Below are 57,671 nucleotides of genomic sequence, written 5' to 3' on the forward strand. Positions count from 1 at the left end.
TCATATCACCCCGACCGCCGCCGCCCGTGATTCCGAGACGAAGCAGATCGACCATAATGATTCGATCCGTGCGTCCTATATGACGATCGAGGAACTGCATGATGCCGGTGCCGCGCTTTCCCGCGATGGCGCCGATAGTCTTCCCGGCTTCATGGAATTCGATTTCTTCGAGCGTCACCGTGAGAACGAGAAGGAAATTCTGCGGGTCTACCGCACGACGGCTGTCGACTCGGAAAATGGCGCGACCATAACGCCGGCGGCGGAATGGCTGCTCGACAATCACTACGTCATCGAAGAGGCGATCCAGGAAGTGCGGCGCGATTTTCCGCGCAAGTTCTATCGCCAATTGCCGACGATGACGGTGGGCGGCGTAACCATTCCGCGGGTCATGGCGCTTGGCTGGCTTTATGTCGCCTATACCCACAGCACGGTTTCGCGCGAGAACATGACGGCGCTGGTGGATGGCTACCAGACGTCGAAGACGCTGCAGATCGGCGAATTGTGGGCGCTGCCCTCGATTATCCGCTTTGTCCTCATCGAAAATCTGCGCCGCATCTCCATTCGTGTGGAACGCTCGCGCCGCATGCGCCAGAAGGCGAATGAGGTGGTCGATGAGATCATCCGGCTGAACGATGCCGAAGCCTCGGCAGCACTTCTGAAGCAGGTCGATTCGCTGGTCGACGATCCGACTTTCGCGACGCAGTTCCTCTATCGCCTCCGTAACGGCTCACAGACATCGGGCTTCGCCGTCGCGTGGCTCGAAGAACGTCTGCATGCCGCCGGCACGGATGCCGAAAATGTCATGATGTCGGAACATAATCGTCTGGCGTCCGGCAATGTGACGATGGGCAACATCGTCAAGAGCCTGCGGGAAATCGACGATACCGAATGGTCGGTGTGGTTCGAGGAAGTCAGCCATATCGACAAGGTTCTGCGCGAGGAAACCGATTACGAAGTTCTCGATTTCGGTTCGCGCAACACTTATCGCAACACGATCGAGCTTTTGGCCCGCCGCTCTCCCAAGACTGAAGTGGAGGTCGCGCGCGCCGCCGTCGAAATGGCACGGGCCGATATGCCTGCCGGGGCTGACGAAAACCATCGCGTCAATGTCGGCTCCGTGCTTGTCGGCCAGCGCCGCTTCGAGCTTGAAAAGGCACTGGGTTACCGGCCGCTGGTGTCGCAGCACATCGTCCGATCGATGCGCAAGTTCAACTGGCTGGCAATCGCCGCGCCGGTATTTCTGATCACTGCGCTTGCCATGCTGGCGGTTGGTTGGTTCCTCGCGGAAGCGGGCATGCCGTGGTATGTCGTCACTGCCTTCCTGCTGATGTTTGCGCTTCCCGCCTCGGAAGGGGCGACAGGTCTCTTCAACACGCTTGTCACCTTCTTCGTAAAGCCGTTCCGGCTGGTTGGATACGAGTTCAAGAACGGCATCCCGCAGGATGCGCGCACCCTGGTTGCCGTGCCCTGCATGCTCACTAGTCGCGACAGCGTCGACGAGATGATGCGCAATATCGAGGTGCATTATCTCGCCAATCCGCATGGCGAGATTTATTTCTCGCTCGTCAGCGACTGGCGGGACGCGCAATACGAGCAGTCCGATGAGGACCTTGAAATTCTCGACTATGCCAAGCGCGAGCTTGCGGCGCTGAACAGCCGTTATGCCTTTGACGGAAAGACTCGCTTTTACCTGCTGCATCGTCGCCGTATCTACAATCCGGCCGAAGGCTGCTGGATGGGCTGGGAGCGCAAGCGCGGCAAGCTGCATGAACTGAACATGCTGCTGCGCGGCGACAAGGACACGACGTTCCTTGGCGGCGCCAATGTCGTGCCGGAGGATGTCAAATACGTCATGACGCTGGATGCCGATACGCGCCTGATGCGCGATGCGGTGACCAAGCTCGTCGGCAAGATGCATCACCCGATCAACCGTCCGGTGATCGATCCTGTTTCCGGCCGTGTTGTCGAAGGTTACGGGCTGCTGCAGCCGCGCGTAACGCCCTCGCTCACGACCGGCAAGGACGCTTCCGTCTTCCAGCGTGTCTTCTCGATCAACCGCGGTATCGATCCTTACGTCTTCACCGTTTCCGACGTTTATCAGGATCTGACCTCCGAAGGCACATTCACCGGCAAGGGCCTTTACGATGTGGATGCCTTCGAGGCGGCGCTGAAGGGCCGGATCGAAGAAAACTCCATCCTCAGCCACGATCTGCTCGAGGGCTCCTTCGCGCGTTGCGCGCTGGTGACCGATGTGGAACTGGTCGAGGACTTCCCCACCCGCTACGAGGTGGAAGTGTCGCGACAGCATCGCTGGGCGCGTGGCGACTGGCAGCTGCTTCCCTATATTCTCGACCGCGCCCGTGGCGTTACCGCCATCGGCCGCTGGAAGATGGTCGACAATCTGCGCCGTTCGCTGACGCCGATCGCCTGGTTCTTCGCCTCGATCCTCGGCTGGTATTTCATGGATCCGCTCGGTGCGCTGATCTGGCAGATCCTGCTGATCTTCTCGCTCTTCGTCGCGCCCACGCTTTCCCTGCTATCCGGCCTCGTGCCGCGTTCGACCGACATCGTGCCACAGGCGCATTTCCACACTATCTGGTCGGAAATCCGCGCCACCAATGCGCAGGTTGCGCTGCGCATCGTCTTCATTGCCGATTCCGCCTGCATGATGACGGATGCGATCGTTCGTTCGCTCTACCGTCTGCTCGTCAGTCACAAGCTGATGCTGGAATGGCGCACCGCCGCCAGCATGCAATCGAGCGCGCAGGGTGGCATCAGCTATTATTTCCGCCAGATGTGGCACGCGCCCGTGGTGGCCATGCTCGGCCTGCTGTTTGCAGCGTTGCCCGGTGATAATGCCTTCCTGATCGGCATTCCCTTCACGCTGCTCTGGGTTCTGTCTCCTGCCGTCGCCTGGTATGTCAGCCAGTCTGCCGAAACAGAGGATCGCCTGTTCGTTTCGGAACATGTGTCCTTCGAGCTTCGCAAGATTGCGCGTCGCACATGGCGTTATTACGAGGCCTTCGTGACGCCGCAGGAAAACCACCTGCCACCGGACAATTTTCAGGAAACGCCGGAACCGATCGTCGCTTCGCGTACCTCGCCCACCAATATCGGCGTCTATCTGTTGTCCGTCATTTCGGCGCGCCAGTTCGGCTGGATCAGCTTTGCCGACACGCTGGAGCGGATCGAGAACACGATCCAGACCGTGGAAAAGATGGAGAAGCATCGCGGCCATCTCTACAACTGGTACCATACGGACACGTTGCAGACGCTTGGACCCCGCTATGTTTCGGCGGTCGACAGCGGTAATCTCGCCGGTCACCTGATTGCGGTTTCGTCCGCCTGCCGCGACTGGGCGGAAGCGCCATCCGCCCATCTTCAGGGCAATCTGGATGGTATCGGCGATGTTGCCGGCATCCTGCGCGAAACGCTGAAGGCCCTGCCCGACAACCGCAAGAACCTGCGCCCGCTGCATCGCCGTCTCGAGGAGCGCATCATCGGCTTCTCCAACGCGCTTGCCTCCGTTAAGCGTGAGCATGAATTCGCCTCGATCCGCGTTATCAATCTGGCGGTGCTTGCGCGCGACATCCAGAAGCTCGCCACCAATGTCGACCACGAGGTGAAGTCCGCGCAGAGTGCGGAAGTGACCCGCTGGGCGCAATTGCTCGTCGAATCCTGTGAGGCGCATATTTCCGACAGCGCCATCGATCTCACCAATATGGAGCCGCTGCGCCAGCGTCTTGCCTCGCTGCGCGACCGCAGCCGCAACCTCGCCTTCTCGATGGATTTCACCTTCCTTTACCGCAAGGATCGCCGTCTTCTGTCGATCGGCTATCGCGTCGAAAGCAAAGAGCTGGATGAGGCCTGCTACGACCTTCTGGCTTCCGAATGCCGCCTGACCAGCCTGTTCGCCATCGCCAAGGGCGATCTGCCGACCGAGCATTGGTACCGCCTCGGCCGCCAGGTGGTGCCGATCGGCGCGCAGGGCGCGCTGGTGTCGTGGTCGGGTTCGATGTTCGAATATCTGATGCCGCCGCTCGTCATGCAGGAGCGTCAGGGTGGCATCCTCAACCAGACCAACAATCTGATCGTCAAAGAACAGATGAACCACGGCCGCCGTCTCGGCACGCCATGGGGCATTTCCGAAGCGGCGTTCAACGCCCGCGATCACAACATGAACTACCAGTACACCAACTTCGGTGTGCCGACGCTGGGTCTCAAGCGTGGCCTTGGTCAGAATGCGGTGATCGCGCCTTATGCCTCGATCCTCGCCAGCCAATACGATCCTGACGGCGCGCTGGAGAACCTCGACAAGCTGCGCAAGCTTGGCGCGCTTGGCCAATATGGCTTCCACGATGCGGTGGACTTCACGCCGACGCGTGTGCCGGATGGCAAGGTCTGCGCGATTGTCTACAATTATTATGCCCACCATCATGGCATGTCGATTGCGGCTGTCGCCAACGTTGCCTTTGACGGCGTGTTGCGTGAACTGTTCCACTCCGATCCGGTGATCGAGGCCGCCGAGCTTCTGCTGCAGGAGAAGGCGCCGCGCGAAGTGCCTGTCATGAGCGCCAAATACGAGCCGGAAACCCCCGGCAAGGAACAGGCGGATCTCTTGCGTGCGGAAGTGCGCTCCATCGCCGACCCGGCCGTGCGCGACCGCGAAGTGGTGTTCCTTTCGAACGGCCACTATTCGACGATGCTCACTTCTACAGGTGCGGGTTATTCGAAGTGGAACGGGCAGGCGATTTCCCGCTGGAAGGCCGACCCGACAGAGGACCGCTGGGGTACCTTCATCTTCCTGCGCGACACCACCAATGGACAATGGTGGAGTGCGACGGCGGAACCGCGCGTTGCCGAAGGTGAAAAGACCAAAACCATCTTCACTGACGACAAGGCCGAGTTCCACAAGACCATCGGCGATCTGCAGAGCGTGGTCGAATGCATCGTCGCCACCGAGCACGATGCCGAAGGCCGCCGTATCACCCTGCTGAATGTCGGTTCCGAGGATCGCTACATCGAAGTGACCTCCTATATGGAGCCGGTTATCGCATCGGAAGATGACGACAACGCCCATCCGCTGTTCTCGCGCATGTTCGTGCAGACGGAAATCGGCCGGCGTGGCGATGTCATCCGCGCCTGGCGCAACCGTCGCAGCCCGAACGAGCCGGGCACCGTCATCGCGCATCTGGCTGCCGACAATGCCGGCCCGTCGCGTCCGACGGAATTCGAGACGGATCGCGCCAAGTTCATCGGTCGCGGCCGGTCACTGCGCGAAGCCGCAGCCTTTGATGCCGGTGCGACGCTTTCCAGCACTGACGGCTTCACGCTCGATCCGATCCTGTCGCTGCGCCGCACCGTGCGCGTGCCGGCGGGCAAGAAGGTGAGTGTGATCTTCTGGACGATTGCCGCGCCGAGCCGCGAGGAAGTCGACAAGGCGATCGACCGTTACCGTCACCCCGACGCTTTCGCCCATGAACTCGTGCATGCCTGGACACGCACGCAGGTGCAGATGCGCCATGTCGGCGTCACCTCGCAGCAGGCGGCCGCCTTCCAGCATCTCGGCCGTTATCTGACCTATCCGGATATGCATCTGCGGGCGGATTCGGAAACGCTGAAAACGGGTCTCGCCTCGCAGCGCGCCCTTTGGCCGCTTGCCATTTCGGGTGATTTCCCGATCTTCAGCCTGCGCATCAACGACGATATGGACATGGATATCGCCCGTGAGGCGCTGAGCGCTCACGAATATCTGCGTTCACGCGGCGTGATCTTCGATCTCGTCATCGTCAACGAACGGGCCGCGTCCTATGCGCAGGACATGCAGCATGCGCTGGATCATATTTCCGAGGCGCAGCGCCGCATCAACCCTGCCGATGGCGGCCGACCCCATGTGTTCTCCGTGCGTCGGGACCTGACAGACGAAGAGACCTGGAGTGCGCTTCTGGCGGCTTCCCGCGTCGTCCTGCATGTGCGCAACGGCAAGATCGTCGACCAGATCAACCGTGCGGTATCGCTGTTTGCGGCCCATCGCGGTCCAGATGGCACGACCGATGCTGCGCAGGCACGTTTGCCTGTTCCGGCCTTCCCCGTCGCGGAGCCGGTCGAGGATGCGGGCGATCTCGATTTCTGGAACGGTTTTGGCGGCTTCGCCAAGGGCGGACAGGAATATGTCGTACGCCTCAATGGCGGGCAGTCCACGCCGCATCCGTGGATCAACGTCGTCTCGAACGAGAATTTCGGTTTCCATATTTCGGCCGAAGGCGCAGGTTTCAGCTGGAGCCGCAATTCGCGCGACTATCAGCTGACGCCATGGAGCAACGATCCCGTCATCAACCGACCGGGTGAGGCCTTCTATGTCGCCGACGTGGAAACAGGAAAGCTCTATACGCCCTGTGCCGCACTCTCGCGTGATCCCGAAGCTTTGTTTGAAACCCGCCATGGTCTCGGTTACTCCGTATTGACTGGCGTGGCGGATACGCTCGAAGTCGAGGTAACACAGACTGTGGACCGCGAAAAACCAGTCAAGTTCTCGCAGGTCATCGTTCGCAACAGGGGCTCGAAAAGCCGGCGCCTGAAGGTCTATGCCTATGTGGAATGGGTACTTGGCAATAACGGCCAGAAGTCCGCGCCGTTCATTCTGAGCAGGCACGATGCCGCCAGTAACGCGATTTTCGCGTCGAACCCTTACAGCATCGACTATAGCGCCCGCACGTCCTTCCTGACGCTTGACAGCGAGGCGAGTGGCTTCACCACCAGCCGCCGGGAATTCATCGGCCGCTTTGGTTCGGCACAGGCACCGCAGGGCATCGTATCCGGTGCCGCACTCAGCGGCAGCACCGAGGTGGATGGCGATCCCTGTGCTGCGCTGATGCAGGAAATCCACCTGAAGCCCGGCGAAGAACGGCACATGACCTTCATTCTCGGTGATGCCGATAATGCGGAAGAAGCCGAAGCGCTGGTCAAAGACGCACGCCAGGCAGACTTCCAGTCGGTGCTAGACGAGAGCAAGGCATTCTGGACGGGCTTTACCGGCCAGCTGCAGGTTTCCACGCCGGATGCCGGCTTCAACCATATGGTCAATAACTGGCTGCCCTATCAGGCGCTTGCCTGCCGTATTCTGGCGCGCACGGCATTCTACCAGTCGAGCGGCGCTTTCGGCTTCCGCGACCAGCTTCAGGATACGCTGGCCTTCCTGCTCTATCAGCCGGATCTTGCCCGCAAGCAAATCCTGCGTGCGGCAGGCCGCCAGTTCCCGGAAGGCGACGTACAGCATTGGTGGTTGCCGCTAACGGGTGCCGGTGTCCGCACGACCATCTCGGACGATGTCGTCTGGCTCGCTTATGCGATCAACCAGTATGTCTCGGCCACGGGCGATGCCGCCATCCTCGATGAAAGCATCCCCTTCCTGAAGGGGCCGGCATTGATGCCCGGTCAGCATGACGCTTTCTTCCAGCCGGAGACAAGCGACAGGTCCGTCACGCTTTACGAGCATGCGGCGCTGGCGCTTGATCTCGCCATTCATCGCACCGGTGAAAACGGTCTGCCGCTGATCCTCGGTGGTGACTGGAACGACGGCATGAACCGCGTCGGCGTCGGCGGCAAGGGCACCAGCGTCTGGCTCGGCTGGTTCCTGGCTGGCGCTTTGCGCGATTTCATTGAGATCGCCGAAAAGCGTGGTGATACCGACCGTGTTGGCAAGTGGGCGTCGCATCGCGAAAGACTACGCAGTGTTCTCGAAACCGCTGGCTGGGACGGCAGCTATTATCGGCGCGGTTACTTCGATGACGGCACACCGCTCGGTTCCGCCGAAAGCGAGGAATGCCGGATCGATTCGCTCGGCCAGAGCTGGAGCGTTCTCTCCGGTGAGGGTGAAGAAGGTCGGTCGCGCCAGGCAATGGATGCCGTCATGGAGCATCTGGTCGATGAAAAGACCGGCATCATCCGGCTGTTCACGCCGCCCTTCTCGCGTGCGCCGCATGATCCGGGCTACATCAAGGGATATCCACCAGGTGTGCGCGAAAACGGCGGACAATATACCCATGCGGCGACCTGGGTCGTTCTAGCCCTTGCCAAACAGGGCCGAGCCCAGGAGGCGTGGAACTGCTTCAAGCTGCTCAACCCGGTCAATCATGCACTCGATGCGGCCGCATCGGAAACCTATAGGGTCGAGCCCTATGTGGTGACTGCGGATGTTTACGGTGAGGGCGCCTATGCGGGCCGCGGCGGCTGGAGCTGGTACACGGGTTCGGCCGGCTGGCTCTACCGTGCCGCGATCGAGGGTATTCTCGGCATCACCCGCACCAACGGCAAACTTCATATATCGCCGTCGCTCCCGGATGATTGGGATGGTTTCTCGATCAAGATCACGTTGGATGGCAAGGCAAGGAACATCGTCGTCAGCCGCAAGGCAGATACGGCGGAGGTTTCAGTGTCCGTTGACGGCAAGGATCTGGCGGCGGGCGATCGGGTGATACCGTTCGACTGAGGCACCCATCTCTTTTTACTTAAGATCAGGCTCCCGCGGTGACGCGGGGGCCTGAATTTTTATGGGCTACCTTTGCATCCGATTCAGCGTGTTGGCGGTGTCATGGCCGTGAAGCTCTACTGATTTCGAAGTTGCCGGCTGAAAGCCTGCGGCGCCGAGAGGTCTTCATCTAGGAAATCCTCGTTCGATCGGACGGATTTGTCGGCTCTGGTGACGTTAACTGCTTTCGGGCAGAAGCAGTGCTTGCTGGCATTTTATTTGCGAATGGCAGGAAAGCTGTCATGGATGGCCGGTTTCAGAATGTACCCGTCGTGATTTGAAGTGTTCTTCGCGCGTGTCGCGATAATTTCGTTAGGCCGAAAGGGAGGTTATTTTGCAGTTCAACGTCTCTTTCACAGAAACCGCGCTGCTGGCATTCTTCGTGGTCCTGTCCTTGTCATTGTCGTGTTGGCTGGCGCGATACCCCTCGAAAACGAGCGTCGGAGTGACGCTCGGCGTGCTTCTCGGTGTTTTCTTAATCAATGCCACGGCGGGCCTCGTTGCCTTTCTGGGAAATGCCCTCCCATTCGGACAGATAGATTTTTGGCTGGCAAGTTCTTTGGCTGACATTCTCCGATAGGCCACCTGTGGGTGAAGCAGGCAAAGAAAAAGGGCGGACAATATGTTGTCCGCCCTTTCTGTATTCCGTTCGCCTCAGCGTCAGGACGCGATGGCCTTCGGCCGGGGCTGGCCTTCGTCTTCCGTCAGCAGGCCGCTGGTGCGCAGCAGCGAGGTGAAGCGTCCGCCGCGTTGGCTCAGCTCATCGAAAGTACCCTTTTCGATGACCCGACCCTGATCGAGGAACAGCACGAGATCGGCATCGCGAACCGTGGAAAGGCGGTGGGCGATGATGAAGGTCGTACGGTTCTTTCTCAGCGCGTCCACCGCTGCCTTCACGCGGGCTTCCGTTTCCACGTCGAGCGCGCTGGTTGCCTCGTCGAGAACCAGAATGGGGGCGTTCTTGAGGATGGCGCGGGCGATGGCGATGCGCTGGCGTTCGCCGCCGGACAGGCGGTTACCGCGCTCGCCGACCTGCGTCAGGTAGCCGGTGATGCGGCTGTCGATGAAATCGGTAGCCGCTGCTGCCGCTGCCGCTTCCACCACTTCGGCATCGGTGGCTGATTCGCGGCCGAGGCGGATATTTTCGCGGATGGAACGGTTGAGCAGGCCGGCATCCTGAAACACGGTGGCGATGGAGTTGCGGAGCGAGTTCTTCGTTACCGTCGAAATATCGGTTCCATCGATCAGGATCTGGCCGGAATCCGGGTCATAGACGCGCTGCAACAAGTTGATGAGCGTGGTCTTGCCGGCGCCCGTTGGTCCGACGATGGCGATGGTCTCTCCGGCTTTGGCCGTAAACGAGACGTCGTGAACGCCCTGCTTGGTGTTGGCAAAACCGAAATTGATGTTGCGGAACTCCACGGTGCCGGAGACATTCGACAATTCGCGGGCGTCGCCCGGCTCTTCCCGTTCCTTGACGGAATCCTCCAGCACGAAGAAGTCTTCAAGCTTGGCACGGGCTTCGAAAATCTGCGTCACGAACTGACGCATCTGGTCCAGCCTGCCGATCAGGAGATTGGCGAAACCTATGAAGGCGATAACGTCACCGACGCGCAGTTCACCGTTTTTCACCAGCACGGTGCCGATGACGAGGATGATCATCATCGAAACGGTGGAGGCCGTGCGGTTCAGAGCGCTGGCGAAAGCCCACCAGTCGAGCACCGGGTATTGGGCGCTCAGCAGCTTTTCGGTGAAGGATTTCAGTGCCTTCGTTTCAGCTTCGATGCGGTTGTAGCTGTGCAGCACCGATACGTTGCTGATGGAATCGCTGACATGGGCAAAAACACTGTGATAGTGCTCCTCGACCGAAGCTTGCCCGTCCTTGGTGCGGCCCATCACCCACTTGCCGATGAACCAGTAAACGATACCGAGGCCGATCAGAACGAAGCTGAGACGCAGGTCCATGGCCATGGCCGTCGGGATGAGCAGCACCAGCGCCACGAAGGTGGCCAGATGGGTGCGCATGAATTCCAGCCAGAGGCCGAACAGCGTCTCGCTGGCGCGCAGCAGGGTGTGCAGGGCGTTGGACGTGCCGCGCAGATGGTGCCAGGACAGCGGCATCGAAATGATGCGGCCGAAGGCTTCCGTCAGCAATGTCGCGCGCCGGCCATGCGCCAGCCGGTCGGCCTCGCGGGCGACGGCGACGTAAGCGACGGTGTTGAAGACACCGAAGCCCGCCCACAGAATGAGGATCGGCGTGACATTGGTGCCGGAGGAAATAGCGTCGATGATCCGGCCGAACAGTACGGGTTCGGCAATGGTGATCGCTGCAAGAATGACGTTGGCGATGACGACTACAGTCACCCGCCATTTATGAACGGTCAGATAGCGCAGAGCGCGTGTGTAAACCTGAAACAAGGTCAAATTTTCAATCCAGTCCGAGCGTCTTTTTCGAGCGGTTAATTGTTCGGCCTCAACGCCATGCTACTTTAGCAAGGTTGCATGAGACGGCGAAATTTGTGTAATTATCGCTCTTTCTGTCTGAATGGCGGCTTAACAAATCGACCGCGCGTACGAACCGAAAAAAAACCGAACCCGATGTTTCTGGGGACGCCGTCACAAGATTTCGCATCTTCGTTTCAGGGATTGCTAACGACGATATGTTCAATCTGAACCGACCGGCGCCCGAGTAACATGACGTCATCGCGGGACCATGTCCTTCGTGCCATTCCTTTCAAGTCAAGCTCCGGACCCTGTGTCTTTATGCACGATATTCTTCATTTTATCTCTGCGTGTTACCAGGCGGCAAACGCCGATCGCGTTCGCGCCGAATTTGCCACGCTCATTCGCGAATATGGTTTCGAATATTTCCTCATCAGCAGGCGGATGACCGGGGAGATCGCCTCCACCGGCCAGGTTCTCGCACAGCATTTGCCTGACGGCTGGCTCGAGGTCTACAGGGCCAAGAAATACAATCTCGTCGATCCCGTCCGCAAGGTGATCGGCATGGTGCACAAACCGTTTCAGTGGAAAGAAGCGCTTGAGGGCCTGCCCCGCGCGATGCATCGAAAAAGGGCGAGTGTCTTTTTCAATGATGCCGGCCGATATGGTCTGCAGGGCGGTTATGCTTTTCCAGTGCATGGGCGAGCGGGATTTATCGGCGCGGTGTTCATCGGCGGCCAGGACCGACAATTGCCTTCCCTGCAGGTGGAGTTGCTGGATGCTGCAACGCGCGCGGTGTTCTGGCGCCTGCTTGATCTTTCAGGTCAGGCCCATGGTCTCAGCAATGCCCCGGAGGTTTCCGCTCTCGAGTTGACGAGGCGTGAAATGGAAGTGCTGACGCTGATGGCGGATGGCATGACCTCGACTGAGATAGGACGCCAGCTATCCATCTCCAACCACACGGTCGATTGGTATATCAACGGGATCCAGCGCCGTTTCAGCGCCAAGAACCGGCAGCATACCGTAGCGCTTGCTTTCCGCCATGGCCTGCTGAGCTAACGTCGACAGGACGGTTCTCTCCCGAATTGCCCTTTCCAAGACCGGGTTTTGCTGCTTAATTCCGCAGTGCAGCAGAAATTTTGTTTTGGCGTGTGGGGAGACCGTCTTGAAAATATCGAAAATACTTGTTGCCAACCGATCCGAAATTGCGATCCGCGTTTTCCGGGCAGCCAACGAGCTTGGGATAAAAACCGTTGCGATTTGGGCGGAAGAGGACAAGCTGTCTTTGCACCGCTTCAAGGCTGACGAGTCCTATCAGGTTGGCAGGGGTCCGCATCTCGCCAAGGATATGGGGCCGATCGAGAGTTATCTTTCGATCGAAGAGGTTATCCGGGTGGCGAGGCTTTCCGGAGCGGACGCCATCCATCCCGGTTACGGCCTTCTGTCTGAAAGCCCGGAATTCGTGGAGGCCTGCAATGCGGCCGGCATCACCTTCATCGGACCGACGGCGGATACAATGCGCCAGCTCGGCAACAAGGTCGCCGCCCGCAATCTGGCCATTTCGGTTGATGTACCCGTTGTTCCTGCCACCGATCCGCTGCCGGACGATATTGCCGAAGTGGAGCGCATGGCCGAGGAAATCGGCTATCCGGTCATGCTCAAAGCCTCTTGGGGCGGCGGCGGCCGCGGCATGCGCGCCATTCGCAAAAAGGAAGACCTTGCCCGTGAAGTGACCGAAGCCAAGCGCGAGGCGAAGGCCGCTTTCGGCAAGGACGAGGTTTATCTCGAAAAGTTGCTTGAGCGCGCCCGCCACGTCGAAAGCCAGGTGCTGGGCGATACGCATGGCAATGTCGTGCATCTGTTCGAGCGCGATTGTTCGATCCAGCGTCGTAATCAAAAGGTCGTCGAGCGCGCACCGGCGCCATATTTGTCCGAAGCCCAGCGTCAGGAGCTGGCCGCCTATTCGCTGAAGATCGCCGCCGCGACCAATTATATCGGTGCCGGCACGGTCGAATATCTGATGGATGCCGATACCGGCAAATTCTACTTTATCGAAGTCAATCCGCGTATTCAGGTGGAGCATACCGTCACCGAAGTCGTGACCGGTATCGATATCGTCAAGGCGCAGATCCATATTCTCGAAGGGGCTGCGATCGGTACGGCGGAATCTGGTGTTCCGCGCCAGGAGGATATCCGCCTCAACGGCCATGCGCTGCAGTGCCGCATCACCACGGAAGACCCGGAACACAACTTCATTCCGGACTATGGACGCATCACCGCCTACCGCTCCGCTTCGGGCTTCGGTATTCGTCTGGATGGCGGAACGTCCTATACGGGCGCTGTTATCACCCGCTATTACGATCCGCTGCTGGTAAAGGTCACCGCGTGGGCGCCGCAGCCGGATGAAGCGATCAGCCGCATGGACCGTGCGCTGCGCGAATTCCGTATTCGCGGCGTTGCGACCAACCTCACTTTCCTTGAAGCCATCATCGGTCACGACAGTTTCCGCAACAATACCTACACGACACGCTTCATTGATTCGACGCCGGAGCTGTTCGCGCAGGTCAAGCGTCAGGACCGCGCCACCAAGCTTTTGACCTATCTTGCCGATGTGACCGTCAATGGCCACCCGGAAACCAAGGGACGTGCCAGACCGTCCGAAAAGGCAGCAAAGCCCATCGTGCCTTACATCGATGCGCCGACGCCTGACGGTACCAAGCAGCTGCTGGACAAGCTTGGACCGAAGGGCTTTGCGGACTGGATGCGCAACGAAAAGCGCGTGCTGGTCACCGATACGACCATGCGTGACGGACACCAGTCGCTTCTGGCCACCCGCGTTCGCACATATGATATCGCCCGCGTTGCCAGCGTTTACGGCAAGGCGCTGCCGCAGCTTCTGTCGCTGGAATGCTGGGGTGGTGCGACGTTTGACGTCTCCATGCGCTTCCTGACCGAAGACCCGTGGGAGCGTCTGGCGCTCATCCGCGAAGGCGCGCCGAACCTGCTGCTGCAGATGCTTCTGCGTGGCGCAAACGGCGTCGGGTACAAAAATTACCCTGATAATGTCGTCAAATATTTCGTCCGTCAGGCCGCAAAGGGTGGCGTCGATCTTTTCCGTGTCTTCGACTGCCTGAACTGGGTGGAGAATATGCGGGTCTCGATGGATGCGATTGCCGAGGAGAACAAGCTCTGCGAGGCGACCATCTGCTACACCGGCGATCTGTTGAATTCGGCGCGTCCGAAATACGATCTCAAATATTATACCAGCCTTGCCGCCGAGCTTGAAAAGGCAGGCGCGCATATCATCGCCGTCAAGGACATGGCGGGCCTGTTAAAGCCGGCTGCCGCCAAGGTTCTGTTCAAGGCGCTGCGCGAGGCGACCGGTCTGCCGATCCACTTCCACACCCATGATACATCAGGTATTTCCGCTGCGACCGTTCTTGCAGCTGTGGATGCCGGTGTCGACGCCGTCGATGCCGCAATGGATGCCTTTTCCGGCAATACGTCGCAGCCATGCCTCGGCTCGATTGTGGAGGCGCTGGCGGGGTCGGAGCGTGATACGGGTCTCGATACCGAATGGATCCGCCGTATTTCCTTCTATTGGGAGGCCGTGCGCAACCAGTATGCGGCTTTCGAAAGCGATCTGAAGGGACCTGCCTCGGAAGTCTATCTGCATGAAATGCCGGGCGGCCAGTTCACCAATCTCAAGGAACAGGCGCGTTCGCTCGGTCTCGAGAGTCGCTGGCACGAGGTGGCGCAAGCCTATGCCGACGCCAACCGGATGTTCGGCGATATCGTCAAGGTAACGCCGTCCTCGAAGGTCGTCGGTGACATGGCGCTGATGATGGTCAGCCAGGATTTGACGGTCGCCGATGTCGAAAACCCTGATCGTGAAGTGTCCTTCCCGGATTCGGTGGTTTCGATGCTGAAGGGCGATCTTGGACAATCGCCGGGCGGCTGGCCGGAAGTCCTGCAGAAAAAGGCGCTGAAGGGTGATGCGCCGTACACGGTTCGTCCGGGTTCGTTGCTGGCGGATGCTGACCTCGATGCGGAGCGCAATGTCATCGAAACCAAGCTGGAGCGCAAAGTCGACGACTTCGAGTTTGCCTCCTATCTGATGTATCCGAAGGTGTTCACTGACTTCGCGCTCACCGCCGAGACATACGGGCCGGTTTCCGTGCTGCCCACCCATGCCTATTTCTACGGCGTGGAGGACGGCGAGGAGCTGTTTGCCGATATCGAACGCGGCAAGACGCTTGTCATCGTCAATCAGGCCTCGTCCGGTACTGATGATAAGGGCATGGTGACGGTGTTCTTCGAGATCAACGGTCAGCCGCGCCGCATCAAGGTGCCGGATCGCACCCATGGTGCTTCCGGTTCCGCCGTGCGCCGCAAGGCGGAACTCGGCAACGCGACACATATCGGTGCGCCGATGCCTGGTGTCATCAGCCGCGTCTTCATCAATCAGGGTCAGGATGTGAAGGCTGGCGATGTTCTGCTGTCCATCGAGGCCATGAAGATGGAAACGGCACTTCACGCCGAACGCGACGGCAAGATCACTGAGGTTCTGGTGCGCCCCGGCGACCAGATCGACGCGAAGGATCTGTTGATCTCCTACGCTGAATAACGTCGCCTTACATCGGTAATAAGATCATAGACGCCCGCCTTTCGGCGGGCGTTTTTTATTGCGCTGCTGCAAAAACTCGAATATGCATGTTCGTGCACGTTTATTCCTGTTTATGCATGAGTCTCGATGAGCGATCATTTTGTCAGTGAGCGGCAGGCGCTCATCCTAGCGCAGTTGCGGCAAAGCGGCCGCGTGCTAGCGCAGGATCTTGCCCAGAATTTCGGTGTTTCCGAAGACACGGTGCGCCGCGACCTGCGCGAGATGGCGGCGCGCGGGGAATGCCTGCGGGTTTATGGCGGAGCGCTGCTCTCGGATAGCACGACGGTCCCGCTGAAGACGCGGATTGCCGAAGATGCCGATCGCAAGGCCCTGCTGGCGCGTGCCGTCATCCCGCTTCTCGAGCCGGGCATGGTCGTCTTCATCGATGCCGGCTCCACTAACCTCGCTGTCGCAAGGGCCATTCCCGCCGGTCTCAAGTTGACGGTAGTGACCAATACACCCGCCATAGCCGCCGAACTGACGGGGCGGGCCGATATCGATCTGGTGCTGATCGGCGGCAAGGTCGATCCGGCTGTCGGCGCTGCAATCGACGCCATGGCGCTCAGGCAGCTTGAGTTGATGCGGCCCGATCTCTGTATTCTCGGCGTCTGCGGTGTCGCGGCCGAGACCGGGCTGTCGGCAGATGTTTTCGAGGATGCGGTGTTCAAGCGGCTTGCCTGCAGCGCCAGCCAGCGGATCGTCGCCGCAATCACGACGGAAAAGCTCGGCCATAAGGCAGCTTTTCACGTGCATGATTTTTCCCCACCTCTTTGCCTCGTGCTGGAGCAGGATGCCGACGGCGCATTGGTCGAGGCACTGTCGGCAAAAGGCGTAGACGTTCATTGCGGCGACGAAGACGCCGTTCGATTTTCCCACGGTCAAGTCTGAAGGATATTACCGATGAATGGCCCCACGACATTTTCGCCGACGGCTGCGCGCTCGTCCTATCTGACGCGGCACAGGCTGGGCGTTTCCCTGCTGTTCCTGATGAATGGTTTCATGATGGGGTCCTGGGCGCCCAAGATTCCGGAATTTGCGGCGCGCCTGTCGCTCAGTGAAAGCGCGCTTGGCCTGATCATTCTGGTTTTCGGCATCGGCTCGCTGGTTTTCATGCCGATTGCCGGTTCGCAGATCGCCCGTTTCGGCTCGCGCACCGTCAGCCTGGTCACTGCAGCGATCTTCTTGCCGACACTGCTTTTCATCTCCTGGGCTGGCACGATCTGGGCGGGTGTGATTGCGGTCTTCCTGTTTGGCGGTCTCACGGGGGCGATGGATGTCGCCATGAACGCCAATGCCGTGGCGGTGGAGCGGGACATGCGCCGGGCGATCATGTCGTCCTGCCACGCCTTCTGGAGCCTTGGCGGCCTGATCGGGGCCGGTCTTGGTGGTTATCTCATCACGGCAATCGGTGTGCAGGGCCATGCCATTGCGTTGACGGTCATCGCGCTTGTTTTGCTGGTCATTGCCTGGCCGCGGGTTCTCGCGGATCGTCCGCATGCCGAGGCCGAGCGTCCGAGAGGCGGCTTGCCGCTGACGCCGCTGCCGTGGATCATCGGCCTGATGGCGCTGTTTTCCATGGTGCCGGAGGGTGCGATCCTTGATTGGGGTGCGCTTTATCTGCGCAATGAACTGGGGGCTTCCGTTTCGCAGTCCGGTTTCGCTTTTGCGGCCTTCTCCCTGACCATGGCGGCCATGCGTTTTGCCGGTGATCTGGTGCGTGACCGGTTCGGCGCGGTCAACACCCTGCGGTTCTGCTCGCTCATGTCGATCATGGGCCTTCTGATTGCCGGCCTTGCGGGAAGCTCCACTTTCGTGATTATCGGCTTTGCCATTGCCGGCATCGGCATTTCCAACATGGTACCCATCGCCTTTTCGGCGGCGGGCAACATGCCGGGGCTGGCACCGGGAATCGGGCTCTCCGTCGTGACCACCATGGGTTATTCCGGTATTCTGGTGGCGCCGTCCGCCATCGGTTTCATTGCCGAACATACGGGTCTCGCCAGTGTCTTCCTTGCATTGCCGTTGCTGCATGTGGTGGTTTTGCTGCTTTCGCGGCTCGCCCGGCATGCGGATGGAGCTGGCAAAGAATAGGCGTCTCGAATTTTGCCATGATTGCGGTAAAGTAGAAGCTCTTATGCGTTGGGTGTTGACAAGCAGGCCCCCTTGTTTCACCTCAATTGCCAGACCTTGCCGCAAGCTCCAGAGACCGCCATGACGTCACACGCTGATTACGATCCAAAGCCCCGCCGCGCATCCGTCGCCGTCGACGTGGGCGGCGTCATCGTCGGTGGCGGTGCGCCCGTTGTCGTGCAGTCGATGACCAATACCGACACGGCTGACATCGACGCCACTGTGCAACAGGTGGCAGCGCTTTTTCAGGCCGGTTCGGAAATGGTCCGTATCACCGTCGATCGTGACGAGAGCGCTGCCGCCGTGCCAAAAATCCGCGAGCGGCTGCTGCGTCTTGGCATGGATGTGCCGCTGATCGGCGATTTCCATTATATCGGCCACAAGCTTCTCGCCGATCATCCGGCCTGTGCCGAGGCGCTGGCGAAATACCGCATCAATCCGGGCAATGTCGGCTTCAAGGACAAGAAGGACAAGCAGTTCGGCGAAATCGTCGAAATGGCGATCCGTTATGACAAGCCCGTGCGCATCGGCGTGAACTGGGGATCGCTCGATCAGGAATTGCTGACCACGCTGATGGACAGGAACAAGGAAGAAGGGTTTCCGCTCTCCGCCCGTCAGGTCACGCGTGAGGCCATCGTGCAGTCGGCGCTGATTTCCGCTGAACTTGCCGAAGAGATAGGCCTGCCGCGCAACCGCATCATTCTTTCCGCCAAGGTCAGTCAGGTGCAGGACCTGATCGCGGTCTATTCGATGTTGTCGGAGCGGTCCAACCACGCCCTGCATCTGGGCCTGACGGAAGCCGGCATGGGTTCCAAGGGCATCGTCGCTTCCTCCGCCGCCATGGGTTACGTTCTGCAACATGGCATTGGTGATACGATCCGCGTCTCCCTGACGCCGGAGCCGAATGGCGACCGCACCCGCGAGGTGCAGGTGGCGCAGGAATTGCTGCAGGTCATGGGCTTTCGGCAGTTCATTCCGGTCGTTGCGGCATGTCCCGGCTGCGGGCGCACCACGTCTACCGTCTTTCAGGAACTGGCCCAGAATATTCAGAACGATATTCGCAAGAACATGCCGGTCTGGCGTGAAAAATATCCCGGCGTCGAGGCGCTCAATGTCGCCGTCATGGGCTGCATCGTCAACGGTCCCGGTGAAAGCAAACATGCCGATATCGGCATTTCCCTGCCCGGGACCGGCGAAAGCCCCGCCGCACCTGTCTTCATCGATGGAGAAAAGGCGCTCACTTTGCGTGGTCCCAACATTGCCGGTGATTTCGAAGCGCTTGTGGCCGATTACATCGAAAAGCGTTTCGGCCAGAAAGATGCGGCTGAATAATGCGTAGCGTGAGAAACCCGACATTCCACTGTCATATCTCCTGAACCTCTCGGAGCATCAAAAAACATGATCAAAAAAATCGCGATCGTTGCCCTTTGCGGAACGTACCTTTCCGCCTGCACCACCACCGACCCGTATACGGGTGAGCAGAAGATGTCGAACACGGCAGGCGGTGCCGGCATCGGTGCTGTCGTTGGCGCGCTTGGCGGTCTGGCTGTCGGCGGTTCGCCGGTCGGTCGCCGCAATGCCGCGCTTATCGGTGCGGGCATCGGTGCGCTCGCCGGCGGCGCTATCGGCAATTATATGGATGGTCAGGAATCCGAGCTTCGCGCTCAGCTTCAGGGCACCGGCGTTTCGGTCTCCCGCCGCGGCGACAGCATTGTTCTCAACATGCCGTCGAACATCACTTTCGCCACGGATCAGGATCAGGTCATTCCGCCCTTCTATCAGACGCTCGATTCTGTCGGCATCGTGCTGAACAAGTTCAACCGCACGCTGATCGACATCAACGGTCACACCGATTCCACCGGTAGCCCCGGTTACAATCAGGGCCTTTCGGAACGTCGTGCGGCGTCGGTTGCCAATTATCTCGGTGCGCGCGGCGTTGATCAGCGCCGTATTTCGACGCTTGGCTTCGGTGCTTCACAGCCGATCGCATCGAATGCAACGCCTGACGGTCGCGCTCAGAACCGTCGCGTTGAAGTGCTGATTTCGCCTCTCAAGGGCTGATTGGCTATAGGGGGCTGAGCGGGGAAACCGGCTCAGCTTTTCCGTTCGGCAATGAACCTTGCGGCCGCGATGAGAATCGCGGCTTTTTCGCCATAGGGGGCCAGGAGGTCACTGGCTTCCGCCACCTGTTCCTTGAGCTTGGTGCGCGCCCAGTCTTCACCGCGCAAGGCGACCAAGGTTCCCTTGCCGCGTGCGGCATCCTTGCCGGTTGCCTTGCCCATGGTGGCGGCATCGGCGGTCAAATCCAAAAGATCATCGGCGAGCTGGAAGGCGAGCCCGATTTTTTCGCCGAAGAGGCGTAGCCTTTGCCGTTCGGAGACGTCGCTTCCGGAAATGATCGCGCCTGCCTCGCAGGCGAAGCGCAGCAAAGCGCCGGTTTTCATAGCCTGCAATGTAACTATGCCGGCTTCATCCGGAGCGTTTTTTTCCGCAGCAAGATCAAATGCCTGTCCGCCGGCCATGCCGCCTATGCCGGCTGCGCGGGCAAGCGAAAGTACGAGCGCGGCCTTGCGCTCGGCCGCGAGCGGGTTTTCATCCGAGGCGATAATGTCGAAGGCGAGCGTCAGCAGGCTGTCGCCGGCGAGAATGGCGGTCGCCTCATCGAATTTGCGGTGTACCGTCGGCTGGCCACGGCGCAGATCGTCGTCGTCCATGGCCGGCAGGTCGTCATGCACTAGCGAATAACAATGCAGGCATTCCAGCGCCGCGCCGACATAATGGGCAGCTTCGGCATCTCCGCCCAGAAGGGCAGCACTTTCGATGACGAGGAAGGGTCGTAGGCGTTTGCCGCCGTTCAGCACACCATGGCGCATGGCGTCGAGCAGGTTTTGCGGACGCGTGATCTCGTCTGCGCGCGCTTCACCGGAAAGCAGGCGGCCAAGCAAGGCGTCGGTTTTTGCCGCGTTTTCGCGCAGCCTCGTTTCGAAATTCGTCATCTGAGCGTCCATGCCGCGCTCTTTGACATGCCGCGCGGGGCCAGGCAACCTTTTCGTGATTCCCGGGCGTAACTGTTTGACCAGACTCGCCTTGAAGACGGCAATGGACTATGAAAGGCTTCGATTGGCGCGGGGCTGAGACGGATATTGAGCAGTACGCCTGAAAGCGACGCAGATTACGCCGTGCTGGCGGAAGACCGGAGCAGTCCGAAGGTGGATTTTCGCACGTTGGCAAAGCGCATTATCATGACCTTGCTGGCTTTGTTGATCCTGCCCTATCTCCTGATTCCCGTCTATGCGCTGCCGTTCATGCGGCCTGTTTCGACCTTGATGCTTGCCGATCTGGTGACCCTGCAGGGCTATGACCGGCGCTGGGTGCCGCTTGAGGATATTTCGCCGCGTCTTGTGCAATCAGTGATGATGTCTGAGGACGGGCAATTCTGTTTCCATGGCGGCGTGGACTGGAATCAGATGCAGTCCGTCGTCAGCAATGCGCTGGACGGGGCCTCCACCCGCGGTGCAAGCACCATTCCGATGCAGACAGCCAAGAACCTGTTTTTATGGAACGGCCGCTCGTTCCTGCGCAAGGGGCTGGAACTGCCGCTGGCAATCGCGGCCGATTTTGTCTGGTCCAAAAAGCGGATGATGGAGATTTATCTCAACGTTGCCGAATGGGGGCCGGGTATTTATGGCATCGAGGCTGCCGCGCAGCATCATTTCAAGGTGCCGGCGGCAAAGCTCAGTTCCCGTCAGGCGGCGCTGCTCGCCGTTTCCCTGCCCAATCCGATTGATCGGGTCGCCAGCAAACCGGGCCGCGGCCTGCAACGGCTGGCAGGCCTTATTGAGCGGCGTGCCCGTGGCTCGGGCGCCTATGTCGGTTGCGTGCTGGACTGATCCAGCCTGCCCACTCAGCCTTTCGTGAAAATATAGTCCGTTTCCTGACGCAGGGTTTCGCCCGGCCGCAGGATCGCGTGCGGAAAATCCGGGTGATTGACAGCATCAGGCCAAATCTGCGTTTCCAGGCAGAAACCGGCAAAGGGACCATAGTGGCGGCTATCGAGGCCGGGAACCGGAACGTTCAGCTTGAAGGCCGAATAGAACTGCACACCGGGTTCGGTGGTGTGAACCTCAAGGGCAATATCGGAGGCAGGCGAATAGGCGCGGGCGACCTTGCGCTTGGCGCGGCGCTCGGGCGAGAGGCAGAAATTGTGGTCGTAGAGGACCTGCTCACCATCCTCCTTGCGCCGCATCGGCGTCGGTTGGCGCAGGTCGAAGACTGTGCCTTCAACGGAGCGGATTTCGCCGGTCGGTATCTGTTTGTCGTTGGTCGGCAGGTAGAAGTCGGCGGCGATGCTGATCTCATGCCCAAGTGCGGTATCCGCGCCATCGAGATTGAAATAGGAATGCTGGCAGATATTGGCGATGGTCGGCTTGTCGGTCACGGTTTCATAGACCACCGAAAGCACGCCGCCGTCGAGGATGGTATAGGTGGCTGTGACCGTGCAATTGCCGGGATAACCGGCGCGGCCGTCAGGATCGACGATTTCCAGCACGACGTGGCTTTCGCCGTGTTCCATCAACATCCAGTTGCGTTTGCCCATGCCGTCGCTGCCGCCATGCAGGTGACTGACGCCCTTTTCGTTCAGCTCAAGCTGGTATTCATGCCCGTCGATGGAGAATTTACCGTCACCGATGCGGTTGGCATTGCGGCCAGGGGTGGCGCCGAAATAGGAGGAATATTTGTAGTCCTCGAATTTATCGAACCCTAGAACGAGCGGCGGCTGGTAGCCCTCAAGGCGCAGATCCTGAATGACTGCGCCCCAGGTGATGACCTTGGCCGTCAACCCGCCCTTCGAGATGGTGACGCGTTCGACCTTTTCGCCGGTTGCCGTGAAACCAAAATTCTCCCGTGCCGCACCGTCGCTCATTGCATCATTCTCCCGATTGCCATGAATTGCCGGGCGGACGTTGCGTCATTTTCCGGCAATTCGCAATCCCGCAATTCAAAGCATGTCTCCCAAAAGTGTGCCGCGGTTTTGGGATAAAGACATGCGTAAAACAAAAAAAGAAAGCGCGAAGCGCTTTACGCGGCTAGTTCGCCGATGGCTTGCGGATCATAAGGCGTCGTCTGGTATATCTCATTGATCCAGTTGCCGAAAAACAGATGGGCATGGCTGCGCCAGCGGTTGAGCGGGGCAAGTTCCGGGTCGTTGTGCGGAAAATAATCATGCGGCAGCTTGATGGGCACGCCGGCATTCGCATCGCGGAAATATTCATCTGAAAGCGAGGTCGAGTCATATTCGACATGGTTGAACATGTAGAGCCGGTTGCCGGCTTTCTCATGCACCAGACACACGCCCATTTCCTCTGACTCCATCAGGATTTCGAGTTGCGGATGTTTTTCGATGTCGGCACGACGCACTTCCGTCCAGCGCGAGACGGGCACCTGAAAATCATCCGAAAACCCGTTCAGATAGATCGATGAGGGGGAAAGATTGCGGTGGCGGTAGACGCCGAACGCCTTTTCCTTCAACTCGTATTTCGGCACGCCGTGGAAATGGTAGATGGCCGCCATCGCGCCCCAGCAGACATTCAGCGTCGAATGGACGTTGGTTTGCGTCCATTCGAAAATCTTCTGCATCTCTGCCCAGTAGGTCACATCTTCGTAGTCCAGCATTTCGATGGGCGCGCCGGTGATGATGAAACCGTCGAACTTGCGGTGGCGCACTTCTTCCCACGTCTCATAGAAGGACAGAAGATGTTCTTCCGGTGTGTTCTTGGCGCGATGGCCGCCGATGCGTATCAGCGAAAACTCCACCTGCAACGGCGAAGCGCCGACAAGGCGGGCCATCTGCACTTCCGTTTTGATCTTGTTCGGCATCAGGTTGAGAAGCCCGATCTGGAGCGGGCGGATATCCTGCCGGATGGCCGCCGTTTCAGTCATGACCCGCACGCCCTCATGAACGAGGGTCTCAAAGGCGGGAAGCGTATCGGGAATCTTGATCGGCATGTCGAACTCTCTTTTCGGATGACGTAAAGAACGTTGCGAAAACAAAAAAACCGGCAGCGAAATCGCGGCCGGTCCCAGGAAATTGCCCTTTTCCTCGACCCTTTAGCGACTTCTTTAAAGTGGCTGCAAGCCGGTCGGCAAATCACCACTAAGGCGTTTCATAATCCCGAAGCCGGCGAAAATCAATATAGGCTGATTTCATCGGGTTTCGGCTTTCCCTTTTTGGCCGAGGTGCGATAAGGCAGGGCATGGATAAAGAGCGCTTCACCATTCTGCTTGGCGGCGATGTCACGGTGACCGACCGCCTGAAGCTGGCGGTTGCGGATAGCCGCGTGATCGCGGCTGACGGCGGCATGCGCCATGCAGAACCGCTTGGCCTTACGCCGGAACTATGGGTGGGGGATTTCGATTCCGCCAGCAACGACCTGCTGGACGCCTGGCCCGATGTGGAGCGGCAGCCATACCCGGCCGCAAAGGCCGTGACCGATGGCGAGATTGCGGTCTCCGAGGCCTTAGCTCGCGGCGCCCGTTCGCTGCTGCTGGTTGGCGCACTTGGGGGAGAAAGAAGCGACCACGCGCTTCAGCACCTTCTGTACGCTGTGGCGCTCGCCGAACGGGGTATCGAGGTAACGCTGACGTCAGGTGAAGAGGAGGCCCGGCCGCTGCTTCCCGGTTCGCTGGATGTCGATCTGCCGCCCGCTTCACTGTTTTCGGTGGCCGGTTTTACCGCCCTTGCGGGGCTTGATATCGGCAATGTGCGTTATCCGCTCGTGGATTTTGCGCTTGCTTTCGGTTCCTCCCGCACTATTTCCAATGTCGCAAATGGCGGCCCTGTGCATTTTTCGCTGAAAAGCGGCAAAGCCATCGTGCTCGCTCGCCCCTATGATCTGACCGGAGCCTGACACCTTGGCACCCCCTATTTTGAAACTCGACGACATCAAGCTGACGTTCGGCGTAACCCCGCTGCTCGACGGCGCCAATTTTCAGGTGGAGCCGGGCGACCGCATCTGCCTTGTCGGGCGCAACGGTTCGGGCAAGTCGACCCTGATGAAGATTGCTGCCGGTCTGGTCGAGGCGCAGTCGGGCGAGGTTTTCCGCCATCCTTCCGCTACCATCCGTTATCTGGAGCAGTCGCCTGATTTTGCCGGTTACGATACCGTTCAGGCCTATGCCGAAGCGGGGCTTGGTCCCGGCGATGATCCCTATCGTGTGACTTATCTGCTTGAGCATCTGGGGCTGACGGGACAGGAAAATCCGGCAAGCCTTTCCGGCGGCGAAGCGCGGCGTGTGGCCCTTGCCCGCGTCATGGCGCCGGAACCCGATATTCTGATGCTGGACGAACCGACCAACCATCTGGACCTGCCGACCATCGAATGGCTCGAAAGCGAATTGCAGCAGACGCGCAGCGCGCTGGTGCTGATTTCGCACGACCGGCGTTTTCTGGAGAAGGTCTCGACTTCGACCGTGTGGCTCGATCGCGGCCAGTCCCGCCGTCTCAATCGCGGTTTTGCGCATTTCGAGGAATGGCGCGACAAGGTTCTGGAAGAGGAAGAGCTGGAGCAGCACAAGCTCGGCAAGGCGATCGAGCGCGAAGAACACTGGATGCGTTATGGCGTGACCGCGCGGCGCAAGCGCAATATGCGCCGCGTCGGCGAGCTTCAGGCCATGCGCGCGGATTATCGCGGCCACAAGGTGCCGCAGGGTTCGGTGCAGGCGACCGTCACCGAAGGGCGCGAGTCGGGCAAGCTGGTCATCGAGGCCGAGGCCATCACCAAGTCTTACGGCGAGCGGGTCATCATCGCGCCGTTTTCTCTGCGGGTGCATCGCGGCGATTGCATTGGCCTTGTCGGCCCGAATGGCGCCGGAAAAACCACGCTTTTGAAGATGCTGACCGGCGAGCTTCAGCCCGATAGCGGCACGGTGAAGCTCGGTACCAATCTGGAGATCGCGACGCTTGACCAGAAGCGCGAGGATCTCAATCCAACCGAAACGCTTGCGCATTACCTGACCGATGGCCGGGGTGACAACCTGCTGGTCAATGGCGAAGTGAAGCATGTGACGGGCTACATGAAGGATTTCCTGTTCCAGCCGGAACAGGCCCGCACGCCGATCCGCAACCTTTCCGGCGGCGAGCGCGCCCGGCTTATTCTGGCGCGCATTCTGGCGCGGCCGACCAACCTTCTGATCCTCGACGAGCCGACCAACGATCTCGATATCGAAACGCTCGATCTGTTGCAGGAAATCGTTGCGGGTTTTTCCGGCACTGTCATCCTCGTCAGCCATGACCGCGATTTCCTCGACCGCACCGTCACCTCCACCATCGCACCCGCCAATCCGGACCAGCCGGACGGACGCTGGATCGAATATGCCGGCGGTTATTCTGATATGATGGCGCAGCGCAAGGGTGCTGCGGAGGAAAAACGCAAGGCTGAGAGGCAGGAAAAGGCGAAGGCCACACCTTCCACTTCCGCTACGCAGGATACGTCGAAGGCCAAGGGCAAGCTCTCCTTCAAGCAGAAATTCGCGCTCGAAAATCTGCCGAAGGAGATGGAAAAGACGCAGGGCGAAATCGCAAAACGCGAGCAGCGTATGGCTGATCCCAACCTCTTCGCCAAGGACCCGGCCGTTTTCAACACGCTGGCGCAGGAAATGACCAAGCTGCGCGAAAAGCTGGAGACCATGGAAGAGGAATGGCTGGAGCTGGAGATGCTGCGCGAGGAAATGGAAGGCTGATTGCGACGGGGTTTCTTGAACGAGGCGTCATCCGCCTTTGACAGGACGGCAAAATTGCCGTTTCCTGTGCCGGTTCGGAGGAGTTCAAAAAATGCGCATGATCTTCGTCAACCTGCCCGTCAAGAATATCGAGACATCGAAAAGCTTCTTCACGGCGCTCGGTTTCAGCTTCAATCCGGAATATTCTGACGATCGCACGCTCTGCATGATCGTGGAGGAAAACATCTTCGTGATGCTGCTTCAGGAAGAGCGTTTTCGCGATTTCATCAATGGCGACATTGCCGATGCGAAGCAGAGTACGGAAGTGCTGACCTGTCTTTCCGCCGGAAGCCGCGAGGAAATCGACCGGATGATCGCAACCGCGCTCGCCTCCGGCGGCAGCAGCTGGAAACCCGTTCAGGATCACGGCTTCATGTATGCCGGCAGTTTTCAGGATCCGGACGGTCACGTCTGGGAACTGGTGCATATGACGGCGCAGGGTTGACCGCAGCCATCTTGCCAATCCCTGACGGCGGGACTACATCATCATCATGATCTAACGGGGTGTCTTTTGTGCTTGCGTGCAAAAGGCTGAGAGGCTTGCCAACCCGAAGAACCTGATCCGGTTCATACCGGCGGAGGGATTAGACGGCTTCAAGGCAGGCGGCTATTTCCCTTTTTGTTTTGAGGAGATACCCGTGCGCCGTCGTCTTTTCCTGAATTCCATCGTTGCCGTTTCGCTGTTTCTGCCCGCTCTTGCCACCGCGCAGGATCGACAGGAACTCACCGTCTATACCTATGAAAGCTTCGTTTCCGAATGGGGTCCCGGTCCCAAAGTGAAAGAAGCCTTCGAGAAGGTTTGCAACTGCACGGTCAATTTCGTCGGTGTGGCGGATGGCGTGGCACTGCTGAACCGCCTGAAGCTGGAAGGTGCGGGGTCCAAGGCGGATGTGGTGCTCGGTCTCGATACCAACCTTGTCGCGGAAGCGAAGCAGACCGGCCTTTTCGATGTCAGTGGCATCGATGCATCGGCGGCCAAGGTGCCGGGCGGTTACAAGGATGATGTTTTCGTCCCTTACGACTACGGTCATTTCGCAGTCATCTATGACACGCAGACGATAAAAAATCCGCCGACGAGCCTGAAGGAACTGGTGGAAGGCGACCCTTCGCAGAAGATCGCCATTCAGGACCCGCGAACCTCCACGCCGGGCCTTGGTCTGCTGCTGTGGGTAAAATCCGTTTACGGCGACAAGGCCCCGGAGGCTTGGGCCAAGCTCCGGAAACGCATTCTCACCGTAACGCCGGGCTGGTCGGAATCCTATGGTCTCTTCACCAAGGGTGAGGTGCCGATGGTGCTTTCCTACACCACCTCGCCCGCTTATCACATGGTTGCGGAAAAGACGGATCGTTATCAGGCAGCCTCCTTCTCGGAGGGGCATTACATCCAGATCGAAGTGTCCGGCCTGCTCAAAAACGCGCCGCACAAAGAATTGGCGAAGCAGTTTCTTGCTTTCACGCTCACATCAGGTTTTCAGGACGCCATTCCGGAAAACAACTGGATGATGCCGGTTGCGGCAACGTCCAAGCCGTTGCCCGAGGCGTTTTCCAAACTCGTCGTGCCTGCCAAGACCTTCCTGATGGACCCGGAAGAGGTGGCGAAGAACCGCAAGGCGTGGATCGACGAATGGCTTGCGGCCATGAGCATGAATTGACGAAGAGGCGCACCCGCGCATGATGCTGCGTCGCGATTACCGACGGTCGATTATTTTTGGGACGGTGGCCTTTGCCGCCGTTTTCCTGTTCATGGCGCTCGGCGTTGCTGCTCTTTTGTCTTTCGATGCCGGCGTATCCGCTGCGGGCATCATGGATGCCTATACGCTGCGTATTCTGCGTTTCACGCTGTATCAGGCAACGCTTTCCACCTTTCTTTCGATTGGTCTCGGCCTGCCGGTGGCGATGGCGCTTGCGCGTCGACGCGACTTTCCGGGGCGGATATGGATCATCCGGCTGATGGCGGTGCCGATGGGTTTGCCTGTCATCGTCGGCGCCTTCGGCATCATCGCCATCTGGGGCAGGCAGGGCGTCTTGAATACGGCTCTTGTTTTTGCCGGCGCGGAGCAACCCTCCAGCATTTACGGCCTTTCCGGGATTCTTATTGCCCATGTGTTCTTCAATCTGCCGCTTTGCGTGCGGTTGATGCTGGCCGGGCTGGAACGTATTCCGGGCGAATATTGGCGCATTGCGGCGAGCCTTGGCATGGGACCGATTTCGACTTTCCGCTTCATCGAATGGCCGGCGATTTCACGGCTTGTTCCCGGCATTGCCGGCCTTGTCTTCATGCTGTGTGCCACCAGCTTTACGCTGGTGCTTCTCTTGGGTGGCGGACCGGCGGCTACGACGCTGGAGGTGGCGATCTATCAGGCGTTACGGTTCGATTTCGATCCGCAGCGGGCGATCGCGCTTTCGGTTCTGCAGATTGTCCTGACCGGGGCTTTGCTCGGCCTTCTTGCCTTTCTGCCATCGCCGGAAGCAGAGATAGCCTCGCTTGGGCGTCCCCTTCGCCGTTTCGATGGCAAAAGTACCGGTGCACGCCTTTGGGATGGGGCGGCAATCATTCTTGCGGTTTTGCTGATTGGACTGCCGTTGGTCGCGACAACCGTCTCAGGCTTTGGGGCCGATCTACCGCGCCTTTTGTCTGCGCCGATCTTCCTGCGCGCGGCGGCGACCAGCCTTGCCATCGCCGCGCTCTCCGCAACTCTCGTCGTGCTCTGCTGTTTTGCGATCATCAGTGCCCGTCAGGCCGTTGGTTCACGGCGGCAGGCGGCTCGGCCCTTGCGCTTTCTGTCCGCCACGCTCGGCGCGGGGTCTTCGCTTGTACTGCTGGTGCCGCCTGTTGTGCTCGGAAGCGGATGGTTTCTGCTGTTGCGGCCCTTCGGTGACGTCAGCTTTTATGCGCCGGTTCTCGTGGCGATCGTCAATATGCTGATGGCGCTGCCGCTTGCCATGCGGGTATTGGAGCCGGCCTTTACCAGCCATTTTCTGCGCACCGGCCGGCTCTCCGCCAGTCTCGGGCTTCAGGGGTTGACGCGGCTACGATTTGCCGATCTGCCGGTTCTGTGGCGGCCTTCGGTTATGGCGTTTTCCTTTGCCATGGCGCTGTCGCTTGGTGATCTCGGGGCGGTTGCCCTGTTCGGGTCGGAAAATTTCATCACCTTGCCATGGCTGGTTTACAGCAATATGGGCAGTTACCGCACCAATGACGCCGCCGGATATGCGTTCATCCTCGGTGTCGTCTGCCTGCTGCTTGCTGCGGGCGGCGTTTCACGGCAATCGGCAAAGGCAAGCACATGACTGGCGATGATTTCGCAGTTCAGCTGGACAAGGTCAGGCTGCGGCTCGGAGCGCAGGATTTCGATCTGGATTGCACCTTTCCGCAGGGCCAGGTGACCGCCGTTGTCGGCGCATCCGGTTCGGGCAAGTCGACGCTTCTCAATCTGGTCGCCGGTTTCGAGGTGCCGGATTCCGGCCGCGTGGTGATCGGCGGGCGGGACATGGCGGCGCTCGATCCTTCCGAAAGACCGGTCTCATCGATCTTTCAGGACAATAATCTTTTCGCCCATCTCGATATTTTTACCAACGTCGCGCTCGGCGTCAGTCCGGGGCTGAAATTGCAAGCGGAAGACCGGCAAAACATCGAGATGGCGCTGGCGCGTGTTGGTCTTGCGGGTTTTGACAAGCGCCTGCCGGGCACGCTTTCCGGCGGAGAAAGACAAAGGGCGGCGCTGGCGCGTGCGCTGGTGAGGAAAAAAACGGTCATGCTATTGGATGAGCCCTTCGCCGCGCTCGATCCGGGATTGCGGTCGGGCATGACCTCCCTGCTTCTCGACTTGCATGCTGAAACAAAAAATACGGTGATTATTGTCTCGCACCATCCTGACGACATAAAAAAACTGGCGCAGCTTGTGGTTTTTCTTGATCGCGGCCGCGTTGTCTACACCGGCCCGACCACGGATTTCTTTGCCACACAAAATGTGAAGGCGGTGGACAGTTTCCTGAAGGGCTGATCGCCTTATTTTCGACGCGTGCCGCTGGCAATCGCTTTAGATGACTTCAATGGCGCTAATTTGCACTTGCCAGTTTCAAGTTGTTGCCCGAGAAAAGACGGGAATTATTGCATTCTTCAGGAATATTCCGGACTTGATGGATCGTTTTTACCGTATCGGCATTCATGGCTCGTTGGGGCGAATCTGTTATTCTGGTCTGCAATTAACGGATGATCAGGAACGTTAGGGGCAGGCATAGAGAATGAGAAATAGCATGACTGCACAGTGGAGGCTCTTCTCCCGTTCAGGCCTTCGCCGTTCGGGCAGGATGGCTGCTGCCTGGTCCTTGCTGACGGCGTCCGCCGTGTTCCTGTCGTCGTGCCAATCCCTGTTCAGCCCGGCTTACCAGTCCACATTGCGCCCGTCAGACAATCCGCAGACCGTGGAAGAGGTGCAGAAGAACGATCCCCGTGCGCAGATGGGCGCGCGCGAACATCCGCGCATCGTGGCGAGTTATGGCGGCGAATATCGCGATGCCAAGACCGAACGACTTGTTGCCCGCATCGCCGGTGCACTAACGGCCGTGTCGGAAAATCCGCAGCAGTCCTATCGCATCACCATCTTGAACTCACCTGCCATCAACGCCTTTGCGTTGCCGGGCGGGTATCTTTACGTGACGCGCGGGCTTCTGGCGCTCGCCAATGACGCCTCTGAAGTGGCTGCCGTGCTTTCGCATGAGATGGGCCACGTTACCGCCAATCACGGCATCGAGCGCCAGCGCCGCGAAGAGGCGGAGGTTATCGCCAGCCGTGTGGTCGCCGAGGTTCTATCGAGCGATCTGGCCGGCAAACAGGCGCTGGCACGCGGCAAGCTGCGGCTCGCCGCTTTCTCGCGCCAGCAGGAATTGCAGGCGGATGTCATCGGTGTGCGCATGTTGGGCGAGGCCGGTTACGACCCCTTCGCATCGCCGCGTTTTCTGGATTCCATGGCGGCCTATGCACGATTTTCCTCGGCCGACCCTGAAAACGACCAGAGCCTCGACTTCCTTTCCAGCCATCCCAACACGCCGCAGCGCATCGAGCTTGCGCGCCGGCACGCCCGCGCCTTCGGCCAGGATGGTCAGGTTGGAGATCGTGGCCGTGACTGGTTTCTGGATGGCATAGACGGCCTGCTTTATGGCGACAGCCCGCAGGAGGGATATGTTCGGGGCCAGACGTTCCTGCATGGAACGCTCGGTATCCGTTTCGACGTGCCGGAAGGTTTTGTCATCGACAACAAGGTGGAAGCCGTTCTGGCGACGGGACCAGGCGATGTGGCGATCCGTTTCGACGGTGTAGCCGATCCGAAACAGACCACCCTTGCGAACTACCTGACCAGCGGCTGGGTTGCCGGTCTGCTGCCGGAAACCGTCAAGGAAACGCAGATCAACGGTCTGGAGGCTGCCACAGCCCGGGCGACGGCCGACAAATGGGATTTCGACGTGACCGTCATTCGTGTCGGCCAGCAGATATTCCGGTTCCTGACGGCGGTGCCGAAGGGCAATGCCCAGCTTGATTCCATCGCCAACGTGCTGCGCACGAGCTTCCGCAAGATGACGCCGCCGGAGATCGCGGCACTGAAGCCGCTACGGGTGCGGGTGGTGACGGTGAAGCCCGGCGAAACCGTGGCGACGATCGCTGCGCGAATGATGGGAACCGAACGCAAGCTTGACATGTTCCGCATGATCAATGCGATGAGCGCCACCGCCACGCTTCAGCCAGGCCAGCGGGTGAAGATCATTTCGGAATGAGGTCTCACCTGGCCGTTACCTCACACAGGTAGGCGTGAACGAGTGAGATCATTTCCCGCCTGATCTTGGGTGACTGCAATTCCCCGCGCCGGGCGGCATTGTGAATGATGCCGTCAATGGCGTCGGACACGATCAGAGCGACAGTCCGGCTGTCCGCCGTTGAACCGGCTGGCATGTAGGCCGTTATCGCTGCCGAATAAAGACCGAGATATTCCTTTTCGAAAGCGCTGTTGGGATCGTTTGTTCCCGCGTGGCTCGGCGCGTCATCCAGCAGGACTTTATGAAGGCCGGGATGGAGGCTGTGGACAGCAATCATGCCGGCCACCAGATCTTCAACGAATTTGAGGAGCGGCTGTCGTTGCTGAGTGACGCTCTTCATGACTGCGAGGCAATCTTCAAGGTGGCGATGGCGCACCGCTTCGACAATCGAAATCTTGTCCGGGAAATATTGATACAGCGAGCCAATGCTGACACCCGCGGTTTCCGCCACCCTGTTGGTGGTGAAACCCGCCCAGCCATGATCGCTTAAAATGCGAGCAGCCGCGTGGACCACGGCATCAACGGTGGCTTTTGAACGCTCCTGGCGCGGCTCTTTGCGCATCGCGGTCTTCCGTTTTGCAATGCGAGTAGACAAGTCCTCCTCCATGACGAAAATATAAACATAGTGCTCACATTTTCAGGATGTAAAGGATATTGTCATGAGGGATCTGCTCAGGAGTTTGCTCGGCTATCACGCATGGGCGAACAGGGATTTGTTCGAGAAGCTGCAACAGCTCAACCCCGAGCAAAATATATCCGAACAGCACACGGCAATTCGGTTGATCAATCACTACCATGTCGTCGCGAGAATTTTTGCGGGCCACCTCACCGGAACGGCGCATGGCTTTGTCTCTGACAATACCGAGGCAACGCCGGAATTGAATGATCTTGCAAGGGATGTCGCAGCTCTGGACGGCTGGTATCTCGACTATATCGAGAAAACATCGCCTGCATCGCTTGGCGAATTTGTCGCCTTCACCTTCACCGATGGCGACAGAGGTTACATGTCCCGTGCCGAAATGATCTCACATGTGGTCCTGCATGCCGGCATTCACCGAGGCGAGGTCGCGCGCATCCTGAGCCAGCTCTCCATTACGCCGCCGTGGGATACGTTTGCCGTGTTCGTGCACGGAACGCAGCCACAACGGCGTTTGCAGGGCACACAATAAAAAGCCACCCGCCCCGGTTTGGGGGGCGGATGGCTTGTCTGATGAGTGGCTTCAGGCTCTTATTGCCACTCGCGCACATCAACGAAATGACCTGCGATTGCCGCCGCCGCCGCCATGGCGGGGGAGACGAGGTGGGTGCGGCTCTTGTAACCCTGACGGCCCTCGAAATTGCGGTTCGAGGTGGAGGCACAGCGTTCGCCGGGCTTCAGGCGGTCGTCGTTCATGGCAAGGCACATGGAGCAGCCCGGTTCGCGCCATTCGAAACCGGCGTCGAGGAAAATCTTGTCCAGACCTTCCTGTTCCGCCTGTTCCTTGACCAGACCGGAGCCCGGCACGATCATGGCAGAGACGGTCGAAGCTACCTTGCGACCATCGACGATCTTTGCTGCTGCGCGCAAATCCTCGATGCGGCCATTGGTGCAGGAGCCGATGAAGACGCGGTCGATGGCGATATCGGTGATGCGGGTGCCGGGTTGCAGGCCCATATATTCCAGCGCGCGCCACTTGGACGTGCGCTTGTTTTCTTCCTCGATATCGTCAGGATTGGGAACGATGCCTTCAACGGAGGTCACGTCCTCAGGCGATGAGCCCCAGGAGACGATGGGCGGCAGATTGGCTGCGTCCAGCACCACGACCTTGTCGTAATGGGCGCCTTCGTCGGATTTCAGCGTCTTCCAATAGGCGATTGCCTGTTCCAGCGTCTCGCCCTTGGGTGCACGCGGCTTGTCCTTGATGTAATCGAAGGTGGTCTCATCAGGTGCGACCAGACCGGCGCGGGCGCCGCCTTCGATCGTCATGTTGCAAACCGTCATGCGGCCTTCCATGGAAAGCGACCGGATCGCCTCGCCGGCAAATTCGATAACGTGGCCGGTGCCGCCGGCCGTCCCGATCTCGCCGATGATGGCAAGGATGATATCCTTGGCGGTCACGCCCTCCGGAACCTTGCCGTCAACACGCACCAGCATGTTCTTGGCCTTTTTCTGGATCAGCGTCTGGGTGGCCAGAACATGTTCCACTTCCGACGTGCCGATGCCGTGAGCGAGCGCGCCGAAAGCGCCGTGGGTGGAGGTGTGGCTATCGCCGCAGACAATCGTCATGCCGGGAAGGGTGAATCCCTGTTCGGGGCCAACGATATGTACGATGCCCTGACGTTTGTCGCGCTCGGAATAATATTCAACGCCGAAATCACTGGCGTTTTGCGCCAGTGTTTCCACCTGAATACGGCTTTCCTCGTTCTTGATTCCTTCCAGCCGATCGGCGGTGGTGGGAACGTTATGGTCGACCACGGCGAGCGTGCGGGTGGGCGAATGCACCGGCCGGCCGGCGATGCGCAGCCCCTCGAAGGCCTGCGGGCTCGTCACCTCATGGACCAGGTGACGATCGATATAGAGAAGACAGGTTCCGTCCGGGTCACGATTGACGACGTGGTCGTCCCAGATTTTATCATACAAAGTGCGGGGTGCGCTCATGGCTCTATACCTTGTCATGGAAAAGGGTAATCAGGGTTCAGTAAGGCGATGGACAGCAGGTGCTGTCAGGCGAGCCTAAGTCGGCTGGTGAGCGCCCCGGAAACGCGCGCAAAGAACCGTGCCGGCAGACGCTTGTGGTCCTGCAGCACATAAACATTCTGAGCGAGACATCCGAATTTAGATCCCATGGCAACTTTAATAGCAGATCGACGGTTTTACGGCAATATGAATGCGCGCTGCCGTTCAGAGGATCTGGCCAGCGTTGTTCATATGCACTGCGTCAAGAGTAGATAGCCTGCCTTAACGCATGTCCCACTGGTTATGGTGCAGCGCAACTTGCGTATTTTGCGCTGCACATATAGATGGGTCCCCTTATCATTTGCATTTCGACGAGCAATCGAAGGGAGGGAAAAGCATATGGTATCCGAAAAAGCCCTTATCTCGAAGATCACCTGGCGGCTGATGCCGTTTCTAGGCCTTCTTTATCTCATCGCCTATATCGACCGGCAGAATGTCAGCTATGCCAAGCTGCAGATGGTCGATGCGCTCAGCCTCAGCGAATATGCCTATGGTCTTGGTGCGTCGCTGTTCTTCATCGGTTATTTTCTCTTTGAGGTTCCGAGCAACCTGTTCCTCAACCGTTTCGGCGCCAGCAAATGGTTTGCCCGCATTCTGGTTTCCTGGGGTGCGGTCACCATTGCGCTTGCCTATACGCAGAACGCGACGATGTTCTACATCCTGCGCTTCCTGCTCGGGCTTTGCGAGGCTGGTTTCTTCCCCGGCGTGCTGTTTCTGATGACGCTGTGGTTTCCACGCGATTATCGCGGCCGCATGATCGGCCTGTTCATGATCTTCAGCGCTCTTGCCAATGCCATCGGCGCGCCGCTTGGCGGCATGCTGCTCGATCTGGATGGTTTCCTCGGTTATGCCGGCTGGGAATGGGTGTTCCTGGCGACGGGCGTTCCCGCTGTCATTGCCGGCGTCGTTACCTTCTTTTATCTGGATGATACGCCGGAAAAGGCGAAGTTTCTGACGCAGGACGAAAAGGACTGGCTGAAGGACCGGCTGACCGAAGAAAACAAGGGCATGGAAGAACATGCGGAGGATGGCTTCAAGGCGCTGATCAATCCGCGCGTGCTGTTCATGGCCCTTTGTTATGTCGGCTTTCCGCTGGCGGCCTATGGTCTCAGCTATTGGCTGCCAACCATCGTGAAGAGCTTCGGCGTTTCCAACACCGCCAACGGTTTCATCAACATCATCCCGTGGGTGATCGTGGCCGTCGCCCTGTTTGTCGTGCCTAATGCTGCCGACAAAGCGAAGAACAAGACGCCCTACATCGTCGGCCCTGCTTTCGTCGGCGCGTTTTGCCTGCTGATGTCGGCGCTGCTCAGCGATCCGGTGTTGCAGTTCAGCTTCCTCTGCATCGCCGCCGCAGGCATTTTTGCCGGCCAGCCGGTGTTCTGGAGCCTGCCAGGCCGCTTCCTCAAGGGTGCTGGTGCGGCTGCTGGCATTGCCGCCATCAACTCGGTCGGTAATCTGGGTGGTTTCGTGGCGCAGAATGTGGTGCCGTGGATCAAGGATCAGACCGGCAGCACGATTGCGCCGATGTTCTTCCTTGCCTTCTGCCTCGCGCTTGCGGGTGTGCTGGTCATTATCGCCGCGCGTAAAATGGGTGATCAGGCCAAGGCGGCCTGATTTCCTTTATCAATACGACAGCCGGTTCGGCCGGCTGTCGTCTTTTTCTTATCCGCGTTTTGAGCGCATCGCCTTTTCGATCCGCCGCAACACCAGCGACAGGCCGATGGTCAGGATCAGGTAGATGTAGGCGACGATCGAATAGGTCTCGAAAAACCGGAAAGAACCCGCCGCATAGACTTTTCCCATTTGAGTAATATCGGTGACGCCAAGCACCGAGACGAGCGAGCTGTCTTTCACCATCGAAACGAAATCGTTCGAAAGCGGCGGAAAGATCGTCCGGATCGCCTGTGGCAGGATAATCAGCCTGAAACGTCGGTAACGGCTAAAACCCAAGGCCTTCGCCGCCTCGATCTGCCCTTCCGGAACGGCCTGTATGCCGGCGCGAAAAATTTCCGCGATGAAGGCGGCATAACCGATCGTCAGCGCGATGATCGCCCGCCAGGTCAGAGACACGTCCCGCACCATTAACGGCTCCAGCCAGCCATGGGTGACGAGTGGCAAGGTCAGCCAATTGTAGAGTGCCACCAGCCCCGGCGTGCCAACGAAGGCGATGTAGAATAGCAGGACGATGATCGGGATGCCACGAACGACCTCGATGTAAAATCGCGCAACCTGTCGCAGCACGATATTGTCGGCCATGCCGACCAGCGCGAGAGCAAGGCCGAACAGTGCCGCCAGCGTGAAAGCGGCGAGAGTGACGGAGACCGTGATGCCGATACCCTTGGCGACGGTGCTGAAAACCTGAGCGTAAATGCCGTTGATGGCGATCACCACGGCAAGGGCTATGCCGATCAAAACGATCGCCACCAGCCACCAGGGAAAATCCTCGCTCTGCCCGTCTGGCGCGGTCCGTCGTGCGGGAGCGTCGTGGAGCATCATTCACCGAGCTTGTAGTCGAGGAACCATTTCTTATCGAGCGCGGCAAAGGTGCCGTCCGCCTTCAGGGCTGCAATCGCGGCGTTGACCGGGGCGACGAGATCGGAGCCCTTCTTGAAGATGAAGCCGAAATCGTCGCCGCCCAGCGGCTCGCCAACCAGCTTCAGAGCGCCGTTGGAAGCATCGACATACCCCTTGCCGGCGACGCCGTCGGTGAGCACCAGATCGACATCGCCGGTCTTCAAAGCCTGAACGCTTGCGCCGAAGGTTTCCATCAGCCGCAGACGCGGGTTCTGTTCGTTACCATCGAGAACATCATAAACGGCGGTATAGAAGGGCGTCGTGCCGGCCTGTGCGCCGACGAGACCTTTTTCGAAGGCGGCGAAACTCTTCGCATCGGTGAAGCGGGTCTCGTCGGCCCGCACGAGCATGAACATTTCCGAGCGCATATAGGGTGCTGAGAAATCCACCTTTTGCATGCGGTCTTCCTTGATGCTGATACCGGTCATGCCGATGTCGTATTGCCCGGCGGAAACGGCCTGTATCATCGCATCCCAGGAGGTGTTCTGATATTCCAGCTTGAAATTCAGCCTTTTGGCGATTTCCTTCATCGCGTCATATTCCCAGCCGATGGCCTCGCCGGATTTCGGATCAACGAATTGCAGCGGGGGATAGGCGTTTTCCGTGACCACGACGACGGCGCGTCCCTTCAGATCCGGCAGATCGGCGGCGGCGCCGAGGGTGGGTATGATGGCAAGCGCGGCAAGGGCGGCAATAAATGGGCGTCTGGCGATCATGGGAGGCTCCGGCAACGATTTTTTTGAAAATGCACGCTTGCCGTAACGCGCGCAAGTCACGTCGACGCAACAAAAAAGGCGATCCGAAGACCGCCTTTCCCGTAAATTCATCTAAATGGAAATCTTATTCCGCTGCAGTTTCCGCAGCCTTTGCTGCTTCTTCCGCTGCCTTGGCTTCTGCGGCTTCGGCTGCTGCCTTGGCTTCCGCTGCCTCGGCTGCTGCCTTTTCGGCGGCGAGAGCCTGTGCTGCTGCTACCTTTTCGGCTTCCAGACGTGCCTTTTCTTCGGCGGCGGCCTGGCGCTCGGATTCGTTCAGCTTGCGGGCGCGCGTACCGGTGTTTTCAACGATACGGGCAGCCTTGCCGCGACGATCGCGCAGGTAGTAAAGCTTCGCACGGCGAACCTTACCGCGGCGAACGATTTCAACGCCTTCGACCAGCGGGGAGTAGATCGGGAATACGCGCTCGACGCCTTCGCCGTAGGAGATCTTGCGAACGGTGAAGCTCTCGGAAAGGCCACCGCCGGAACGGGCAATGCAAACGCCTTCGTAAGCCTGAACACGGGTACGGGTACCTTCCGTTACGCGAACGTTGACGCGCAGCGTGTCGCCCGGAGAAAAGTCAGGCAGGGTGCGCTTTGCTTCGATCTTGGCAGCCTGTTCGGCTTCCAGCTGCTGAATGATATTGGTCATATTAACCTCTGATTTCTTCTGAAACAGCCAGAGCGCTCAACGTTCATCCTTCGGTCAAAGCCTTGGGATCATGCCTTGCGGCAGGAGCGGGTTCACCATTCTTTGCTTGCGGTTAAAGGGGAAACCCCAATTCCAAGCGCGCACATATACTAGCAGGCGCCATTTGTCATCCCTTTCATGACAAAATTTTATCAATTCTGCGTCGCATTGCAGCAGTTGCGAAGCGGCGTCTTGCCGGATATGGCATGGGAACCTTGGGAGGGGCCATGTCCATCTTTATCATTATTATGCTGTTTGCGACCGGTTTTCTGTCTGGCGTCGTCAATGCGATTGCCGGTGGCGGCACCTTCCTGACCTTCGGGGCGATGACGCTTGCCGGCCTGCCGCCCATCGTCGCCAATGCCACATCGGCTATCGTGCAGTTTCCGGGCTATATTACCTCCGTTATCGCCTATGGGCCGGAAATCCGGGCGCATTGGCGCGAGGCGATCCTGCTGTCAGCCGTGTCCGTCGTCGGCGGGCTGGCCGGGTCTCTACTGCTGCTGTCGCTCGACAACCCCTCTTTCCGCCAGCTGGTGCCATGGCTGCTTCTGGCCGCCACCGCCGTTTTTGCGGCCGGCCCGTGGCTCCGACCCAAGACGAGTGTGGAACGTTCACCCGGCAACCTGCCGAGCCTCGTCTTTCAGGGGCTCGCCTCCATCTATGGCGGCTTTTTCGGAGCAGGTATGGGCATCATGATGCTGGCCATCCTCGGCATAACTTCGGGCGGCAGCTATCATCATCTGAACGCGCTGAAAAACCTGCTGTCGGTGGTGATCGCCATCATTGCGATCACCATCTTCGTCAGCGGCGGGGTCGTGTCCTGGTGGGCTGCGCTCATCATGTTTCCGGCGGCTGCACTGGGCGGCTACGTGGGCGTACATACGGCGCGGCGGGTGCCGCAATGGATCATCCGCTGGCTGGTGATTGCGGTCGGGCTGGTGTTGACAGCTTATTATTTCGTCTCGGCCTGAGCTTTTTTGAGAAGGTCGGGGCGTCTTTCGTCGGTCAACGCCAGCGCCTGTTCGCGCCGCCATTTTTCGATGGCGGCATGGTTGCCGGAGGTGAGGACGGCAGGAATGTCGCGACCTTCCCAAACCTGCGGGCGGGTGTAATGTGGATGTTCCAGCAGTCCGCCTTCGAAGCTCTCATGCACGCCGGACAGATCGTTGCCCATGACGCCCGGCAGGATGCGGACGATGGCGTCCAGAAGCGTCAACGCGGCCGGTTCGCCACCGGAGAGGATGTAATCGCCGATCGACACCTCCTCCAGCCCACGGGCCTCGATCACTCGCTGATCTACACCTTCGAAACGACCGCAGACGATGATCGCGCCTTCACCCGCCGCCAGTTCGCGCACGCGGTTCTGCGATAGCGGTTTGCCGCGCGGACTCATCAGCAGGCGCGGCCGCGTATCGCCATCCGAAACATGGTCGATGGCTGCGGCCAGAATATCGGGTTTCAGCACCATGCCGGCGCCGCCGCCCGCGGGCGTGTCGTCGACGCTTCTGTGTCTGTCGGTGGCGAATTCGCGGATTTGTACGGCCTCGAGCGACCATTGCTCGCGCTCCAGCGCCTTGCCTGCCAGCGAATATCCCAAGTGCCCCGGAAACATTTCCGGGTAGAGCGTCAGAACGGTAGCCTTGAAAGTCATGGCTTTATTTCTTGCCGAAAGGCGGTACGCCGGTTTCGTCCTTGTCGTCGGGATTGTCGATCAGGCCGGCAGCCATCGGATCGATGAGAATACGCCCGGCCTCGAGATCGATCTCGAGCACGGCCGCCTCCGAAAACGGAATGAGGGCAGGGCGTCGGCCGGCGCCTTTCAGCTCCAGCAAATCGCCTGCGCCGAAATCGTAAACGGCGCTGACCGCGCCATAACTTTTGCCTTCGGCATCGACGGCTTCCAGCCCCTCGAGATCGGCATAATAAAACTCGTCGTCATCAAGCTCGTCATCCGGAAGATTGTCGCGTTCGATGAACAGTTCCAGCCCGTTCAGCGTTTCGGCCGCATTGCGATCGTTGATGCCCCGGAAACGCACGACGACGACATTCTTGCCCTCGCGAACCTCCAGAATTTCAAAGACGCGGCCATCGGCGGTGACCAGATTTCCGTAATCGCCCAGCGCCATCGGGTCGTCCGTATAGGTGCTGACACGAACTTCGCCGCGCAGGCCCTGCGCGCCGCCGATTTTTGCCATGAGTATCGGGTTTTCCAGCTTTGCCATCGGGCCGTCCGTCTTCTGGTGTTGGTTGCGTCAGCTTTAAGGTTTGTTGACGCCAAAATAAACAAAAAACGGGCGGCATGGAAAACCACGCCACCCGTTCTTTAGAAAATCCAGCGCAGATTATTCTGCGGCAGTGGCTTCTGCTGCAGCAGCTGCTGCATCTTCAGCCTTCTGCTTCTTTTCAGCAACGCGCTCCAGGGCGCGCTTGCCCGGCTTTGCCTTTTCCGGGTTGTTGCGCGCTTCGCGCTCGGTGATGCCGGCTTCAGCGAGGAAGCGCAGAACGCGGTCGGTCGGCTGTGCGCCCTTGGCGATCCATTCCTTGATGAGGTCAGCCTTCAGCTCGATGCGCTGCGGGTTGTCCTTGGCGAGCATCGGGTTCCAGGAACCGACCTTTTCGAGGAAGCGGCCGTCGCGGGGCGAACGGGCGTCTGCAACGACGATCTGGTAATACGGGCGCTTCTTGGAACCACCGCGTGCGAGACGAATTTTAAGTGCCATGTGATATACTCCTTAGGATGGCTTGTCCGCCGGTCAGGCGGTCTTTTCGTTACCGCCATGTTCGGCGGCGATTGCTTCATGATGCCGGATGACTTCCTTGATGATGAAGTTCAGGAACTTCTCAGCGAAATCCGGATCCAGATTGGCGTCCTTGGCCAGATGGCGAAGGCGTTCGATCTGGTATTCCTCGCGCGCCGGGTCTGCCGGCGGCAAATTATATTTTGCCTTCAGCACGCCCACCGCCTTGGTACAGCGGAAACGTTCGGCAAGAATGTGAACCAGTGCGGCATCGATATTGTCGATCGACTGGCGATATTCGGAAAGCTGGGCTTTCACTTCTATGTTGCTCACTGGCGTCCCCTCACTTCTTCTTCGGGAAGCCGGGCAGGCCCGGCATACCGCCAAGACCCGGCAGCTTTGCGCCACCAAGACCAGGCAATCCACCCGGCATCCCACCAAGACCCGGCATTGCGCCCGGCTTGCCTAGACCGGCAGCTTCAGCCTGCTTCTGGAGCGCTTCGAGCTGCTTCGGATCGATGTTCGACAGATCAGGCATACCGCCGCCGAGGCCACCGAGACCCATCTTGCCGGCAAGCCCGCCCATCATCTGCTTCATGATGCCGCCTTTGCCCTTGCCGCCCATGGCTTTCATCATGTCAGCCATACCGCGATGCATCTTCAGGAGCTTGTTGATTTCGGCAGCATCCGTGCCGGAACCGGCGGCGATGCGTTTCTTGCGGCTGTGTTTGAGAATATCGGGATTGGCGCGTTCCGCCCTGGTCATCGAAGAGATAATGGCGATCTGGCGGTCGAACATCTTGTCGTTCATACCGGCCGAAGCCATCTTGTCCTTCATGCCTGCCATGCCGGGCATCAGCCCCATAATGCCGCCCATGCCGCCCATCTTCTTCATCTGGCCAAGCTGGTCGGAGAGGTCGTTCAAGTCGAACTTGCCCTTGGCCATCTTCTCGGCCATGGCGCGGGCTTTTTCCGCATCGATGTTTTCGGCGGCCTTTTCGACCAGCGAAACGATGTCGCCCATGCCGAGAATACGGTCGGCGATACGGCGCGGATGGAACTCATCGAGTTCGTTCATGCGCTCGCCGATACCGATCAGCTTGATCGGCTTGCCGGTGACGGCGCGCATGGAAAGGGCCGCACCGCCGCGTCCGTCGCCATCCATACGGGTCAGCACGAGGCCGGTGATACCGACACGCTCATCGAAGTTGCGCGCCAGATTGACGGCGTCCTGACCGGTCAGCGAATCCGCGACCAGCAGGATTTCATGCGGGTTAGACTTCTTCTTGATGTCGGCCATTTCCAGCATCAAGGGTTCGTCGATATGGGTGCGGCCGGCGGTATCGAGGATCACGACGTCATGGCCGCCGAGCTTTGCGGCCTGCACGGCACGCGCGGCGATATCTGTCGGCGACTGGCCGGCGATGACCGGCAGCGTGTCGACGCCGGTCTGGACGCCCAGCTGGCGAAGCTGTTCCTGTGCGGCCGGACGACGCGTGTCGAGAGATGCCATCAGCACCTTCTTCTTCTCGCGGTCGGTCAGGCGCTTGGCGATCTTGCCGGTCGTGGTTGTCTTGCCCGAACCCTGAAGGCCGACCATCATGATGACGACGGGGGCGGCCGCATGCAGGTCGATGGAGACGCCTTCGGTGCCGAGCATTTCGACAAGCTCGTCATGGACGATCTTGACGACCATCTGGCCGGGCTTGATGGATTTGAGAACGGCTGCACCAACAGCCTTTTCACGCACCCTGTCGGTGAAGGAGCGCACGACTTCCAGCGCCACGTCCGCTTCCAGAAGCGCACGGCGAACCTCGCGCAGGGCGGCGGCAACATCGGCTTCCGTCAGCGCGCCACGGCCGGTCAGTCCATTCAGAATGGAACCAAGGCGGTCCTGGAGGTTTTCAAACATCGTTTCTTCCTTCTTCGTTCCGGGGTTTCCGAAACGTCGGTGCTTTCGCTGGCAAAAACAAGACGCAAAGCCAAAAAGCACCCGAGGGCGCATCGCGCTGTCGGGTGTTGACCTCCGGGATCTCTTTATACCTGTGCGGGTCCCGGTCGGCGGCTTGGAGTCGTGAAACTGCCAGCTGATTGCGGGGATAAACAGGAAAGTGGCGGGAAAGTCAAGGCGGCGGCAGTTTTCAGCTGCGCGGCCATGCATTTCATCTTTGCGTGATCGGCTGCAAGCCGCGATTGGTGCGGCTTGAACGGCACCATTCCGCTCCCTATACCTTTAGCATGAACCGTCGAAACTTCTTTCGTTTTTCAACCCTTGGATTGCTCGCTGTCGCGGGCGGGGCGCTGTTTGCCCGCCGTTCGAACGCCAGCGCCTATTATAGCGGCCCGATCTCCGATCATTTCGACGGGGTGCGCTTCTTTAATCCCGGCGGCTCGCCGCCCGGCAATTTCATGGGCCTGTTGAAATGGCGTTTCAACGGCGAGCGCGCCACATGGCCGGAAAACTATCCGAGCCCTTTTCCTTTCGCAAAGCCGGAAATGCGGATTGGCGGCAAGGACATCCGGGTCACCTTTGTCGGCCACGCCTCGTTCCTCATCCAGACGGCAGGGCTGAATATTCTTATCGATCCGGTCTGGTCGCAGCGCACCAGCCCGTTCAGCTTCGCCGGTCCAAAACGGGTCAATCCGCCCGGCATCCGTTTTGAGGATCTGCCGCCCATCGATCTGGTGCTGTTGACGCATAATCACTACGACCATCTGGATATGGAAACGCTGAAGCGGCTGCATGTGGCGCACAAGCCGCTTTTCATCACGCCGCTCGGCAATGACGCGATCATCCGCACCGGCGTGGAGGCAGCGCGCATCAAGGTGGGCGACTGGGGCGATGTGGTTGAGGTCGGTTCGTCGGTTAAAATTCATTTCGAACCGTGCCACCATTGGTCAGCCCGCGGGCTCAACGACCGCAGCATGGCATTGTGGGCCGCCTTCGTCATCGAGGGGCCGGGTGGGAAAATCTACCACATCGGCGATACCGGCTTTCACGAAGGCCTCAATTATCACGCTGCGCGCAAGAAACATGGCGAATTCCGCCTCGCCAACCTGCCCTTCGGCGCTTATGAGCCGCGCTGGTTCATGAAAGGCCAGCACCAGAACCCGGCGGAAGCGGTTGAGGGCATGAAGCTTTGCGGTGCCGCGCATGTCTGCGGCCACCATTGGGGTACGGTGCAACTCACCGATGAGGCTGTCGATGCACCACTTGCGGCGCTGAAAACGGCACTTGTGGAACAGGGTGTGGAAGAAAGCCGTTTTCGGCCGATGCGCCCCGGTGAGGTTTTCGACGTACCCTCCGCCTGAGCGCTGCCCGGTTTGCGCCGCAACAGTCTGGTAATTTGCCGGTCTTTCCGCCATATAGGGCGAAAGCGCGGGGCAAATCCCGTATGCAATCCGATTTCAGATGGTTTTCAGGTTCAAGGCGATGGCGGATACGGTCGAATTTGCGAAGATGAACGGGCTTGGCAACAAGATCCTCGTTGTCGACATGCGCGGCCGCAAGGATATGGTCACGCCTGCGGCGGCCATCGCCCTCAATGCCGATCCCGCGACCCAGTTCGACCAGATCATGGCCATCCACGATCCGCGTGTCAGTGGCACGGATGCCTTTATCGATATTCTCAATTGCGATGGCACGAAGGCGCAGGCCTGCGGCAATGGGACGCGCTGCGTGGTGCAGGCTCTGTCTTCCGAAACCGGCAAGACCAGCTTCACCTTCCAGACGGTGGCCGGCATTTTGAATGCTGTCGAGCATGAAGACGGCATGATATCAGTCGATATGGGCCTGCCGCGTTTCCGCTGGAGCGATATTCCGCTTTCGGAAGAATTCCACGATACCAGCCGCATCGAATTGCAGATCGGGCCGATCGATGCGCCAATCCTGCATTCGCCCGCCGTCATGTCGATGGGCAACCCGCATGCGATTTTCTGGGTGGACCGCGATCCGATGGATTTCGATCTTGAGCGGTTCGGGCCGCTGCTCGAAAACCATCCGATGTTTCCGGAAAAGGCCAATATTACGCTCGCACAGGTGATTTCCGACAGCGCGCTTCGCACCCGCACCTGGGAGCGCGGCGCGGGGCTGACGCTCGCCTGTGGTTCCGCCGCCTGCGCCGCCGCCGTTTCCGCTGCCCGCACTGGCCGCACGGGCAGAAAGGTCACCATTGACGTGGCTTCCAGCCCCATTCGCGTGCCGCTGACAATCGACTGGCGTGAGGACAACCATGTCATCATGACTGGCCCGGCCGAATGGGAATGGTCCGGCACCGTCGATCCCGTCACGGGTGTCTGGTCACGGGATGCGGCGGCCGAGCAGGGGGCCGTATGAGCGGCGTCGAGGTCATAACCTTCGGCTGTCGTCTCAACACCTATGAATCGGAAGTGATGCGGGCGGAGGCCGAAAAGGCCGGGCTGAACAATGCCGTACTGGTCAATACCTGCGCCGTGACGGGCGAGGCGGTGCGCCAGGCGCGCCAGGCCATCCGCCGGGCGCGGCGCGACAATCCGCATGCGCGCATCATCGTCACCGGTTGCGCTGCCCAGACGGAAAAACAGACCTTTGCCGAAATGCCCGAGGTGGATGCGGTGCTGGGCAATGAGGAAAAGCTGAAAAGCGCCTCCTACCGCGCGCTGCCGGATTTTGGCGTCTCGGCGGAAGAGAAGCTGCGCGTCAACGACATCATGAGCATCAAGGCGACCGCGCCGCAGATGGTCAAGCATATTGACGGGCATGTGCGCGCTTTCATTCAGGTACAGAACGGCTGCGATCATCGCTGCACCTTCTGCATCATTCCCTATGGGCGCGGCAATTCCCGCTCCGTGCCAATGGGTGCGGTGGTGGATCAGGCGCGCAGACTGACGGAGAGCGGTTATTGCGAGATCGTGCTGACCGGAGTGGATGCGACCAGCTATGGGGCTGATCTGCCGGGTGAACCTTCCCTCGGTTACCTCGCCAAGACTTTGCTGAAGCAGGTGCCGGACATTCTGCGCCTGCGCCTTTCCTCCATCGACAGTATCGAGGCCGACCATCATCTGATGGATCTGATTGCCGATGAGCCGCGTTTCATGCCGCATCTGCACCTGTCCCTCCAGCATGGCGATGACATGATTCTGAAACGCATGAAACGCCGCCATTCACGGGCCGATGCCATTCGCTTCTGTCGTGACGTGCGGTCGCTGAGGCCCGACATCGCCTTCGGCGCGGATATGATTGCCGGTTTCCCGACCGAGACGGAAGAGATGTTCGAAAATGCCGCCACGCTTGCGGAAGAATGCGGTATTTCCAGCCTGCACGTGTTTCCCTACAGCCCGCGTGCCGGCACGCCGGCGGCCCGCATGCCGCAGCTCGACCGCGCGCTGGTGAAGGACCGGGCGGCGAGGCTTCGCGAACGCGGCGAAGCGCTTAAGGTGGTGCAGTTGCAGGATATGGTCGGTTCGGTGCAAACGATCCTGGTGGAAAACACCGGTTTTGCCCATACCGATAATTTCACGCTGGTGGCGGCGCCTGATCTTGCCCCGCGCACTCTTGCGCAGGTTGCGATTACCGGCCACAACGGCAAACATCTGAACATGAAGCTTCTGGCGGCGAACGCTGCCTGAAGCGGCTCAAGAGAAAAGACACGGGAACGACCATGGCCCTCGGCTTCATCAAAAAAGTCTTTTCGTTCGGCAAGGACAAAGTCGAAACGAATGAGCGGCCGCAAGAGGATTCTGCGTCTGAACGCGGCAATGAAAATGCCTCTTTCGAAGCGGCGCTGAGCGAAGCCGAAGCGCATAACCCGGTCGATGAGGATCCCGTTTCCGAGCTGGAGATGGAGACGGCCGGCGGTCCCGCTCCGGGCGAGACAACGGATGCCACACCTTCGGAAGAAGAAGACGAAGAGGACGATCCGCTTCTGCCCGGTGCCGAGCTTTCCGGCGATATGGGGCTGGTGCCGTTGTCGCTGCTGCAGGCGGAAGCTGCTGCCGAAGAGCAGGCCGAGCCTTCCCCGGCGGTTGTCGATGCCGTGCTCGATGCTGACGCGATGGATGCGCTGCTCGATGAGGCGGAGTCCATCGATGCCGTAGAACCCTCTTCCGTGCCGCAGGCTTTGCCAAAGGGCTTTTCATCGGCAAGCGAGCGTGAAGAGCCTGTTGTCGCTGCGCCTGAGCCGAAGCTCAGCTGGTTTCAGCGCCTGCGGGCCGGGCTTGCGCGCACGTCGTCGCAGCTGACCACGCAGATTTCGGCGCTGTTCACCAAGCGCAAGCTGGACGAGGACACGCTTGACGAGCTGGAAGACCTTCTCATCCAGTCGGATCTGGGCGTCGAGACCGCCATGCGTATCACCGGCGCTTTGTCTTCAGAGCGGTACGGCAAGGATGTGAGTGGTGAGGATGTGGCGCGTATTATGGCGGGCGAGATCACCAAGGTCCTGAAACCTGTGGCGAAGCCGCTGGAACTCGATCTTTCGCACAAGCCGCATGTCATTCTTGTCGTGGGTGTGAACGGTACCGGCAAGACGACGACCATCGGCAAGTTGGCTGCTAAGCTTTCCGGCTCAGGCCTCAAGGTGATGCTTGCAGCCGGTGATACTTTCCGCGCGGCGGCCATCGAGCAGCTGAAGATCTGGGCCGACCGCACCGGTTCGCAATTCATCGGCACCAAGCTCGGCGCGGATGCCTCCGGTCTGGCTTACGATGCCTATGAGCAGGCGCGGGCGGAAAAAAGCGATGTGCTCATCATCGATACGGCCGGCCGTCTGCAGAACAAGACGGAACTGATGGCGGAACTGGAAAAGATCGTGCGGGTGCTCGGCAAGCTCGATCCGGATGCGCCGCACACCGTGCTGCAGACACTGGATGCAACGACCGGCCAGAACGCCCTGAACCAGGTGGAGATATTCCGCAACGTTGCGGGTGTTTCGGGCCTGATTATGACAAAATTGGATGGCACGGCGCGGGGCGGTATCCTCGTCGCCATCGCTGCCAAACACAAGCTGCCGGTCTATTTCATCGGCGTGGGTGAAGGTGTTGATGATCTGGAGCCCTTCGAGGCGGAAGATTTCGCCAAGGCCATTGCGGGAGTTTGAGTATGGATATTGAAAGCAATTCCAAGGAAAGCGAAAAAATGGTGGCGGAAATCAGCCCGCTGCTGAAATTCGTGCTCGAGCTTGGCCCGCTCATGGTGTTCTTCTTCGCCAATTCCCGCGGCGAATGGCTGGCATCCACTTTTCCGGTCTTGACGGAGTTCGGCGGGCCGATCTTCATCGCCACCGGCCTGTTCATGATCGCGACCGCCGCCGCCCTGACCGTGTCGTGGATTTTGACGCGCAAACTTCCGATCATGCCGCTGATATCAGGCATCGTGGTTTTTGTGTTCGGCGCGCTGACGCTGTGGCTGCAGAACGATACATTCATCAAGATGAAGCCGACCATCGTCAACACGCTGTTCGGCGTCATCCTGCTGGGCGGCCTGTTCTTCGGCCAGTCTTTGCTGGGTTACGTGTTCAATTCCGCCTTCAAGCTGACGGATGAAGGCTGGCGTAAGCTGACGTTACGTTGGGGTTTGTTTTTCCTGTTTCTCGCGGTGCTGAACGAGGTTGTCTGGCGTGGTTTCACGACGGATCAATGGGTGGCCTTCAAGGTGTGGGGCACCATGCCGATCACCATCATTTTCACCATGGCGCAAATGCCGCTTGTGATGCGCCATTCTGTAGAACCGATCGGCAAGGACGAAAAATGACAGTTGCGGAGATTTCGGCTTCCCGTTCGCGTTCGCTCAAATGGTTCGGCGTGGCTGCCGGGCTGCTTCTCCTGCAGATCGTCATTCTCTACGCCATGGGCCGGGTTCCCATCTGCGAATGCGGTTATGTGAAGCTGTTCGAGCCGGGCGTGAACACGCCGGGCAATTCCCAGCATCTGGCCGATTGGTATACGCCGTCGCATATTATACACGGCTTTCTATTCTACTGGTTCGCCTGGCTGCTGTTCCGCGACAAACCTTTTTCCATGCGGCTTTCTTTCGCGGTTCTGATCGAGGCGGCGTGGGAGCTTCTCGAAAACTCGCCCATCATTATCGATCGCTATCGCACGGCGACCATGGCGCTGGGTTACACCGGCGACAGCATCCTGAACTCGGCGATGGACACGGTTTTCATGGCGCTGGGTTTCCTTTTTGCCGCCCGCGTGCCGGTGTGGCTGACGGTGATAATCGCCATCTTCTTCGAAATCTTCACCGGCTGGCTGATCCGCGATAATCTGACGCTGAACGTGGTCATGCTGGTCTGGCCGCTCGATGCGATCAAGGAATGGCAAAATGCGCTCCCGCAAATGTGAACGAGCCGGCGGACGATATAAGCCAGTTTCTTAATGGCATTGCGGTAATGTTCGGTGCTTAAAGGCTTGTCTCTCGTTCCGGCAGAACACATTGCAAGATAATTTCGCCTATCTTCTCCCCTTCATCATGCTGACATTTGGCGTCGTGTTCCTGTTCCTGCAAAGGATAGGTCACGTTTCGGCGCGGTATTGGGGTATCGGCTATCTTGCGGCGGCTTTGGGTTTTGCCGCCCCTCTGGTGCTCGGTGGCCTGCCCTTCGAATTGCAGGCGATTGTCTCGAACCTGCTGTTCTTCTCCGCATTTTTTCTCTACGGCCATGCGCTGCTTACCCATTTCGGGCGGCCGCGCCATACGATGGCGCGCCTGTCGCTCGTGCTTGCCGCTGTTTTGCTGGTTTCATTTCACGTTTTCATCACGCCCGATCTGAAGCGCGAACTCGTCATCGGCGATCTTGTTTGCGCCCTGCTGCTCGCTTTTCCGGTCTGGCTTGTGCGAAAGCGGCCTGTCGCCCTTGCCGATCGGCTGATGGTGGCGATCGCTTCGCTTGTGGTACTGGAAACGCTGGTGCGTATCGGCATGCTGCTGGTAATGACGCCGAACGGCTCGATGATCGAGCTCAGCGAATTTTTCGAGTCGGATTATGCTTTCTATATGCAGCTTGCCGCGAGCATATTCGGCTTCCTGCTGGCGCTTTCCGTGCTTGCAAGCCAGATTTCCGTCACCGTCGACCGGCACCTGCATGCCGCGGAACAGGATCCGTTGACGGATGTGCTGAACCGCCGCGGGTTCGACCGTCGCGTTCCCGATTTCCGCAACGACACGCCTGATGGTGCGGTCATTGCCTGCGATATAGACCATTTCAAGCGCATCAACGATGTTTACGGCCATGCGGCCGGAGATATCGTGCTTATCGGCCTTTCCGATCTCCTCAGGCGAAATTCGCCCGAAGACGCGCTGGTGGCGCGTTTCGGTGGTGAGGAATTCGTGGTCTTCCTGCCCGGCCACACGGCTGCTGCTGCCGGTCAGCTTGCCAATGGCATGCGTTCAAACCTCCTGTCGCTCGATTGGCGTAACCGGGGTGTGACCACCCAAATTACGGCAAGCTTTGGCGTTTCGGCTGTCGCGAGGGGAGACCATTCCATCCATGATGCCATCAAGCGGGCCGATGACAGCCTTTATGCTGCAAAGCGCGGCGGTCGCGATCAGGTCGTGCTGGAAGGTATACGTATGCCGGCCGAAGGCCCGTCGCTCCGGATTATTTCGAAGAATTGAACCTTCCCGCCCGGGAGCTATTTTCCGGCTGCGGCCGTGATGGCCGGCAGCAGGTCGCGCTCGACGCTGCGAGCATCGAAGGGGCCAACCTTTTTATAAAGGATCGTGCCGTCTGCGCCGACAAGGTAACTTTCGGGAATGCCGTAAACGCCCCAGTCGATCGCGGCTTTGCCGTTCGGATCGACGCCTATTGCGGCAAAGGGGTTGCCAAGTTCGCCAAGGAAGCGGAGCGCATTGTCCTGCTTATCCTTGTAATTAATGCCGACGACGGTGATGCGGCTGTCTTTCGCCAGTTCCTGCAATAGCGGATGCTCCTGCCGGCAGGGAATGCACCAGGAGGCAAAGACGTTGACCAGTGTCAGCTTGCCTTTGATGGCGGCATCGGTGAGCGCTGGCAGGTTTGAGCCTTCCAGAGGTGGCAGCGACAGGGAAGGCGCCCTGGTGCCGATGAGCGCGGAGGGAATGGCGCTGATATCCAGCCCGTTGACATCCTGATCATAGAGCATCTTGCCGGCGATGAAGGCAAAACCGCCGAAGAGCAGCAGTGGCAGCAGCGCCAGCCCGTAACGTGCGCGGCCGGTGGTTTTGGTTTTGGTGTCCTGATCCTGGCTGGCCTGCGTCATTGCGCGTCACCTGTGGAACCGGCTCTTGCCCTGCGGCGCACACCGGATGCCTCCAGCTGCTTCAGTTCCCGTTTGCGCGCCTGACCGTCCACAACGACCCAGGCGATGAGACAGAGAACGACAAGGCCGGTGGCCGCGTAAGACATGCCGATATAAAAGGCGTGCGTCATGCCTCAGCCCTCCCGGTTGGCCATGCGGGCGGCAAGCCGCCGCTGCGCGGCCACGCGCCGGCGCCAGATTTCGTTGCGCATGGCGGCGATGTGTAGTGTGAAGAACAGCAGTGTGAAGCCGATCGCCATGGTCAGAAGCGGCCAGAGAAATTCCGCATCGATGGCGGAACCACCCATGCGGATGACGCTGGCCGGCTGGTGCAGCGTGTTCCACCATTCGACCGAAAATTTGATGATCGGAATATTCACGAAACCAACGAGGATCAGCACGGCGCTGACACGGGCGGCTCTGGAGGGGTCATCCATGGCGCGGTTGAGCGCGATAAGGCCGAGATACATCAGGAAAAGCACGAATACGGAAGTCAGTCGCGCATCCCACACCCACCAGGTTCCCCACATGGGTTTGCCCCAGAGCGAGCCGGTAATGAGGGCGATGAGCGTGAAGGCGGCACCGATGGGGGCGGCGGCCTTGTGGCTGACATCTGCGATTGGGTGACGCCAGACCAGCGTGCCGATCGCCGAGACCGCCATGACAGTATAGCACATCATCGAAAGCCAGGCGGAGGGCACATGCACATACATGATGCGCACGGTGTAACCCTGCTGGTAATCGCCTTCTGTCGTAAAAGTCAGATAGAGACCGGCGGCCAGCACCAGCGCGGTAAGTGTAGCGAGCCAGGGCAGAATGCGTGCTGCCAGCGCCAGAAACCGCGTGGGATTGGCGAGATCACTGAATTTGGTGATGGTGAAGGTCTGCTCGTTCATGCCGCTTGTGTAACCCGAGAATGGCCGCCCCGCAATTGATCCCTGTCAACAGGGGATCGTCAATCGCGGCTTCATCAATCCATAACATTGCGCAGGGCCAAAGCGGCAAAGAAAGGGCCGGTCACGGCTGAAAATAACGTGATCGCGCAGAGAATGAGGAATGGCGGCATAAAGGGCGCTGGATCCTGCACCGCTGCATAAGAAGCGCTGACGCCAAAAATCAGCACCGGAATGGCGAGCGGTAGCACGAGGATGGAGACCAGAAGCCCGCCTCGCGGCAGGGCGACCGCGACGGCTGCTCCTACCGCGCCGATGAAGGTGATGGCCGGTGAGCCGACGAAAAGCGTGAGCATCACAGCGCCAATTGCCACCTCGTCCATATTCATGAACAGGCCGAGCAGGGGGGAGGCCAGCACCAGCGGTAGGCCCGTTCCGACCCAATGCGCCAGGCATTTGACGAGCACGGTGAGCACCAGCGGGTTTTCCTGCATGAGAATGAGGTCCAGCGACCCGTCATCCCGCTCTGCCTGAAACAGCCGGTCGAGGCCGAGAAGGGCGGACAGAAGTGCGCCGATCCAGACGATGGCGGGGCCGATGCGGGCGAGCAGGTTGAGATCGGGGCCGACGCCGAAGGGGATGACGGCAACGACCGTCATGAAGAAGAGTACGCCGATCAGGGCACCGCCGCCGGCGCGGATGGAGAGCTTTATGTCGCGGAGGAGGAGGGCGGTCATTGGGGTTGCTCCGCGTCTGGGGCGTTACGCCCCTCTGCCCTGCCGGGCATCTCCCTCACAAGGGGGGAGATCGAACTGCGGCAAGGTTTCGCCCATCTCGATTCTTGACGATGGAGCGGAGAAAGTGCCTCTTGCTGATCTCCCTCCTTGCGGGGGAGATGCCCGGCAGGGGAGAGGGGGGTGAAACCACAAGCTCCGCCGATCATGCCCAAGCCTCCACACCCGCAAAACCCGTCATCTGCAATTCCCGGGCATTCGCCAGCCCAAGCGGCTGATGAGTTGCTGCAATGACGATACCGCCCTTCGATAAATGGCCTTTGACGAGATCGGTAAACATGCCATCCGCAGCTTTATCAAGCGCTGCCGTCGGCTCATCGAGAATCCATACCGGCCGCCAGGCGATCAGAAGTTTCGCCATGGCAAAACGCCGTTGCTGGCCAGCGGAGAGATAACCGAAGGGCAGATGAGTAATGCCTGCGAGACCGACGATCTCAGCCGCCTCATCGATTGTGATGCCAGTACCACCGGAAAAATCACCGAGGAAATTTTTCCAGAAACCCAGATTTTCCGAAACGGTCAGTTCCATTTTCATCGCGTTGCGATGGCCGAGATAATGACAGGCTTCTGATGGACGCATGTCCTTTTCTATCTCTTCGCCGGCTATCTTTATCCACCCCTGTTCGGGGCGTAGCAGGCCGGCCAAGGTGCGCAGGAGAGTGGATTTTCCCGAGCCGTTTCGGCCGGTCAGCACCAGTGCCTCGCCGTCGCTTAACTTGAAGGAAATATTCATGAATATGAAATCTTCGCCGCGTCGCACGCCAAGATTTTCCGCCGTCAAATCCATGCTGCGGTTCCGTTTCAGATTTCGTCGTCTCGATAAAAAAATCGATTAGCTTCGTTGAATGGTCTGGCACGTTTCTCCGAAATTATCTATATGAGTGTCAACCACGCCAGCGGCCGGCGTGAACATCATCTTGCGCCGGACCTGAATGTTACGAGGAGTAACTTTCACGTGCGGACAGCGGAAATGGTCGTACCCGCATCCTGATGTGCTTGCGAGCACAGGGGTCCGCACGCGCGTGTTGGCTAATCAGATTATGCGGGGTTTTAAACCGTGGCCAAATCTCTCGACAGTTTCCAATGTCGTTCCGTCCTTACCGTGGATGGTAAGGACTATGTTTATTTCAGCCTTCCCAAGGCTGAGGCAAACGGTCTCAAAGGCGTTTCCAAGCTGCCTTATTCCATGAAGGTTCTTCTGGAGAACCTGCTTCGTTTCGAGGACGGCCAGTCCGTCACAAAGGAGCACATTCTGGCCGTCGCCGAATGGCTTAATAATAAGGGCCTCACCGAAACGGAAATCGCCTATCGTCCAGCCCGCGTTCTCATGCAGGACTTTACAGGCGTTCCCGCCGTGGTCGATCTTGCCGCCATGCGTGACGCCATGGTGTCGCTCGGTGGCGATCCGGAAAAGATCAATCCGCTCGTTCCCGTCGATCTCGTCATCGACCACTCGGTCATCGTCGATGAATTCGGCACGCCGACCGCGTTTGCCCGCAACGTCGAGTTGGAATATGAGCGCAATGGCGAGCGTTACCGCTTCCTGAAGTGGGGCCAGCAGGCGTTCAAGAATTTCCGTGTGGTTCCGCCCGGCACCGGCATCTGTCACCAGGTCAACCTCGAATATCTCGGCCAGACCGTCTGGACGAAGGAAGAGGATGGCGAGACGGTTGCGTACCCGGATACCTGCGTCGGCACAGACAGCCACACGACCATGATCAACGGTCTCGGCGTTCTCGGCTGGGGCGTTGGTGGTATCGAGGCTGAAGCGGCGATGCTCGGCCAGCCGGTTTCCATGCTTTTGCCTGAGGTCATTGGCTTCAAGCTGACCGGTAAGGTGAAGGAAGGCGTGACCGCGACCGACCTCGTTTTGACCGTCGTGCAGATGCTGCGCAAGAAGGGTGTCGTCTCCAAATTTGTCGAATTCTTCGGCCCGGGCCTTGATTCGATGACGCTTGCCGACCGCGCGACCATCGGCAATATGGGTCCGGAATATGGTGCGACCTGTGGTTTCTTCCCGGTTGACGGCGAGACCATCAATTACCTGACCATGTCCGGCCGCGCCAAGGACCGCATCGCGCTCGTCGAAGCGTATTCGAAGGCGCAGGACATGTGGCGCACCGGCGACGGTTCCGACCTCGTCTTCACCGACACGCTGGAACTCGACCTTGGCGACGTGGTGCCGTCCATGGCCGGCCCGAAGCGTCCGGAAGGCCGCCTGCCGCTCGAAACCATTGCGCCGAATTTCGCAACGGCTCTCGAAAACGACTACAAGAAGCCCGGCCAGCTCACCAACCGCTATGCGGTTGACGGCGAAGACTTCGATCTCGGCCACGGTGATGTGGCGATTGCGGCCATCACCTCCTGCACCAACACCTCCAACCCTTCGGTTCTCATCGCTGCCGGGCTTCTCGCCCGCAATGCGGTTGCCAAGGGGTTGAAATCCCAGCCGTGGGTGAAGACCTCGCTTGCGCCGGGAAGCCAAGTGGTTGCCGAATATCTCGACAAGTCGGGCCTACAGAAGGATCTCGACGCAATCGGCTTTAACCTCGTTGGCTTTGGCTGCACCACCTGCATCGGCAATTCCGGCCCGCTGCCGGCGCCGATCTCCAAGACGATCAACGACAAGGGTCTCATCACCGCTGGTGTTCTCTCGGGCAACCGTAACTTCGAAGGCCGTATTTCGCCAGACGTTCAGGCGAACTACCTCGCTTCACCGCCGCTCGTCGTGGCCTACGCCCTTGCCGGCACGGTCCAGAAAGACCTGACGAAGGAGCCGATCGGCGACGACCAAAACGGCAACCCGGTCTATCTGAAGGATATCTGGCCGACCTCGCAGGAAATTCAGGAATTCATCCTGAAATACGTCACCCGCGAGCTTTACGAATCGAAGTATGCGGATGTGTTCAAGGGTGACGCGAACTGGCAGGCCGTTCAGGTTCCGCCGGGCCAAACCTATGCCTGGGACGACAAGTCGACCTATGTGCAGAACCCGCCTTATTTCGTCGGCATGGGCAAGAAGGGCACTGGTCTCAAGAACATCAAGGGCGCGCGCGTCCTCGGCCTGTTCGGCGACAAGATCACCACCGACCATATTTCCCCGGCCGGTTCGATCAAGGCTGCTTCGCCGGCCGGCGCCTATCTGACGGAGAACGGCGTGGCCGTCGTCGACTTCAACCAGTACGGCACGCGTCGTGGCAACCATGAAGTGATGATGCGCGGCACTTTCGCCAATATCCGCATTCGCAACCACATGCTCGGCCCGAACGGCAAGGAAGGTGGCTACACCATCCATTATCCGTCCAAGGAAGAGATGTCGATCTATGACGCGGCCATGAAATACAAGGCGGAGGGCGTTCCGCTCGTCATCTTTGCCGGTGTCGAATATGGCAACGGCTCTTCCCGTGACTGGGCGGCGAAGGGCACCAACCTGCTCGGCGTCAAGGCCGTGATTGCGCAGTCGTTTGAGCGCATCCACCGTTCGAACCTTGTCGGCATGGGCGTCGTGCCTTTCGTCTTCGAGGAAGGCACGACCTGGGCGAGCCTCGACCTCAAGGGTGACGAAGTCGTCGAGATCGACGGCCTCGAGGGCGACATCAAGCCACGCGAAAAGAAAGTCGCCAAGATCACTTACAGCGACGGTTCGGTGAAGGAAGTTCCGCTTCTTTGCCGCATCGATACGCTGGACGAAGTGATCTACATGAACAATGGCGGCATTCTGCAGACCGTTCTTCGTGATCTGGCTGGCTGATAAAGCTTAAACCAACAAAAGACGCCGGGAAAAATCCCGGCGTCTCTTTCGTTTCTTGATCTCTTTTTTTGTGATTGCCGCTCACCCCTTCGTGACTTTCTATTGAGGGGCATTAGACGTTATTTTCCGGTTTGCATCCCGG

46 protein-coding genes and 2 riboswitches (1 of these 48 only partly in view) are annotated in these 57,671 nt (G+C 59.3%); of the genes, 27 read left to right on the forward strand and 19 right to left on the reverse strand.

What is annotated here, in order from left to right; all coding sequences use genetic code 11:
• Positions 1-8,488, forward strand: partial view of a glycoside hydrolase family 94 protein gene (locus JZX89_RS18855; RefSeq protein WP_207135008.1) — the 3' portion only. 8 nt of this gene lie to the left of the window's left edge; only the last 8,488 of its 8,496 coding nucleotides appear in the window; its start codon lies off the left edge, out of view; the stop codon is at positions 8,486-8,488.
• Between the two features lie 373 nt (positions 8,489-8,861).
• The gene (locus JZX89_RS18860) at positions 8,862-9,107 is read left to right on the forward strand and encodes a hypothetical protein (RefSeq protein ID WP_153515472.1); all 246 of its coding nucleotides are present in this window, start codon (positions 8,862-8,864) and stop codon (positions 9,105-9,107) included.
• A gap of 80 nt (positions 9,108-9,187) precedes the next feature.
• On the opposite strand, the gene JZX89_RS18865 is transcribed toward JZX89_RS18860, so the two are convergent.
• Positions 9,188-10,951 carry a glucan ABC transporter ATP-binding protein/ permease gene (locus JZX89_RS18865; protein WP_142842208.1) on the reverse strand — a complete coding sequence of 588 codons (1,764 nt, stop codon included), beginning with the start codon at positions 10,949-10,951 and terminating at the stop codon, positions 9,188-9,190.
• Between the two features lie 339 nt (positions 10,952-11,290).
• On the opposite strand from JZX89_RS18865, the gene JZX89_RS18870 reads away from it, so the two are divergent.
• The 6 genes from JZX89_RS18870 to JZX89_RS18895 all read left to right on the forward strand — a co-directional run bounded on the left by JZX89_RS18870 (position 11,291) and on the right by JZX89_RS18895 (position 19,826).
• A complete protein-coding gene (locus JZX89_RS18870; protein ID WP_207135009.1) occupies positions 11,291-12,028 on the forward strand; it encodes a LuxR family transcriptional regulator in 738 nt (245 codons plus the stop codon).
• 106 nt (positions 12,029-12,134) lie between these two features.
• Entirely contained in the window at positions 12,135-15,596 is a 3,462-nt protein-coding gene (pyc, locus tag JZX89_RS18875) for a pyruvate carboxylase (protein WP_207135010.1), read from the forward strand.
• A 126-nt stretch (positions 15,597-15,722) separates the two neighbouring features.
• On the forward strand, positions 15,723-16,523 hold the full coding sequence (locus JZX89_RS18880; protein ID WP_207135011.1) for a DeoR/GlpR family DNA-binding transcription regulator: 801 nt from the start codon (positions 15,723-15,725) through the stop codon (positions 16,521-16,523).
• Positions 16,524-16,535: 12 nt separating this feature from the next.
• Positions 16,536-17,726: an MFS transporter gene (locus tag JZX89_RS18885; protein WP_149900442.1), complete on the forward strand. Its 1,191-nt coding sequence runs from the start codon at positions 16,536-16,538 to the stop codon at positions 17,724-17,726.
• Between the two features lie 120 nt (positions 17,727-17,846).
• Positions 17,847-19,097, forward strand: coding sequence for a flavodoxin-dependent (E)-4-hydroxy-3-methylbut-2-enyl-diphosphate synthase (gene ispG, locus JZX89_RS18890; RefSeq protein WP_207135012.1), 1,251 nt, complete (start codon positions 17,847-17,849; stop codon positions 19,095-19,097).
• A gap of 66 nt (positions 19,098-19,163) precedes the next feature.
• Positions 19,164-19,826, forward strand: a complete 663-nt coding sequence (locus tag JZX89_RS18895) for a YiaD family glycine zipper/OmpA-like lipoprotein (RefSeq protein WP_149900444.1) — start codon at positions 19,164-19,166, stop codon at positions 19,824-19,826.
• 32 nt (positions 19,827-19,858) lie between these two features.
• Here the strand turns inward: JZX89_RS18895 and JZX89_RS18900 are convergent, their stop codons facing one another.
• Positions 19,859-20,773: a polyprenyl synthetase family protein gene (locus tag JZX89_RS18900; protein ID WP_207135013.1), complete on the reverse strand. Its 915-nt coding sequence runs from the start codon at positions 20,771-20,773 to the stop codon at positions 19,859-19,861.
• 234 nt (positions 20,774-21,007) lie between these two features.
• On the opposite strand from JZX89_RS18900, the gene mtgA reads away from it, so the two are divergent.
• Positions 21,008-21,655 (forward strand): monofunctional biosynthetic peptidoglycan transglycosylase, encoded by a 648-nt coding sequence (mtgA, locus tag JZX89_RS18905; RefSeq protein ID WP_246670580.1) that lies wholly within the window; start codon positions 21,008-21,010, stop codon positions 21,653-21,655.
• Between the two features lie 14 nt (positions 21,656-21,669).
• Here mtgA and JZX89_RS18910 read toward each other — a convergent pair whose 3' ends face one another.
• Positions 21,670-22,689 (reverse strand): aldose epimerase family protein, encoded by a 1,020-nt coding sequence (locus JZX89_RS18910; protein ID WP_207135014.1) that lies wholly within the window; start codon positions 22,687-22,689, stop codon positions 21,670-21,672.
• Positions 22,690-22,844: 155 nt separating this feature from the next.
• Positions 22,845-23,771 (reverse strand): homoserine O-acetyltransferase MetA, encoded by a 927-nt coding sequence (gene metA, locus JZX89_RS18915; protein WP_153515482.1) that lies wholly within the window; start codon positions 23,769-23,771, stop codon positions 22,845-22,847.
• 82 nt (positions 23,772-23,853) lie between these two features.
• Positions 23,854-23,930: riboswitch (SAM riboswitch) on the reverse strand.
• Between the two features lie 89 nt (positions 23,931-24,019).
• On the opposite strand from metA, the gene JZX89_RS18920 reads away from it, so the two are divergent.
• From JZX89_RS18920 to JZX89_RS18950, 7 genes are all read left to right on the forward strand, one after another.
• Complete coding sequence (locus JZX89_RS18920; protein WP_174374296.1) at positions 24,020-24,673, forward strand: thiamine diphosphokinase; 654 nt, start codon at positions 24,020-24,022, stop codon at positions 24,671-24,673.
• A gap of 4 nt (positions 24,674-24,677) precedes the next feature.
• Positions 24,678-26,504: an ABC-F family ATP-binding cassette domain-containing protein gene (locus tag JZX89_RS18925; RefSeq protein ID WP_207135015.1), complete on the forward strand. Its 1,827-nt coding sequence runs from the start codon at positions 24,678-24,680 to the stop codon at positions 26,502-26,504.
• A gap of 91 nt (positions 26,505-26,595) precedes the next feature.
• The gene (locus JZX89_RS18930) at positions 26,596-26,988 is read left to right on the forward strand and encodes a VOC family protein (RefSeq protein WP_149900451.1); all 393 of its coding nucleotides are present in this window, start codon (positions 26,596-26,598) and stop codon (positions 26,986-26,988) included.
• A gap of 45 nt (positions 26,989-27,033) precedes the next feature.
• Positions 27,034-27,144: riboswitch (TPP riboswitch) on the forward strand.
• Between the two features lie 37 nt (positions 27,145-27,181).
• The gene (thiB, locus tag JZX89_RS18935) at positions 27,182-28,195 is read left to right on the forward strand and encodes a thiamine ABC transporter substrate binding subunit (protein WP_174374294.1); all 1,014 of its coding nucleotides are present in this window, start codon (positions 27,182-27,184) and stop codon (positions 28,193-28,195) included.
• 19 nt (positions 28,196-28,214) lie between these two features.
• The gene (gene thiP / locus JZX89_RS18940) at positions 28,215-29,834 is read left to right on the forward strand and encodes a thiamine/thiamine pyrophosphate ABC transporter permease ThiP (protein WP_207135016.1); all 1,620 of its coding nucleotides are present in this window, start codon (positions 28,215-28,217) and stop codon (positions 29,832-29,834) included.
• Positions 29,831-30,547 carry an ATP-binding cassette domain-containing protein gene (locus JZX89_RS18945; RefSeq protein WP_207135017.1) on the forward strand — a complete coding sequence of 239 codons (717 nt, stop codon included), beginning with the start codon at positions 29,831-29,833 and terminating at the stop codon, positions 30,545-30,547. The genes thiP and JZX89_RS18945 overlap by 4 nt, the downstream gene beginning before the upstream one ends.
• A 307-nt stretch (positions 30,548-30,854) precedes the next feature.
• On the forward strand, positions 30,855-32,315 hold the full coding sequence (locus JZX89_RS18950; protein WP_236776626.1) for a M48 family metalloprotease: 1,461 nt from the start codon (positions 30,855-30,857) through the stop codon (positions 32,313-32,315).
• 4 nt (positions 32,316-32,319) lie between these two features.
• On the opposite strand, the gene JZX89_RS18955 is transcribed toward JZX89_RS18950, so the two are convergent.
• On the reverse strand, positions 32,320-32,916 hold the full coding sequence (locus tag JZX89_RS18955) for a TetR/AcrR family transcriptional regulator (protein ID WP_207135052.1): 597 nt from the start codon (positions 32,914-32,916) through the stop codon (positions 32,320-32,322).
• Positions 32,917-33,013: 97 nt separating this feature from the next.
• Here JZX89_RS18955 and JZX89_RS18960 point away from each other — a divergent pair, with 97 nt between their 5' ends.
• Complete coding sequence (locus JZX89_RS18960) at positions 33,014-33,523, forward strand: DinB family protein (protein ID WP_207135018.1); 510 nt, start codon at positions 33,014-33,016, stop codon at positions 33,521-33,523.
• A 59-nt stretch (positions 33,524-33,582) separates the two neighbouring features.
• On the opposite strand, the gene leuC is transcribed toward JZX89_RS18960, so the two are convergent.
• On the reverse strand, positions 33,583-34,992 hold the full coding sequence (leuC, locus tag JZX89_RS18965) for a 3-isopropylmalate dehydratase large subunit (RefSeq protein WP_149900458.1): 1,410 nt from the start codon (positions 34,990-34,992) through the stop codon (positions 33,583-33,585).
• Positions 34,993-35,409: 417 nt separating this feature from the next.
• Between leuC and JZX89_RS18970 the strand changes: the two genes are divergently transcribed.
• The gene (locus JZX89_RS18970; RefSeq protein ID WP_207135019.1) at positions 35,410-36,687 is read left to right on the forward strand and encodes an MFS transporter; all 1,278 of its coding nucleotides are present in this window, start codon (positions 35,410-35,412) and stop codon (positions 36,685-36,687) included.
• 48 nt (positions 36,688-36,735) lie between these two features.
• Here the strand turns inward: JZX89_RS18970 and JZX89_RS18975 are convergent, their stop codons facing one another.
• The 3 genes from JZX89_RS18975 to rplS all read right to left on the reverse strand — a co-directional run bounded on the left by JZX89_RS18975 (position 36,736) and on the right by rplS (position 39,054).
• Positions 36,736-37,569 carry an amino acid ABC transporter permease gene (locus tag JZX89_RS18975; RefSeq protein WP_369809569.1) on the reverse strand — a complete coding sequence of 278 codons (834 nt, stop codon included), beginning with the start codon at positions 37,567-37,569 and terminating at the stop codon, positions 36,736-36,738.
• The gene (locus JZX89_RS18980) at positions 37,566-38,363 is read right to left on the reverse strand and encodes a transporter substrate-binding domain-containing protein (protein ID WP_207135020.1); all 798 of its coding nucleotides are present in this window, start codon (positions 38,361-38,363) and stop codon (positions 37,566-37,568) included. Before JZX89_RS18980 ends, JZX89_RS18975 begins: the two co-directional genes overlap by 4 nt.
• Before the next feature lie 124 nt (positions 38,364-38,487).
• A complete protein-coding gene (gene rplS, locus JZX89_RS18985; RefSeq protein ID WP_149900461.1) occupies positions 38,488-39,054 on the reverse strand; it encodes a 50S ribosomal protein L19 in 567 nt (188 codons plus the stop codon).
• Between the two features lie 266 nt (positions 39,055-39,320).
• Between rplS and JZX89_RS18990 the strand changes: the two genes are divergently transcribed.
• Complete coding sequence (locus tag JZX89_RS18990) at positions 39,321-40,067, forward strand: sulfite exporter TauE/SafE family protein (RefSeq protein WP_149900462.1); 747 nt, start codon at positions 39,321-39,323, stop codon at positions 40,065-40,067.
• Here the strand turns inward: JZX89_RS18990 and trmD are convergent.
• From trmD to ffh, 5 genes are all read right to left on the reverse strand, one after another.
• Positions 40,049-40,747, reverse strand: a complete 699-nt coding sequence (gene trmD, locus JZX89_RS18995; protein WP_149900463.1) for a tRNA (guanosine(37)-N1)-methyltransferase TrmD — start codon at positions 40,745-40,747, stop codon at positions 40,049-40,051. The genes JZX89_RS18990 and trmD overlap by 19 nt on opposite strands.
• 4 nt (positions 40,748-40,751) lie before the next feature.
• Positions 40,752-41,318: a ribosome maturation factor RimM gene (gene rimM, locus JZX89_RS19000; protein ID WP_153515494.1), complete on the reverse strand. Its 567-nt coding sequence runs from the start codon at positions 41,316-41,318 to the stop codon at positions 40,752-40,754.
• 120 nt (positions 41,319-41,438) lie between these two features.
• Positions 41,439-41,816: a 30S ribosomal protein S16 gene (gene rpsP, locus JZX89_RS19005; RefSeq protein ID WP_149900465.1), complete on the reverse strand. Its 378-nt coding sequence runs from the start codon at positions 41,814-41,816 to the stop codon at positions 41,439-41,441.
• A 33-nt stretch (positions 41,817-41,849) separates the two neighbouring features.
• Entirely contained in the window at positions 41,850-42,167 is a 318-nt protein-coding gene (locus JZX89_RS19010) for a chorismate mutase (RefSeq protein WP_149900466.1), read from the reverse strand.
• 10 nt (positions 42,168-42,177) lie between these two features.
• A complete protein-coding gene (gene ffh, locus JZX89_RS19015) occupies positions 42,178-43,746 on the reverse strand; it encodes a signal recognition particle protein (RefSeq protein WP_207135021.1) in 1,569 nt (522 codons plus the stop codon).
• 326 nt (positions 43,747-44,072) lie between these two features.
• Here ffh and JZX89_RS19020 point away from each other — a divergent pair, with 326 nt between their 5' ends.
• The 7 genes from JZX89_RS19020 (at position 44,073) to JZX89_RS19050 (ending at position 51,429) form a co-directional block, all read left to right on the forward strand.
• On the forward strand, positions 44,073-45,146 hold the full coding sequence (locus JZX89_RS19020) for an MBL fold metallo-hydrolase (protein WP_207135022.1): 1,074 nt from the start codon (positions 44,073-44,075) through the stop codon (positions 45,144-45,146).
• 121 nt (positions 45,147-45,267) lie between these two features.
• Complete coding sequence (gene dapF, locus JZX89_RS19025; RefSeq protein WP_207135054.1) at positions 45,268-46,170, forward strand: diaminopimelate epimerase; 903 nt, start codon at positions 45,268-45,270, stop codon at positions 46,168-46,170.
• Positions 46,167-47,441 (forward strand): tRNA (N(6)-L-threonylcarbamoyladenosine(37)-C(2))-methylthiotransferase MtaB, encoded by a 1,275-nt coding sequence (gene mtaB / locus JZX89_RS19030; RefSeq protein ID WP_207135023.1) that lies wholly within the window; start codon positions 46,167-46,169, stop codon positions 47,439-47,441. The genes dapF and mtaB overlap by 4 nt, the downstream gene beginning before the upstream one ends.
• Before the next feature lie 32 nt (positions 47,442-47,473).
• Entirely contained in the window at positions 47,474-48,910 is a 1,437-nt protein-coding gene (ftsY, locus tag JZX89_RS19035; protein ID WP_207135024.1) for a signal recognition particle-docking protein FtsY, read from the forward strand.
• A 2-nt stretch (positions 48,911-48,912) separates the two neighbouring features.
• Positions 48,913-49,563, forward strand: a complete 651-nt coding sequence (locus JZX89_RS19040; protein WP_207135025.1) for a septation protein A — start codon at positions 48,913-48,915, stop codon at positions 49,561-49,563.
• Positions 49,560-50,156, forward strand: coding sequence for a DUF2585 domain-containing protein (locus JZX89_RS19045; RefSeq protein WP_207135026.1), 597 nt, complete (start codon positions 49,560-49,562; stop codon positions 50,154-50,156). The genes JZX89_RS19040 and JZX89_RS19045 overlap by 4 nt, the downstream gene beginning before the upstream one ends.
• A gap of 91 nt (positions 50,157-50,247) precedes the next feature.
• Positions 50,248-51,429, forward strand: a complete 1,182-nt coding sequence (locus tag JZX89_RS19050) for a GGDEF domain-containing protein (RefSeq protein WP_207135027.1) — start codon at positions 50,248-50,250, stop codon at positions 51,427-51,429.
• Positions 51,430-51,446: 17 nt separating this feature from the next.
• On the opposite strand, the gene JZX89_RS19055 is transcribed toward JZX89_RS19050, so the two are convergent.
• The 5 genes from JZX89_RS19055 to ccmA form a co-directional block, all read right to left on the reverse strand.
• Positions 51,447-52,052 carry a DsbE family thiol:disulfide interchange protein gene (locus JZX89_RS19055; protein WP_207135028.1) on the reverse strand — a complete coding sequence of 202 codons (606 nt, stop codon included), beginning with the start codon at positions 52,050-52,052 and terminating at the stop codon, positions 51,447-51,449.
• Entirely contained in the window at positions 52,049-52,222 is a 174-nt protein-coding gene (gene ccmD, locus JZX89_RS19060; protein WP_153515503.1) for a heme exporter protein CcmD, read from the reverse strand. The genes JZX89_RS19055 and ccmD overlap by 4 nt, the downstream gene beginning before the upstream one ends.
• 3 nt (positions 52,223-52,225) lie before the next feature.
• The gene (locus tag JZX89_RS19065; protein ID WP_207135029.1) at positions 52,226-52,987 is read right to left on the reverse strand and encodes a heme ABC transporter permease; all 762 of its coding nucleotides are present in this window, start codon (positions 52,985-52,987) and stop codon (positions 52,226-52,228) included.
• 74 nt (positions 52,988-53,061) lie between these two features.
• The gene (gene ccmB / locus JZX89_RS19070; RefSeq protein ID WP_149900477.1) at positions 53,062-53,721 is read right to left on the reverse strand and encodes a heme exporter protein CcmB; all 660 of its coding nucleotides are present in this window, start codon (positions 53,719-53,721) and stop codon (positions 53,062-53,064) included.
• 202 nt (positions 53,722-53,923) lie between these two features.
• Positions 53,924-54,565, reverse strand: coding sequence for a heme ABC exporter ATP-binding protein CcmA (gene ccmA, locus JZX89_RS19075; protein ID WP_149900479.1), 642 nt, complete (start codon positions 54,563-54,565; stop codon positions 53,924-53,926).
• Between the two features lie 270 nt (positions 54,566-54,835).
• Here ccmA and acnA point away from each other — a divergent pair, with 270 nt between their 5' ends.
• Positions 54,836-57,529, forward strand: a complete 2,694-nt coding sequence (gene acnA / locus JZX89_RS19080) for an aconitate hydratase AcnA (RefSeq protein ID WP_207135030.1) — start codon at positions 54,836-54,838, stop codon at positions 57,527-57,529.
• Positions 57,530-57,671: the final 142 nt, after the last annotated feature.

The organism is Agrobacterium burrii (genome assembly GCF_017313405.1).
In the GTDB taxonomy this organism is placed as follows: domain Bacteria; phylum Pseudomonadota; class Alphaproteobacteria; order Rhizobiales; family Rhizobiaceae; genus Agrobacterium; species Agrobacterium burrii.

Excerpts from the sequence above, each read along its gene's own strand:
- JZX89_RS18960 (WP_207135018.1), top strand. The coding sequence starts at position 33,014 with ATGAGGGATCTGCTCAGGAGTTTGCTCGGCTATCACGCATGGGCGAAC.
- JZX89_RS19065 (WP_207135029.1), bottom strand. The coding sequence starts at position 52,987 with ATGAACGAGCAGACCTTCACCATCACCAAATTCAGTGATCTCGCCAAT.
- JZX89_RS19055 (WP_207135028.1), bottom strand. The coding sequence starts at position 52,052 with ATGACGCAGGCCAGCCAGGATCAGGACACCAAAACCAAAACCACCGGC.
- JZX89_RS18870 (WP_207135009.1), top strand. The coding sequence starts at position 11,291 with ATGCACGATATTCTTCATTTTATCTCTGCGTGTTACCAGGCGGCAAAC.
- metA (WP_153515482.1), bottom strand. The coding sequence starts at position 23,771 with ATGCCGATCAAGATTCCCGATACGCTTCCCGCCTTTGAGACCCTCGTT.
- mtgA (WP_246670580.1), top strand. The coding sequence starts at position 21,008 with ATGACCTTGCTGGCTTTGTTGATCCTGCCCTATCTCCTGATTCCCGTC.
- trmD (WP_149900463.1), bottom strand. The coding sequence starts at position 40,747 with ATGACTTTCAAGGCTACCGTTCTGACGCTCTACCCGGAAATGTTTCCG.
- ccmB (WP_149900477.1), bottom strand. The coding sequence starts at position 53,721 with ATGACCGCCCTCCTCCTCCGCGACATAAAGCTCTCCATCCGCGCCGGC.
- JZX89_RS18910 (WP_207135014.1), bottom strand. The coding sequence starts at position 22,689 with ATGAGCGACGGTGCGGCACGGGAGAATTTTGGTTTCACGGCAACCGGC.
- JZX89_RS18920 (WP_174374296.1), top strand. The coding sequence starts at position 24,020 with ATGGATAAAGAGCGCTTCACCATTCTGCTTGGCGGCGATGTCACGGTG.
- rplS (WP_149900461.1), bottom strand. The coding sequence starts at position 39,054 with ATGACCAATATCATTCAGCAGCTGGAAGCCGAACAGGCTGCCAAGATC.
- thiP (WP_207135016.1), top strand. The coding sequence starts at position 28,215 with ATGATGCTGCGTCGCGATTACCGACGGTCGATTATTTTTGGGACGGTG.
- JZX89_RS19040 (WP_207135025.1), top strand. The coding sequence starts at position 48,913 with ATGGATATTGAAAGCAATTCCAAGGAAAGCGAAAAAATGGTGGCGGAA.
- JZX89_RS18970 (WP_207135019.1), top strand. The coding sequence starts at position 35,410 with ATGGTATCCGAAAAAGCCCTTATCTCGAAGATCACCTGGCGGCTGATG.
- JZX89_RS18980 (WP_207135020.1), bottom strand. The coding sequence starts at position 38,363 with ATGATCGCCAGACGCCCATTTATTGCCGCCCTTGCCGCGCTTGCCATC.
- JZX89_RS18955 (WP_207135052.1), bottom strand. The coding sequence starts at position 32,916 with ATGCGCAAAGAGCCGCGCCAGGAGCGTTCAAAAGCCACCGTTGATGCC.
- JZX89_RS18880 (WP_207135011.1), top strand. The coding sequence starts at position 15,723 with ATGAGCGATCATTTTGTCAGTGAGCGGCAGGCGCTCATCCTAGCGCAG.
- ccmD (WP_153515503.1), bottom strand. The coding sequence starts at position 52,222 with ATGACGCACGCCTTTTATATCGGCATGTCTTACGCGGCCACCGGCCTT.
- JZX89_RS18975 (WP_369809569.1), bottom strand. The coding sequence starts at position 37,569 with ATGATGCTCCACGACGCTCCCGCACGACGGACCGCGCCAGACGGGCAG.
- JZX89_RS18950 (WP_236776626.1), top strand. The coding sequence starts at position 30,855 with ATGGCTGCTGCCTGGTCCTTGCTGACGGCGTCCGCCGTGTTCCTGTCG.
- rimM (WP_153515494.1), bottom strand. The coding sequence starts at position 41,318 with ATGGCAAAGCTGGAAAACCCGATACTCATGGCAAAAATCGGCGGCGCG.
- JZX89_RS19045 (WP_207135026.1), top strand. The coding sequence starts at position 49,560 with ATGACAGTTGCGGAGATTTCGGCTTCCCGTTCGCGTTCGCTCAAATGG.
- ftsY (WP_207135024.1), top strand. The coding sequence starts at position 47,474 with ATGGCCCTCGGCTTCATCAAAAAAGTCTTTTCGTTCGGCAAGGACAAA.
- ispG (WP_207135012.1), top strand. The coding sequence starts at position 17,847 with ATGACGTCACACGCTGATTACGATCCAAAGCCCCGCCGCGCATCCGTC.
- JZX89_RS18895 (WP_149900444.1), top strand. The coding sequence starts at position 19,164 with ATGATCAAAAAAATCGCGATCGTTGCCCTTTGCGGAACGTACCTTTCC.
- ffh (WP_207135021.1), bottom strand. The coding sequence starts at position 43,746 with ATGTTTGAAAACCTCCAGGACCGCCTTGGTTCCATTCTGAATGGACTG.
- JZX89_RS18930 (WP_149900451.1), top strand. The coding sequence starts at position 26,596 with ATGCGCATGATCTTCGTCAACCTGCCCGTCAAGAATATCGAGACATCG.
- JZX89_RS18990 (WP_149900462.1), top strand. The coding sequence starts at position 39,321 with ATGTCCATCTTTATCATTATTATGCTGTTTGCGACCGGTTTTCTGTCT.
- JZX89_RS19020 (WP_207135022.1), top strand. The coding sequence starts at position 44,073 with ATGAACCGTCGAAACTTCTTTCGTTTTTCAACCCTTGGATTGCTCGCT.
- JZX89_RS18885 (WP_149900442.1), top strand. The coding sequence starts at position 16,536 with ATGAATGGCCCCACGACATTTTCGCCGACGGCTGCGCGCTCGTCCTAT.
- dapF (WP_207135054.1), top strand. The coding sequence starts at position 45,268 with ATGGCGGATACGGTCGAATTTGCGAAGATGAACGGGCTTGGCAACAAG.
- leuC (WP_149900458.1), bottom strand. The coding sequence starts at position 34,992 with ATGAGCGCACCCCGCACTTTGTATGATAAAATCTGGGACGACCACGTC.
- mtaB (WP_207135023.1), top strand. The coding sequence starts at position 46,167 with ATGAGCGGCGTCGAGGTCATAACCTTCGGCTGTCGTCTCAACACCTAT.
- ccmA (WP_149900479.1), bottom strand. The coding sequence starts at position 54,565 with ATGGATTTGACGGCGGAAAATCTTGGCGTGCGACGCGGCGAAGATTTC.
- JZX89_RS18945 (WP_207135017.1), top strand. The coding sequence starts at position 29,831 with ATGACTGGCGATGATTTCGCAGTTCAGCTGGACAAGGTCAGGCTGCGG.
- JZX89_RS18900 (WP_207135013.1), bottom strand. The coding sequence starts at position 20,773 with ATGGACGCTCAGATGACGAATTTCGAAACGAGGCTGCGCGAAAACGCG.
- rpsP (WP_149900465.1), bottom strand. The coding sequence starts at position 41,816 with ATGGCACTTAAAATTCGTCTCGCACGCGGTGGTTCCAAGAAGCGCCCG.